Genomic DNA, 45,979 nt, shown 5'->3' with positions numbered 1-45,979 from the left:
GGCTCGCGGCGAGCGAGCCGGGCCAGCACGCGTGCCACCAGCGTTTCCAGGTCGGTGCGTGTGGCCAGCGGCGGCAGCGTCACGGCGAGCCCGTTGATCCGGTAGAACAGATCCTCGCGGAACGTGCCGTCTGCGACCATCGCGCGCAGATCACGGTGTGTTGCGCAAACGATGCGCAAGTCGACCGGCAGTGCCCGCGTGCCGCCCAGCGGAACCACAGCGCGCTCCTGCAGCACGCGCACGAGCCGCACCTGCTGCGCGAGCGGCATGTCGCCGATCTCGTCGAGAAACAGCGTGCCGCCGTCGGCCTGCGCGATCTTGCCGGTGCTGCCGCGCTTGCGCGCGCCGGTGAAAGCGCCGTCCTCGTAACCGAACAGCTCCGCCTCGATCAACGTGTCGGGCAGCGCCGCGCAGTTGACGGCGACGAACGGCCCGTCGCTGCGCGGCGACGCATGGTGCAGTGCACGCGCGAGCCATTCCTTGCCGGTGCCTGTCTCGCCGAGCACGAGCACCGGCAGGTCGCGGCCGCGCACCTTGCTGATGCGCTGCAGCACGGCGGCCACTTGCGGGTCGCCGGTGTCGAGCGTCGCCAGCGTGATCGTGTCGGAATCGGCATCGGCGGCGCCAGGTGGCAGCGTGGCGGTGGCCGGCACGGTCACGGCCGTGCGCCGCGCTTGCGCGAACTCACAGCGCGCGTGCACGCGCACGCCGCTTGCGAGCGTCAGCGTGACGCATGTGAGCGGCTCGCGCGCATGTTGCACGAGCGTCGCGAACGCCGCGCCGAACAACGCTTCGCAATTGCGTTGCTGCAGCGTGGGAAGACTCGCGCCAAGCTGGAATTGCGCACTGCGGTTTGCCGCGATCAGCGCACCGCTGGGATCGATCGCGACGAGGCCCGCGAACAGCGAATCGACGAACTCGCCGTGCGCATGAAACCGCACGCGCAACACGTCGGCGCATTGGTTCGCGAACAACTGGTTTTCGATCAACTGCGCGGACATCTTCACGAGTGCGAGCGTATGCGGACTGAAGCCGCGGGGATCGCCGCTGACGTCGAGCGCGCCGAGAATATGGCCGAACGGATCGACGATCGGCGCGCACGAGCAGGTGAGTACGTGATTGGCTTGCAGAAAATGCTCGTTGCCGTGGACCGCGAGCGCCTGCCCGGCGGCAAGCGCGGTGCCGATCGCGTTGGTGCCTCGCTCGCCTTCGGCCCACGAAACGCCGGGGCATAACGCCACGCGCTTGGCCTTCGCGACGAAATCGGCGTCGCCGACGCTGTGAAGGATCACGCCGTCGCAATCGGTCAGCAGCACGAGGCTTTGCGTATCGGCGATCTGCGCGTGCAGCGCATCCATCGCGGGGCGTGCATGCGTGTACAGCGACTGACTGGCGTCGATCCGCCCGCGTAGCGCGACGCGAGACAACGGCGAAAAATCCGGCAGATCGGACGCGCGCAGGCCAGTCGACATCGAGCGCGCGTGCGCTTGCGCGAGAAGATCGACGCGGCTTGCCACGGCGGGCAGCACGGAAGATTGACGCATGGCTTGCCTCCATGAAGCCCGCGGGCGGGGTTGGCTTTCCCCGCTCGGCCGCGCTGCTGCGGTGAACGTTGCGGTACGGGCACGCGTCATCATACAAGCGTGGCGCGCGATACGCGACCATCTGACCATTTGCTGCGGCGCGGGATGCAATCGAACGGATATTTCTTGCTTTTGCCTACTGGCCTGCAATGATGAAAGCAGGGCGCGCACGCGTCGCGCCCTGCCCGGATCGGCCTGCTGCCCGGCATCTGAAGGCCAGCGAGCGCGCCCGATCCCGCCATCCCGCATGTGCCGCGACATGCATCCGTTCGGGGAGGCATCATGGTTCGGACGGAACTCAGAGTGGTGCTGGCGGCAATCGCGACGTTCGTCGCATTGGCCGGCATCGCCGTGGCGATCCACGGAATGTTGTTCAATCAGGACTCCGCATTGCACTACGGTGCGGCGGCGATCGCGCTCGGGGTAACCGCGTGCGCGGTCGCGCTGAACGTGTGGCCGAAGGACGAAAAGCAATAGGGGGCGATGCCTGGTTCGCATGACGAAGCGTTTCGGCCGCCAGGCGGTGCGTCCGCACGCGGGTTCGGTTTCAAGTCAAGCCGACAGCTGTTCAATCCGCCGACGAATGAGCCGTCGTTTGCGGGGGCGCAGCGTTTTTTTGACGAAATTTTGTGTCGCGCCGGAAAGCGTCTAAAGTGGATTCAACCGAAGCCGCTTGGCGTGCGCGGCTTGCCGCGCACCGTATGCTTCGGTCGGCCCGCATGCAGTTCGAGCAGGTTCGACGGCAAGCGGACGTTGGCTCTTCACGCTAACGCAGAGGCGGTTCCGATGCAAATCCAGTTCATGAACGATGCCCCCGAATATTCGGGACGCGAATTGACACTCGCGTTCAAGGCGATGGTCGACGGCGAGCCGATTCAATGCCACATCACTGCCGAGGCGATGGAGGATCATTTCGGCGCGGCTTCGCCGCGTTTCGAAGACATGGTCGGCGCGTTCGACGCGCACCGGCAGCGCATCGAGGCGGCGGCGCGGCGCCTGCTATCCGAGACGCGCGCGCAGTGTGTGGTGTTGAGAAGCGGGTATGTGCGGTTTTACGAGGCGAACCGGGGCTAGATCGGATTGCGCCGATGCAGGCAAGAAGCGCCGCCGCGAGCGGCGTTTTTCGTTGGTGCGGTGCGGCAGCGCGTGTTTGGAATATCGGCGTGGCGCGCGCCGGCGGTGCGCGCGGCACGCGTTGCGCGGGATCGCCACGGCGGCCGCCGTTTTTTTGCCGGGCGCCGCTTGCGGCCGGGGATGGCGCGCGACGGCGCAGAAGTACCGGCGCCGCGCCGAAGCCGGGGCTTATTCGGCCGCGAGATAGAAATAACGGAACAGAAAGACCGCGGCGATGATCCAGACGATCAGTTTCACCTGCTTGGCCTGCCCCGTCAGCAGTTTGAGGCTGGCGTAAGCAATGAAGCCGAATGCGATGCCGTTCGCGATTGAGTAAGTGAACGGCATCAGCAGCGCGGTGAGCGCGGCAGGCACCGCTTCCGTCGCATTGTCCCACGGCACGTCGACCATGTCGCGCAGCATCAGGCACGACACGTACAGCAGCGCCGGCGCCGTGGCGTAGCCGGGAACGACGCCCGCGAGCGGCGCGATGAACAGGCAGGCGATGAATAGCGCGGCAACAGTCAGCGCGGTGACGCCGGTGCGCCCGCCCGCCTGCACGCCGGAGGCGCTTTCGATGTACGCGGTCGTCGACGACGTGCCGAGCAGCGAGCCCGCGACGATCGCGGTGCTGTCGGCGAGAAGCGCCTTGTTGAGCCGGTCCATCTTGCCTTCGACGAGCAGGCCCGCGCGGTTGGCCACGCCCATGAGCGTGCCGGTTGCGTCGAACAGCTCGACCAGGAAGAACACGAGGATCACGTTGACGATGCCGGTCGACAGCGCGGCGCCGATGTCGAGCTTGAAGAGCGTCGCGTCGATCGACGGCGGCGCCGAGAAGATGCCGTGGAACTGGTTGCCGCCGAAGAAGAACGACAACACGGTCACACTGATGATGCCGATCAGGATGGCGCCGCGCACGCGCAGGTAGTCGAGCGTGACGATGACGAAAAAGCCGATGATCGCGAGGATCGTGGTGGGCTTGTGCAGGTCGCCGAGGGTGACGAGCGTTGCCGGGTTGCCGACGATGACCCCCGCCGTTTTCAGCGAGATGATGCCGAGGAAAAGGCCGATCCCCGCGCTGATCGAGATTCGCAGCGATGTCGGAATGCCCTTGATGATCACTTCGCGCACGCGGAACAGCGTGACGACCAGAAACAGGCAGCCTGAGACGAACACCGCGCCGAGCGCGGCTTGCCACGTGAAACCCATGCCCTTGACGACGGCGTATGCGAAATATGCATTGAGGCCCATGCCGGGCGCGCACGCGATCGGGTAGTTCGCATACAGACCCATGATCGCCGACGCGATCGCGGCGACGAGGCAGGTTGCGACGAACACGGATTCCTTCGGCATGCCTGCATCGCCGAGGATCGCCGGGTTGACGAAGATGATGTAGGCCATCGTCAGGAAGGTGGTGACGCCCGCGAGTATTTCGGTGCGTAGGTCGGTGCCGGCTTGCGCGAAGCCGAAATACCGTTTGATCGATTCCATGGAGGCGTTCTCCGGTCGTGATGTCGTGTGCTGAATGAAAGCGAGTGGTCGTTGGCCGTGCGGTGGGGCGTACTGTAACCAGCTACTATTGGCCGGCCAACGGCGGATTGTAATAGCTGAGATACGCCGGACGATATAGTGTCGGCGAGGAGGTCTGTGCGCGGCGCGTCGTCGCCGGCACGGCGTCTTGCGTGGCCCGCCGGCGCGAGCGCGGCATCGCGTGTGCGGCCGTGAATCGTCGATGCAACGGCGGCTTGTCGGATAATCGTTCATTCGTAGTGGGAGAACACTTCATGTCCGTGACTCGACAGCCGCAGCGGCAGGTGCAACCGGAGCGCATCGCGGTGCAGCGCCTGCATGACGGGCACACTGGCGCGGATCATCCCGCATGGATGCCGGTTGCGCTCGGTGAGGCGGGCGTGCGCCGTTTCGGCCGTGGCGCGTCCAACCCGCGCATCGTCGAATACAACGGTTGCACGAATCTGGCCGGCTATGACGACAAGATTTCATGGTGCTCGTCGTTCATCAACTGGTGCTTGGCGCGTGTCGGCGTGGCGGGAACCGGATCGGCGCTCGCCCGCTCGTGGCTCGTATGGGGGCAGCCGCTCGCCGAGCCGGTTTATGGCTGCATCGTCGTGCTGATGCGCGATCGTCCGACGAGCTGGAAAGGGCATGTCGGCTTTTATCTGCGGCACGACGACGGCTTTTTGTACTTGTTCGGCGGTAACCAGCGAGGTGCGGTGCGGGAGCTGGCTTATGCGCGTTCGCGTCTGCTTGCCTATCGATGGCCGGATGATCCGAGCGCCGGGCCGAGCGCCGGCTGATGATGCAGCAAGCCGCCCGCCAAGCAGGTGAAGCGGGCCGCTGAAAGGCAGGCGCGGCATCCGCGCCGAAGCAAAACCCGATGGCGCGCGGGCATTTTCAAATACTAACGGAGTGCTTATATTTTCGAGATATGAACTTCATTGACATTGGGTGAGGTATTGTCATTGAAATGAGGATTTTCTTTATTTTTCAACGTGATACGGATAGGAAAAAGTTATATAAAATAGCTTCGTTATGTAAAAAATTGCAAGGTGTCATCGCATTATCTCGATTCACTCACTAGGATAGAGAAAGTGCTCGCATCAGGGGTTTCGCCAATACGGGGTGCGATGCGAAAGCCGGTGCCTTCCATCGTCATGGCGAAGCGGAAAGCACCGCAACGGTGCGGGCAGTGCGCCTGCGCGCGAAAGCGATTTCGTTCGTCATACGGAGGCAAGCATGTTGAATTGGATAAGCCGATGGGCATTGCGTCACGCCCCCACGCCAGAGAAGACCGCCGCATCGATGCTCGTGACCGCAAGGATGGAACTGTTCGCGGCCGAACAGCGGGTTATCGATGCCAAGCTGCAAGCCGACTATTGGCGCACGCGCGTTTCGTTTCTCGAGGAAGTGCAGAAGGAAGGCATCAATCCTTGGGTAAGCACGCAGCCGCCGCAGTTGCAAAAGACCGGCGACGAACAGCCGCCGGCCGTGCGCGGTGCGGCGCCGGGCCCGCGGCTGGCGGCGAGCACGTAATGCCGTGGGCGCGATTCGCGGCGAACGGCGCGAGCCGGTTCGCCGCGCGCGCCGTTTTGACGGGCATGCCGCCGTTTCCTTTCCGTAGACTTGCTTGCCGCGCTGATGTTTTTCACGGCGCCGCGCCTGCGCGGCATCGCATCGATAGCGATCCTGACGATCGCGCGTAACGCCGCTCCATTGCCGCCCGCTACACACACGCTGCGCACTCGTGGCGGCATCTATCTGATTTCCTAACTTTTTTCCTGGCCGGGCGCGTTAGCACACGCAGGCTGTGCGACGGCGGAATGCGGCCGGGCCGCCAAGTCGTTGTCGAGCACGGGCATCAGGCGGGCGCGGTGTCGTTATCCGCGTGACGCCGCATGCCGTCACGATGCCGCCGGTTTTTGCGCACCCCAATTACCGCCGTGTGCGGCGGTCTGCGCGGCGGGAGAGCGCGCGAGATACGCGAGCGCTTCCTCGGTCGAGCCTTCGTTGTGCGGCGTGTAGCTCGGCCGGTAATAGCGCAGCGCGGCGGCGATCGTCTTCACGAACGACGGCAGATGATTGCGCCGCTTGCCGAGCCACCATGCGATTGCGAAGCCCGGGTAGAAGCCTGCCGACGGATCGCGCTTATACATGAATCGCGAACCTGTGACGATGAAGTACAGCAGTACTCCGATCACGATCGTCATGTGAATCGACCGCTCGACATAGTTGCCGCCGAGATGGCGGTAGATGTCGAATGCGACGGTCCGATGCTCGACCTCTTCCGCGCCATGCCAGCGCAGCAGATCGACGATCGCCGGATCGGCCGAGCCGTCGTCGAGCCCGCGCGCGTGCAGAATCCAGTTGCCGAGATAGCCGAAGAAGTGCTCGAGCGCCGCGATGACCGAGAGCTGCTGCCGCAGCCAGAAGCGCGTATGGCCGATCTTCAGGCCGAACGGCTCCTCGCCGAGCAGTTTCGTGAACAGCCGGTTCACGCGCTGCGTGAACGGCTGCGTATCGATGCCGTGCCGTTCGTAATAGTGCTTGAGCACGCCGTTGTGCGAGCGCGAGTGCACGGCTTCCTGACGCAGGAAACCTTCGGCGTCGGCTCGCAGCGCCGGATCGGTGATGAGCGGCAGCGCCTTGTTGTAGACGCGGCAGAACCACAGCTCGCCTTCCGGGAACAGCAGGTTCAGCGTGTTGATGATGTGCGTGCTTTCGGGATCGCCCTTGATCCATTGGATCGGCGTGTTGCTGAAGTCGAATTTGACGTGTCGTGCTTTGATCAGATAGTGGTTTTCCGGGGCATTCATCGATGTCTCCTCCGTTGATCTGGCCATTGCCGTTAATGCGATGCCATGCTCACGCGCGCGATCATCCGGCCGAGCCACGGCATGTAACGGCCGACGAAGCGCATCGCGTGCGCTTCAGCGCCGATCGCGACGACGGGCTTGTTTTGCAGCACCGCAGCGGCTATTGCCTTGGCGACGGTTTCCGGCTTCAGCCCGCGCATCTGGTACAGCTTGGTCGCGCGCTTGCGCAACTTTGCTTCGTCGGCCTCGCTCGCGCCCGCGTATTGGGTCGCGGCCATGATGCCCGTTTCGGCGAAGCCGGGGCACACGGCGCTCACGCCGATGCCGTGGTCGGCCAGCTCGGCACGCATGCATTCCGAGAGCATCAGTACGGCGGCTTTCGTCGTCGCGTAGGCGGGCAGGTCGCGCGATGGCCCGAACGCGGCGGCCGATGCGGTATTGACGATGTGCCCGCCCGCGCCGCGCGCGGCCATCTGCTTCGCGAACAGGCGCGAGCCGTGAATCACGCCCCACAGATTCACGCGCAGGATACGCTCCCAATGCGCGGCGGACGTATCGAGGATGCCGCCTGCCATGCCGATGCCCGCGTTGTTGACGACAATGTCCGCGCCGCCGAGCGTGTTTTCGACCCAGTTGGCGAGCGCTTCCATTTCGTCGGGCGAACCGACGTCGACGCGCCGAGCGTGTGCGTCGGCGCCCAGCAGTTGCACGAGATGAACGGTGCGCTCGGCCGCTTGCTCGTCGATATCGACGGCGACGATCGACGCGCCCTGTTTTGCAAATTCGACGGCCGCGCTGCGCCCGATGCCACTGCCCGCGCCCGTGATCACGACCAGCTTGCCGGAGAACGGCCCCGTGCCGTTGCGGCGGCGCGCGCGCGCGAGCGCGGGCGGCTCGGTGCCGGTCTCGACGGCTTCGATCAGATCTTGCGCGATCGTCGCGAAACGCTCGGGGTGGTCGACCGGCATCCAGTGCCGCTCGGCGACTTCGCGGCGGTAATAGTGCGGCACCCAGCGCGCGAGATCGGCGGACAGCGCCGGGCTCACGTATTTGTCGCGCAACGGCACGATCACTTGCACGGGCGCGTGCGCGTAGCGCTCGCGCGGTGCGAACAGGCGCCGGATGAAATTCGCGCGATACAGACGCACGCCGTGCGCGCCGTCGTCCGCCTGGGTGGGGCGCGGCTCGATCGTGGTGCGCTCGATTCTGCGCAGCAGCGCCGGCCATGCGCGGGCAAGCCACAGCCGCCAGCTCAGTTCGGGCAGCAACGGCAGGTGAAACAGGTAGACGTACCACGAACGCACGAGCTGATTGCCGATCCGCGCGAGCGACGCGGGCGACGGATGCGCGAGCTGATGCCGCATCCAGTAGCCGACGTGATCGAGGTTCGGCCCGGAGCACGACGTATAAGACAGGATGCGGCCGGCGAGCCGCGGCTCGGTGACGAATTCCCAGCCCTGGATCGAGCCCCAGTCGTGGCCGATCACGTGCACGGCGCGGTTCGGCGCGAGCGCGTCGATGAGCGCGGCGAAATCGTCGACGAGCTTCTCGAGCCGGTAGTCGGCCGTGCGTTGCGGCGCGCTCGACAGGCCCGCGCCGCGCACGTCATACGCGATCACGTAGTACGACTGCGCGAGGATCGACGCGACGCCGTGCCAGACGCTGCTGTTATCCGGATAGCCGTGCACCAGCACGACGGCCGGGCGCGACGCGTCGCCCCAGGTCTTGGCGGCAAGCGTGACGTCGCCGGCCGGCACGGACGTTTCGGTATGGGCCGCGTCGAACAACGCGCGCGGCGCTTCGTTGGAAAGGGGCTGCATGTTCGTGTCTGGTTCGGGTGTCGGGTCGGGCGGTAAGCGGCTTGGCACGGGGTGCGAGGCCGGGCTCGAGGCGGGCTCGGCGCGGCGGCGCCGCGCGCTTGCCGCGCCTGCGTTATGCCGCCGCGTCATGCGCGAGCGCACTGTTTGCGTGGCGCGCGTTCCAGCGGCGCACGTGCGGCAGATCGTCGTCGAGCCAGTACGCGTCGTCGCCGGTGATCACCAGCAGCTCCTCGAACTTCGCGCCGACGCCGGCAAAGCCGAGGTGCGGCTCGACGGCCCACAGGCCGGGCGTCGGCGCGTGATTGGAGCGCTCGTCGATCGACCATAGCGGCGACCAGCCTTGCGCCTTGCCTTGGCGCGTTTGCTCGAGCATCAGGTTGCGCGTCGAATTGAGGCCGAAGCGCGCGACGAAGCGCGGTTTCGACAGATGGCGCAGTTTCGCGACACGGTGCGCGAGCACCTTGAACGGATAGGCCTTGTGGCGCGGCTCGACGCCTTGCTTGCGGCACAGCGCGTCGACTTCGCGCGCGACGTCGGCCAGCGTATGGCGCTCTTTCACGAGGCGCACGATCAGTTCGCGATGCGCGATCAGATCGTCCTGCAATTGTTCGAGGATCGGGTTGTGGCCGATGCAGGTCGCGTAACCGACATCGGCGACAATGCCGTCGACCACGGGCGCGACGTCGAGAATCACCGGCATGTCGGCTTCGAGCTGGCGGTCGCTGGGAAAGAACGCGAGGTTGAAGCCGCCGAGATGCCGCACGCCGGAAAAGCCTTCAGCGAATGCGGTGCGATCGCCGAACCATGCGAACGGCTTATGCAGCCAGTCATGCACGCCATGATCGTGTGCCCATTCGATCATCAGCCGAACGGCCTCCTTCTCCGTGATGCCGGGGCGCAGCATCTCGCCCACGGTTTCGACGCAGCGATACGCCAGTTGCTGAACGGAGCGGAATTGCTCGAGTTCTTCAAGGTGCACTTCCGGCAGCGTATGCTCGGCCATGACGTCGTCTCCCATTCTTTGAGTGCCGGATGGCGATGCCGGCCGTGCGAGGTGCGGCCAGCATCGCCACCTTAAATAATGTCACATTGATCAATGTAATGATCTTATATGAACGGACGACAAACGGGAGGAGTTTCTGATGAGGACTTTTACTAATCCGGCGGCACAATCCCGCGCGTGAGTGCGGGCAAAGCGGGGTCGTATCATGCCGGCCGGGACGGCGGCAGGCTGATTGAAGCGCTGGGCCTGGCATGCGGCCAACTCGAGCAGCGGCACGCACGACCGGCGCGCATCGGCCGATCCCTTGCCGGATCGGCGGCACGGAAATACGTCGCTGCGTTCACTTCACTTCGCCGGGTTGACGGCCGCAGCGGATACGGCAGCCGTCGGGCGGGAAATAGCGGGGCTTGGCTTGCCGGTGCGCTTGTCGGGCGCGGCGGCGGCCGCGCACGCGAGTAGCAGGCCGACGAGCACGACCGCGCGGGCGATTCGTGCGGGCCGCGTGCCGGGCCGCGCCGGTGGACGCGGCAAAAAACGACGCGTGTGCATGGCAGTATCGGCGGGCGACGATGCGGCAGCACGGTGCGCCGTTGCCGCCCGCCGTCGAAAGGGCGTGCGCCCCGTGCTTAAAGAGTAGGCGTTTTCCGGCGAAAGCGGGAAACGCCGCGCGTCGCGCCGGCCTTGCCATGGGTCTTGCTGCGGTAATCGGCCGGGCTCATGCCGCACCATTTGCGAAATGCGCGATAGAACGCGCTGGGCTCGGCGAAACCCGCTGTCGCGGCGATGTCCGCAATCGTGCGGCGCGGATCGGCGAGCGCCGTATAGGCAAGCTCGCGGCGCAATGCATCCTTGATCGATTGATACGAGTGGCCTTCGTGCGCCAGTTTGCGCCGCAGCGTCGCCTCGGCGACGTTCAGCCGCGCTGCGAGCGCGCGCGCGCTCGGCCATGCCGCGGGCGGCAGCGTGCGCAGCACAGCGCGCACGCGCTCGCCGAACGCATGTGGATTGCGGTACTTGACGATGAAGCTCGCAGGCGCGTCGCGCAGGAACGGCTTGAGCGTTTTCGCGGTCTGCACGACGGGCAGCGTCGCGAAGGCGGGGTCGAAGTCGACGTATGACTCGGGCTGGCGAAAGCGCAGGTCGTCGCAGAACATCAGCCGGTATTCGTCGACCGCGAGCGGCTCGTCGCACCGGAAGCTCGCGTGCGACAGCGGGATGCGCCGTCCGACCAGCCAGCAGGTGAGGCCGTAGACGATCACGAAATAGGTCGCATAAGTGAACATCGGTGGCGGCTCGCTCGCGTGCGGCGCGGTGCGATGCACAAAACGCAGCCGCACGCGTTCGGGGGTCGCATCGATCGTCGCATGCAGATCGTCGAGCACGCAGTGCATGAAGTTGACCGCGCGCGCGAGCGCGCGCAGGCCGTTGCGCGCGCCGAGCGCGGCCTGGCTCATTGCAATGAAGCTGCCGCAGCGCATCGGGTGCGTGTCCTGGCCGAAGAATTCGTCGTCGAGCGCCTGCGCGATCGCGTTCCACAACGCGCCGTATTGCCGCGCGGACACGCGCGCGTGCGGCGACGCGAGCAGCGTGGCGGCAATGCCGGCGTGCGCGAGCAGCGGCGCATCGGCGACGCCGCGGCGCCGCGCGAGCGCCAGGCTGGTGTTGACGAGTTCGATCGAAACGGTGCCTTTCTGCGCGTGCTTCATCGGACGGGCGCGCGGGGCGCGGTATGGCAAAAACGCTCAGTGTAATTGAGCGCTGCGAGCATCGAACAGAGCCCGCGCGTTGCCTACACTTGATTCATCGATACAAAACGCATGCTGCGGGCTGCATCCGACGCGGCTCGTCAAGGAGACACACGAGCGATGGGCGATTTCTACACCGACGATCAGCGGATGATTCTCGACGCGGCGCGCGCGTTTTCGGCCGAGGTGCTCGCGCCGAACGCCGCGCAATGGGACCGCGACGGGCATCTGCCCGATGCGGTCGTCGCGCAGATGGGCGAGCTTGGCTTGCTCGGGATGATCGTGCCGTCCGACTGGGGCGGCGCGTATACCGACTATGTCGCCTATGCGCTTGCACTCGAGGAGGTGGCGGCGGGTTGCGCGTCATGCGCGACGCTGATGAGCGTGCACAACTCGGTCGGCTGCGGGCCGTTGCTCGCTTATGGCACGCCGGCGCAGCAGGAGCGCTGGCTGCGCGATCTCGCGACTGGCCGGACCATTGCCGCGTTCAGCCTTACCGAGCCGCAAGCCGGCTCCGAGGCGCACAACCTGCGCACGCGTGCGCAGTTGCGCGACGGCCAATGGGTGCTGGACGGCAGCAAGCAGTTCGTCACGAACGGCGCGCGCGCGGGTCTTGCGATCGTTTTTGCCATGACCGATCCGGAGCAGGGCAAGCGCGGGCTGTCCGCGTTTCTCGTGCCGACCGATACGCCCGGCTTCATCGTCGGCAAACCCGAGAAAAAGATGGGGATCCGCGCATCGGATACGTGCCCGATCACGCTCGAACATTGCGCGATTCCACAGGAAAATCTGCTCGGCGCGCGCGGCGAGGGGCTCAAGATCGCGCTGTCGAACCTCGAGGGCGGGCGCATCGGCATCGCCGCGCAGGCGGTCGGCATCGCGCGCGCGGCGTTCGACAAAGCGCGCCGCTACGCGCGCGAGCGCATCCAGTTCGGCAAGGCGCTCGCCGATCATCAGGCGATCGCCGAAAAGCTCGCGAACATGGCCACGCAGATCAACGCCGCACGATTGCTCACGCATCACGCCGCGCGGCTGCGAACGGCGGGCTTGCCGTGTTTGTCGGAGGCGTCGCAGGCGAAGCTGTTCGCCTCCGAGATGGCCGAGGCGGTGTGCTCGGATGCGATTCAGATTCATGGCGGATATGGGTTTCTCGTCGATTACGACGTCGAGCGGCATTATCGCGATGCACGCATCACGCAGATTTATGAAGGAACGAGCGAAGTGCAGCGGATGGTGATCGCCAGGCAGTTGTGACAAGCGTCGCGCGAACAACGACGTGATCGGTGCGTGGCGGGGCGCCGCCGCGGGCGCTGTGCGACGCCGGGCGGTGGCAGAGCGTCCCGGCGTGGCAGAAGCCCGGTCGGCCACGCGCTCGGCGGCCGATCCCGGCCGGCTGCGCACCGCACCGGAGCCAACGCTCCAGCACCAACCTTGGCCGGCGGACGCGCGCGGGCACGCACCCCGGCTAACCAATGCATGGGACGGCAGTAAGGGCGACGCACTCGCTCACGCCGACACAGGAGACACCACAATGACAGCTCAGCCGTTCGTCGAAGCGCGCGATTTCCTGCTGCGCCACCGCACCGATTACGACACCGCCTATCGCGATTTCAGATGGCCCGTGCTCGACACGTTCAATTGGGCGCTCGACTATTTCGACGTGATCGCGCGCGGCAACGACCGGCCGGCGCTGTGGATCGTCGATGCGGCAACCGGCGACGGCGTGCAGTACTCGTTCGCGCAGATGTCGGCACGCTCGGCGCGGATCGCGAATTGGCTGCGCGGCATCGGCGTCACGCGCGGCGAGCGGCTGCTGCTGATGCTGCCGAACCGCGTCGAGCTGTGGGACGTCATGCTTGCCGCGATGAAGCTGGGCGCGGTCGTGCTGCCCGCGACGACGCAATTGTCGGCCGACGATGTGCGCGATCGCGTGCAGATCGGCGTCGCGCGCTATGTAATCGTCGACGAAAACGAGGCGGCGAAATTCGAGCAGCCGGAGCTGGACGTCACGAAGATCATCGCAGGCGCGCCGCGCGACGGATGGTTGTCGCTCGCGGACGGCTACGCGGCGAGCGCCGAATTCGAGCCCGACGGCGCGACGCACGCGAACGATCCGATGCTGCTGTACTTCACGTCGGGCACGACGTCCAAGCCGAAGCTCGTCGAGCATACGCACCGCACCTATCCGGTCGGCAGTTTGTCGACGATGTACTGGGTCGGCCTGCAACCCGGCGACGTTCACTGGAACATCAGCTCGCCCGGCTGGGCGAAGCATGCGTGGAGCTGCTTCTATGCGCCGTGGAATGCGCAGGCGTGCGTGTTCGCGTTCAATTACGCCCGCTTCGAGCCGAAGGTCGTGCTCGATGCGCTCGTCCGTTACCAAGTGACGACGATGTGCGCGCCTCCCACCGTTTGGCGCATGCTGGTTCAGCAGCCGCTTGCGTCGTATCCGGTGAAGCTGCGCGAGATCGTCGGCGCGGGCGAGCCGCTCAATCCCGAGATCATCGAGCGTGTGAAGCACGCCTGGGGCGTGACGATCCGCGACGGTTACGGGCAGACCGAGACGACTTGTCTGATCGGCAATCCGCCGGGTCAGCCGGTGGTGCCGGGCTCGATGGGCCGGCCGATGCCGGGTTACGTACTCGCGCTGCTCGATGCGGACGGCGCAAGCGCGAACGAAGGCGAGATCGCGCTGCCGCTCGGGCCGGGCGCCGAGCGCCCGGTCGGCCTGATGAAGGGCTACGCGAATCATCCGGAGGCGAGCGCGCATGCGATGCGCGACGGTCATTACCGCACCTCCGATATCGCATTGCGCCGCGACGACGGCTACTACGTCTACGTCGGCCGCGCGGACGACGTATTCAAATCGTCCGATTACCGGCTGAGTCCGTTCGAACTCGAAAGCGTGCTGATCGAGCACGAGGCGATTGCCGAGGCGGCCGTCGTGCCGAGCCCGGACCCGGTGAGGCTGTCGGTGGCCAAGGCGTTCGTCGCGCTGCGCGCGGGCTACGAGCCGAGCGATGCGCTCGCGCGCGACATCTTCCGTTTTTCGCGCGAAAAGCTCGCGCCATACAAGCGGATCCGGCGGCTGGAATTCACCGAATTGCCGAAGACGATCTCCGGCAAGATCCGCCGCGTCGAGCTGCGCCGCCGCGAGCTGGAGCGCGGCGACGACGCGGCGAACCGGATCAGCGGCGAATATCGGGAAGAGGATTTCGCGGCGCACGGCCAGTGAGCGGCCGCCGCGCCGATGCATCAACCCCCCGGCCCGCGCGCCCGATGCGCGCGGCGGCCATCGTCACGATGAAAACCAGCGCATATCAGGACAGGAGAATCTCGAGATGAACGCAACCCCGTCGCCCCAAAAAGGGCACCACGTGCCGACCGTCAAGCTGCTGGTCGGCGGCGAATTCGTCGAGTCGCACGCCACCGAGTGGCGCGACGTCGTCAATCCGGCGACGCAGGCGCTGCTCGCGCGCGTGCCGTTCGCGACGCGCGCCGAGGTCGACGCGGCGATCGACGCCGCGCAGCATGCATTCGCGTCGTGGAAGAACACGCCGATTTCGGCGCGCATGCGCATCATGCTGAAATTCCAGGCGCTGGTGCGCGAGCACCTGCCGCGCATCGCGAAGACGTTGACGGCGGAGCAGGGCAAGACGCTGCCCGATGCCGAGGGCGACGTGTTTCGCGGGCTCGAAGTCGTCGAGCATGCGTGCTCGGTCGGCACGCTGCAGCTCGGCGAATTCGCGGAGAACGTCGCGGGCGGCGTCGATACCTATACGCTGCGTCAGCCGCTGGGCGTTTGCGTCGGCATCACGCCGTTCAATTTCCCGGCGATGATTCCGCTGTGGATGTTCCCGATGGCGATCGTCTGCGGCAATACGTTCGTGCTGAAGCCGTCCGAGCAGGACCCGCTGTCGACGATGCTGCTCGTCGAACTCGCGATCGAGGCCGGCGTGCCGGCGGGCGTGCTGAACGTCGTGCACGGCGGCAAGGACGTCGTCGATGCGCTGTGCACGCATCCGCTCGTGAAGGCGGTGTCGTTCGTCGGATCGACGGCCGTCGGCACGCATGTCTACCGGCTCGGCAGCGAGCACGGCAAGCGCGTGCAGGCGATGATGGGCGCGAAGAACCATGCGGTGGTGCTGCCCGATGCGAACCGCGAGCAGACCGTCAATGCGCTCGTTGGCGCGGCGTTCGGCGCGGCGGGGCAGCGCTGCATGGCGACGTCGGTGGCGGTGCTCGTCGGCAGCGCGCGCGATTGGCTGCCGGATATCGTCGCGAAAGCGAAGACGTTGAAGGTGAACGCGGGCGCCGAAGCCGGCACCGACGTCGGCCCGGTCGTGTCGCGCGCGGCGAAGGAGCGCATTCTCGGCTTCATCGACGCGGGCGTGAAAGAAGGCGCGACGCTCGCGCTCGACGGCCGCGGCGTCAGCGTGCCCGGGTATGAGCACGGCAACTTCATCGGCCCGACGGTGTTCGCGGACGTGACGCCGCAGATGTTGATCTATACGAACGAGATCTTCGGCCCGGTGTTGTGCGTGATGACGGCCGACACGCTGGATGACGCGATCGCGCTCGTCAACGCGAATCCGTTCGGCAACGGCGTGGGCCTGTTCACGCAAAGCGGCGCGGCGGCGCGCAAATTCCAGAGCGAAATCGATATCGGCCAGGTTGGCATCAACATACCGATTCCGGTGCCGGTGCCGTTTTTCAGCTTCACGGGCTCGCGCGGCTCGAAGCTCGGCGATCTCGGCCCATACGGCAAGCAGGTCGTGCAGTTCTACACGCAGACGAAAACGGTGACCGCGCGCTGGTTCGACGACGACGCGAGCGTGTCCGCGGTCAACACGACGATCCGTCTGCATTGAGCGCTTCGGGAGACGATCATGAAAATCGGCTTTATCGGCCTGGGTCACATGGGCGCGCCGATGGCGCTCAATCTGCTCAAGGCGGGCCATGACGTGCACGCTTTTGACCTGAGCGACGACGCGCTGCGGCTCGTCAAGGACGGCGGCGCGCAAGTCGCGGGCTCGCCGCGCGACGCGGCGGCGGGCGCGGCGTTCGTCGTCACGATGCTGCCGGCGGCCGCGCACGTGCGCGCCGTGCTCACGCAGCCGGACGGCGTGCTCGCGGGCCTCGGCGCGGGCGCGATGGTGATCGATTCGAGCACCATCGATCCGGCGAGCGCGCAAGCGTTCGGCACGCTCGTCCATGAGGCGGGCGGCGCGTTCGTCGACGCGCCGGTGTCGGGCGGCACGGGCGGCGCGGCGGCCGGCACGCTGACGTTCATGGTGGGCGGTGCCGCCGCCGATTACGAACGCGCGAAACCGGTGCTTGCCGCGATGGGCAAGAACATCGTCCATTGCGGCGCGGCCGGCATGGGGCAGGTCGCGAAGGTCTGCAACAACCTCGTGCTGGGAATCACGATGGCGGGCGTGTCCGAGGCGATGGCGCTCGGCGCGGCGCTCGGCATCGATCCGAAGGTGCTGGCCGGGATCATCAACACGTCGACCGGGCGCTGCTGGAGTTCGGACACGTACAACCCGTATCCGGGCGTGATCGACGCCGCGCCGTCGTCGCGCGGCTACACGGGCGGCTTCGGCACGGACCTGATGCTGAAGGATCTCAGCCTGGCCAACGACGCGGCGCGCCAAGTCAGGCAGCCTGTCTATCTGGGCGCGCTCGCGCAGCAGCTTTATCAGACGATGAGCAGCCGCGGCGACGGCAAGCTGGATTTCTCGGCGGTGATTCGCTTGTACCACCCCGCACAAAAGAAGGATGCCTGATGATCGAGCTTGATCTGGCCGACGACGGCGCGATCGCGCTCGTCACGCTCAAACGTCCGTCCGCGAACACGTTCGACGCGCACGGGCTCCTGCAACTGCAACGCACGCTCGAACGGCTGCAGGCCGATGCGCGCGTGCGCGCGCTCGTCGTGACGGGCGACGGCCCGAAGTTCTTTAGCGCGGGCGCGGATCTGAACACGTTCGCCGGCGGCGGTCACGACGCCGCGCGCACGATGGCCGCACGTTTCGGCGCGGCGTTCGAGACGCTGGCCGACGCGCGCTTCGCGACGATTGCCGCGATCAACGGTTATGCGATGGGCGGCGGCCTCGAATGCGCGCTGGCGTGCGACATGCGCATCGCCGAGCGGCATGCGCAGATGGCGCTGCCCGAGCCGTCGGTCGGCCTGACGCCGTGCGGGCTCGGCACGCAGACGCTGCCCTGGCTCGTCGGCGAAGGCTGGGCGAAACGGATGATTCTCGCGGGCGTGCGCGTCGATGCCGATACCGCGTTGCGCATCGGGCTTGTCGAGGAAGTCGTCGAGACCGGCGGCGCGCGCGACGCCGCGCTCGCGCTCGCCCGCCGCGCTGCCGCGCTCGGCCCGGCCGCAGTGGGCGCGGCGAAATCGCTGATCAGTCTTGCGCGGCAAGGCGTGCCGCGCAGTGCGGCGCTTGCGCTCGAGCGCGAGCGTTTCGTCGCATTGTTCGACGGCGACGAGCCGCGCGAAGGCGTCGCGGCGTTTCTCGGCAAACGGCCGCCGCAATGGCAGCCGCGCACGGGGGGCGAGTCGCGATGAGCACGTTGCCGACGAATCGGGAGGGCGCGCGCGCCGTGGAGGCTGGCGTCGATGCCGAGCGCGACGTGCTGATGCGCGTCGTGAACCGCGTCGCGCTGATCACGCTGAACCGGCCGGCCGCGCTCAATGCGCTGTCGCACGGGATGGTGCGCGCGCTCGCCGCGCTGATCGAGCGATGCCGCGACGATCGCGAGATCGTCGCGATCGTGCTGCGCGGTGCGGGCGATAAAGGTTTTTGCGCGGGCGGCGACGTGCGGGCGCTATATCACGCATCGGGCGCGGGCGGCCGCGATTGGCTGCCGTTTTTCGTCGACGAGTATCGGCTCGACCATGCGCTGCATACGTTCGCGAAGCCTGTCGTCGCGCTGATGGACGGCGTGACGATGGGCGGCGGCATGGGGCTCGCGCAGGGCGCCGCGCTGCGCGTGTCGACCGAGCGCAGCCGGATCGCGATGCCCGAGACGCGCATCGGCTTCGTGCCGGACGTCGGCGCGACGCATTTCCTGGCGAAGTTGCCGGTCGAGCTGGCGTTGTACATTGGGCTGACGGGCGCGGTGCTGTCCGGGGCGGACGCGTTGTCGGCGCGGCTTGCCGACCTCTGTGTGCCGTCGTCGTGGCTCGATACGTTCGAGACGCGGCTCGAACGCGCGGATTGGTCGGACGGCGTGCCGCGCGCGCTGCGGGCCGTGTTCGAGCCGCCATGCAACATTGTGCCGCACGCGGCGCTCGACAGTCAGATGCCGTGGATCGTCCGCCACTTCGACCGGCGCTCGCGCGTCGAGCGGATCGTCGCGACGCTGCGCCACGATCTCGCGCGCGATGAGTTGCCGCGTGAGCAACGCCAGTGGCTTCAGGCGACGCTCGATGCGCTCGCGTCGCATTCGCCGACGATGCTCGAAGTCACGCGCGGCGCGCTGCTGCGCGGCCGGCAGATGACGCTGGCCGAATCGTTCCGCATGGAGCTGGGGATCGTCGTGCGCGCGATCGAGGACGGCGATTTTCGCGAAGGCGTGCGTGCGCATCTCGTCGACAAGGATCGCCGGCCGCGCTGGGCGCCGATGTCGCTCGTCGAAGTGCAGGACGAGCGGGTCCGGTATTTCCTGACGTCGCCGTGGAAGTGCGACGCGCATCCGCTCGCGGATCTCGGGCGCGCGTGATCCGAAGCGGGGCGGCGGCGCGGCCGCGCGCCGCCGGCTCCGGTTCGCACGATCCGGCTTTGTCCGTGCGGGGCTGCGCCGTGCGGGTCAGCGCGCGGCGCCGCGGAGTTCGCGGCGCAGAATCTTGCCGACGTTGCTTTTGGGCAGCTCGGTGCGGAATTCGACGTATTTGGGCCGCTTGTAGCCGGTCAGGCGCTCCTTGCAGTAAGCGAGAATTTCGTTGTCCGTGAGCGCCGGGTCCTTTTTCACGACGAACAGCTTCACCGCTTCGCCCGAATGCTCGTCGGGCACACCGACGGCCGCTACTTCGAACACGCCCGGATGCGACGCGACCACATCCTCCACCTCGTTCGGATACACGTTGAAGCCCGATACGAGAATCATGTCCTTTTTCCGGTCGACGATCTTCACGTAGCCGCGCTCATTCATCACGCCGATATCGCCCGTTTTGAAAAAACCGTCCGCCGTCATGACCTTCGCGGTTTCGTCCGGCCGATTCCAGTAACCCGCCATCACCTGCGGGCCGCGAACGCAGATTTCGCCGGGCTGGCCGAGCGCGACGTCGGCGCCCGCATCGTCGCGGATCGCGATTTCGGTCGACGGCAACGGCAGGCCGACCGTGCCGCTGTATTCGGTTGCCGTGACCGGATTGCAGGTGGCGGTAGGCGACGTCTCCGACAGCCCGTAGCCCTCGATGATCGGCACGCGCGTTCTTTCCTTCCAGTGCTTCGCGACGCTTTCCTGAATGGCCATGCCGCCGCCGTTCGCGATTTGCAGTTTCGATAAATCGAGCTGACCGAAATCCGGATGATGAAGCATGGCGTTATAGAGCGTGTTGACCGCCGGAAACGCGGTGATCGGATAGCCCTTCAGTGCGCGAATCATGCCCGCGATGTCGCGCGGATTCGGAATCAGGATACCGGTGCCGCCCATGTGAATCGACAGGAAGCCGCATACGGTCAGTGCGAAGATGTGATAGAGCGGCAGCGCCACCGCGGTAATCGGCGCTTCTTCCTTCGGCCATTTCGCCGCGATCGGCTCGCGCCATGCTTCGGACTGCAATACGTTGGCGACGATGTTCCGGTGCAGCAGCGTCGCGCCTTTCGATACGCCGGTCGTGCCGCCCGTGTATTGCAGGAACGCGACGTCGTCCGGCTTCGGCTTGGCCGGCTTGAGGCTGCGTCTGGCACCTTGGGCGAGCGCCGCGTTGAAGCGCGTAAACGAGGGCAGGTGCCACGCCGGCACCATTTTCTTCATGCGACGCACCGCGTAATTGACGAGCATGCCTTTCGCGCCCAACAGATCGCCCATCGCCGCGACGACGACGTGCGTGACCGATGTTCTGGCGATCACCGCTTGCAGTGTGGCCGCGAAGTTCTCGAGAATCACGATCGCTTGCGCACCGCTGTCCTTGAGCTGGTGTTCCAGTTCGCGCGGCGTATAGAGCGGATTGACGTTGACGACTATATAACCGGCGCGCAACGCGGCCGCGATCGTCACCGGGTATTGCAGCACGTTCGGCATCATGATTGCCACCCGAGCGCCCGGCGCGAGTCCGCACGATTGAAACCAAGCGCCGAGCTTGCGCGACAGCGCGTCCAGCTCGCCATAGGTGATCGCCTTACCCATGCAGATGAATGCGTTGCGTTCGCGATAGTCGCGAAAGCTCGTCTCGAGCAGCTCGACGAGCGATGCATAGCGGGAAAGATCCACGTCGGCCGGTACGCCGGGCGGATACGATTTCAGCCAGACTCTCTCCATGCAGGTATGTCTCCTTGGTTTTCGTCAGGAGCGGAATCTTATTTAACCCAATCTAACCTTTCGCCGCGTTTTGTCTGTACGGTGTACTACCTGGGCGCCGGCGCCGCATGGTTCCCGGGGCTATCGTTCATCTGGCGCTTCAGAATTTGCCGATACATTTGCGTCGGGCTGATCCGGCCATCCCGGGCGCGTGCCTGTGCCGGCGTCAATGTTTCAGCGCGTACAGGCGGGATGCCGCGTAACACCGGCTCGATGACTGGGTGGGTGGATGGCGTGATCGCGTCGACGAGCGCGAGCGCCGCACGCCGCAACGACAGCAGCTTCATCGCAAGCCGCACGGCCGGCGTGATGACGGGGCCGACCCAGCGAGGCTGGCGAATGCCTGCAAGCTCGCGCATGTAGGCGGGCATCGTCGATAGCGTTGCGGCACGCATGCCCCAGGCGGCGAGTTTGAGCAGCGGGCGCGCGATGCGCGGCGTATCGGCGTTGATCGTGATGCGGCTGCCGTCGAGCAGATACCGCATCGTCGATTGCGTGCGTTCGGAGGCGGCGAGCCGCGGGCGCATCGCAGCAAAGTAGTGGCGAATGCCTTCACGCGTGCGCGGCACCGCACAAGGCGAACACGTCTGCAATTCGGCCGCGATCGCGCATTCCTCCCAATAGCGCGCTTCGTCGGCCGCGGACAACTTGCCGGGACCGAAACGCTCATAGGCGATCAATACGGAATGCCAACCGGTGAGCAGTATCCAGAGTTGCGAATCCGGGTCGTTTGCATCGAACCGCTTGCCGCTGACGGGCTCGATGCCGACGGCTTTCGCATGCACCTTGACCAGCATTTCCGATGCGTCGAGTGCGCTGCGGGTGTCGCCGAGCGCGACCGTCGCAAAATACCGGATGGTCCGATCGTAGCGTAGTTTGGGGTTCGTATAGATGCCGCGTCGCGAATTGACCGCCGCCAGCAGAAACGGATCGAGTTCCTCGACCACGACGGAGCGCTGAAAGCCGATGGTTAGCGCGGTGGGGTAGGCCCAAACGCGCCAAGTCGGAGAATCCGGGCCGAAGAATCCGTAGTCTTCGTGCCGAAGTTCGCCATTATGATTAGTATTCTTAAATAATTTCATCGAATGCTCCCATCGATCTCGAAATCGACATCCAAAGCGGATATCAAGCTTTCATGAATCCGCCCAGGACGACCCGGCCCACATATTCGCCGAGCGCCTCGGCCGTCCATTGCTGTTCGTTCTGGAGCATCGCGCGCACAGCGCCGTCTCCGAGCGACATGAACAGCTCCACCAAAACCGGTAGTTTCTTATCAACCTGTTTGACGCCGGCCTGCTTCAGCATTGGGCCCATCAACGCGCCCACGTGCTGCGCGACGCGTTGGCGTGCCTGGCCGTAGCGGGCAATGGCGTCACAGTCGCTATCCGCGGCGAGCACGAGCCGCCATGAATCGCCGTGCTCGGCCACGACTTTCAGCAGCGCCTGGAATCCGGCCGTCATCCATTGCTTTGGTTCGCCGAATTGCGGCTCACGCGGCAACGCCGACAGCACGCCGTCGAACAGACGCTTTTCTTCGCGCTCGAGCAACGCGCGGATTAAGTCTTCCCGCGACGGGTAGCACGCATAAACCACCGGGCGGGTGACGCCGAGTGCCTGCGCGACTGCTTCCATCGACACGTTCGCCAGCCCCCGGCTGAGCGCGATGCGCAATGCGGCGTCCAATACTTGCGGACGCCTACGATGTGGCCCCAAATGGGCGGCTCGGGTTCGTTCCAGCATGATATTCCTTCAAGGGCGTAGGAAAATATATTCGAGGGTGTAGGATCTTGCCAAGCGAATTCTTCGACGACTCCCTCGACTGCCGGATCGCCGCTGCGGCAACAGCGCCGCTCGGGACGACGGGCGGCGGAATCGGCCGCGATCCGCGGCTGGCGAGCGGCGGCGCGTCCGGTGGCCACACGGCGCTTGCCCGCCCGCCGGCCTTCCGCGCGGCATTCACGCATCATTCGCCGAGCATCGGCGGAATCGCGGTGGCGAGTGCGTCGATCGCGCAGCGCATCTTGAGCGGCAGGTAACGCGTTTGTTGCCAGATCACATGAATTTCCTGCTCGGGCACGAAGCAACGGTCCATGAGCGCGATCAGCTCGCCACGCTTGACGTAATCCGCGAGCAACCAGCTCGGCAGCCACGCAATCCCGAAACCGGCGACGGCGGCCGCCGCGATCGCCGGCACGTCGTCGAAACTCAATTGATGCCGGGTCTCGACTCGCACCACGCTGCCGTTCACGTCGCGCAGATCCCACGGCATCGGCACGCCGCCGCGCGAATAGGCGATCGTCTGATGCCCGGACAGCGCGTCGATACTCTCGGGCCGTCCGTAGCGCGCGACATATGACGGCGCGGCGCCGAGGCTGCCGTATTGGGTGCCGAGGCGTCGCGCGACGAGGCTTGTGCTGTCGCGCAGCCGGCCGATCCGGACCGCGAGGTCGAAGCCCTCTTCGACCAGATCGACAGCGCGGTCCGAGATCGACAGATCGATTTCCAACTGCGCATGCGCGCGCGCCAGCTCCAGCAGCACGGGCGCGACGCAGTGATGGCCGAACGCGAGCGGCGCGCTCACGCGCAGGCGTCCGCGCGGCTCACGCCGGCCGCTGTCGAGGTCGTTCTGCGCCGCTTCGAGTTCGGCGAGCGCGCGCACGCAGCGGTCGTAATACGCGTGGCCGTCGTCGGTCAGGCTTTGGCTGCGCGTCGTGCGGTGCAGCAGTCTGACGCCGAGCCGCTTTTCGAGGCGGGCGATCGTCTTGCCGACCGCCGAGCGCGTGATGTGCAACCGCTCGGCCGCCAGCGCGAAGCTGCCGGATTCGACGACTTGCACGAAGGTTGCGATGCCGTCGAGCTTGTCCGTGATCATGGTGTCGGCCGTCCTTTATTAGTTCCTGTAAGGCCCCATTAAGGCGAATAAAACGAATCAATGGCGATAAATATTCCTCTTATATTACTGACTTCTGGTGCCCGCCTGCGGTATCGCGCGCGGCGCATTTTTCCGATCCCGAATCTGGAGGTTCGACGGCGTTCGCGTGCCGGGCGCCGTCGCGATATCGATGCCCCTGTCCCATTCGTCCCGAAACGCGGTCGCATTGGCGGCCGTTTGCCTGACATCGTTGATGTTCGGCCTAGAGATTTCGAGCGTGCCGGTGATTCTGCCGGTGCTCGAGCGTGTGCTGCATGGCGATTTCAACGGCATGCAGTGGATCATGAACGCGTACACGATCGCCTGCACGACCGTATTGATGGCAACCGGCACGCTCGCCGACCGGTTCGGCCGCAAGCGGGTCTACGTCATCGGCACGGTGCTGTTCGGCGCGACGTCGCTCGTTTGCGGTCTGGCGCAAAGCGTGCCGGTGCTGATTGCCGGCCGCTTGCTGCAAGGCGCGAGCGGCGGCGCGATGCTGATCTGCCAGATCGCGGTGTTGTCGCATCAATTTCAGGACGGGCGCGAGCGCAGCCGCGCGTTCGGTATCTGGGGGTGCGTGTTCGGTATCGGGCTGGGCTTCGGGCCGATCATCGGCGGGGCGATCGTCGCGCTGTCGAGTTGGCAGTGGGTGTTTCTCGTTCACGCGCCGCTTGCGATCGTCGCGCTCGTGCTGATTTTCGGTGCGGTGCGGGAGTCGCGCGATCCGCATGCCGGCCGGCTCGACGTCGCGGGCATCGTCACATTGTCGCTCGCGGTGTTCGGCCTGGCCTACTACATCACGCAAAGCGGCGAGCTTGGCGCGACGAGCCCGGCCGGGCTCGGCGTGCTCGCCGCGACGATGGCTGCGCTCGCGGCGTTCGTCGTCGCCGAGCGCGTGAGCGAGCGGCCGATGTTCGATTTCTCGGTGTTCCGCAACCGCACGTTCTCGGGTGCGCTGTTCGGATCGATGGGAATGAACTTCAGCTTCTGGCCTTTCATGATTTATCTGCCGATCTATTTCCAGATCGGGCTCGGCTACGGCAGCGTGACGGCCGGTTGCGCGTTGCTCGCCTATACGCTGCCCACGCTCGTCGTGCCGCCGCTCGGCGAGCGGCTGGCGTTGCGCTACGGGCCGGGCGTCGCGATTCCGGGCGGCTTGCTGACGATTGCCGCCGGTTTCGCGTTGATGCGCTTGGGCAGCGCGGCGGCGCATCCGGACTGGCTGACGATGCTGCCTGGCTGCATGATCGCGGGCATCGGGCTGGGCATGACCAATACGCCGGTCACGAATACAGCGACGGGAGCGGTATCGAACGAGCGCGCCGGCATGGCCTCGGCGATCGATATGAGCGCGCGGATGATCTCGCTCGCGCTGAACATCGCGATCATGGGGTTCGTGCTTGTCGCGGGCATCGTGTCGGGCTTGTCGGCGCGTCTGCCGGCCGAACTCGACGTGGCGGCGTTGCGGCGCGTCGCGCAGCAGATTGCGTCGGGCCACGGTGGCTCGGCGGGCGACGTCGTGCCGGCGCTCGCCGCGGCCGATCCGTCGGGCCTCGCGTTGCATGCGGCGCTGGTGCATGGGTTCGGCTGGGTGATGATGTACGGCGCGGTGTGTGCCGTGCTACTCGCGGTGGCGAGCCTGGCGGTGTTCGCGCCGGCGCGGTGGCGGGCGGTGGGCGGCGGCGTGCCGGGCGGCCAACGCGCGTGCGGCGGAGATTGACGCGCTCACGGCCGGTGGCTGGCGCCGGCGGGCGTGTGGCGCGGCGCCGGCGAGTGTGCCGCGGACGGCGGCGATCGGGCATCGGACGCCGGCGGCCCGCGCCTTTGCGAGCCGGCCCACATCGCTCGCCTCAACCTGCTGCGCCGCCGAGCGCCTTGTACAAGTTCATCTGATTGTTGAGCCGGTCCAGCCGATTCAGCGCGGCCGCGCTCTGCGCGTCGCGCAGCCGCTGCTGTTGGTCGAGCCACGGCTGCACGCCCGTCGCGCCTGCCTCGAAGCGTATGCGGGCGAGCGTTTCCGCCCGTTGCGCCTGCGCGAGCGACAGCGTGCGCTGCTGCGCTTGCCGATCGAGCTGCACGCGCGCGGACAGCGCGTTCTCGACCTCGCTCAACGCGGTGTACAACTTCTGACGGAAATTGACGACGGCTTCCTCGTATTGCGTCTGCGACACCTTGATCTGCAACTGCATGGTGTTCCACTGGATGAACGGCAGCGCGAGTCCGAGCCCGAGCGTCGCGATCGGGTTCGCGAGCACCCGTTCGAGGCTTGTGCTCGACGTGCCGACGTTGCCTGTCAGCGTAAACGTTGGATAGAAGCTCGTGCGCGTGGCGTCGACGTTCGCGAGCGATTCGCGCAGACGCAGTTCGGCGGCGCGCAGATCGGGGCGACGGCCGAGCAGCTCGGCCGGCAGGCCGGCCGGGACCGTGGGCAGGGGAGCGTCGGGCAGGGCGGCGAGTTCGGCCGCCGGTGCTTGCGGCGGGCGGTCGAACAGGATCGCAAGCGCGTGGCGATTTTCGGTGCGCTGCTGGACGAGCTGTGTTTGCGCGGCCCGTTGCGCGGACAAACTCTGTTCCGCCTGCGCGACGTCGAGTCCCGAAACCGCGCCGGCAGCGTGACGCGAGCGCACGAGCGCGAGCGTGCGCTCGGCATAGGCGATGTTCGCGTCAGCCAACGCGATTTGCTGGTTCAGATAGCCGATCTGCCAATACAGCGCGGCCGTCGTGCCGATCAGGGACAGCCTCGCCGCATCGCGATCGGCTGCTGTCGCATCGGCCTCCCAGCGCGCGGCATCGCGCAGCGCGGCGAGCCTGCCCCACAAGTCGAGTTCGTAGTTCAGCGTGCCGGCGAGGCCGCTCGAGCGGCCCATCTGATGCGTGTCGAGCGTGCGCGACACGCCGCCCGTTGCGCCGAGCGTCACGTTCGGCGTCAGGTTCGTGTCGGCAAGCCCGGCTTGCAGGCGCGCGCGATAGACGCGGATCGCAGCGGCGGCGAGATCGTTGTTGGTGCGCAGTGCGTCGTCGATTAGTTGCTCGAGCACCGGATCGCCGAAGCTGCGCCACCAGTTCGCCGCTGTAGCGGCGGTTGATGCGGCGGAAACGGGCGGCGGCGCTGCCGAAGTCGTTTGCGGGGCGTCCGAAGGCGAGGTGGCGGGCTTCGTCGCGGGGGCATTCGAAACGATCGCGGCCGAAGCGGCCGAAGCGGCTGGTGCGCCAGGCGCGCCGGCTGCCCCGGTTGCGGCAAGGGATTGGGAGGCGCCCCAGGGCGAGGCCGGCTGCACGGCGGGCGGAATAGAAGCCGCGGGTGCGGCCGCGGCCGCGGAGCGAGCTGGAATAGGTGGCGTGAGCGGGGCTTCGGTGCCGGAAGCGCCGGGCGCGCCGGAAGCATCCGGTGAAGCCCAATGCGCGGGCACCGCAACGGCCGGCAACGGCCCATGGCGCGTCGCGGCGCAGCCGGCCGACAGCGCGGCGGCGCAGGCGAGCGTGCAGAGTCGGGAGGTGGGGAATCGGATCATCGTGTCGTGACCTCGTCTGTCAGTCGCGCGCGAGCGCATCGATTGGATTCAGCCGCGACGCGTTGCGCGCGGGCATGAAGCCGAACACGACGCCGATCAGCGTCGAGCAGACGAATGCCGACACGATCGAGCCGGCCGAGAACACCATCTTCCATTGATCGACGAACAGCGAGAACACGAAGCTCATCCCGAACGACAGCACGATCCCGATCACGCCGCCCATCAGGCAGACGGTCACGGCCTCGACGAGAAACTGCTGCATGATATCGGTCTGCCGCGCGCCCACTGCCATCCGGATGCCGATTTCGCGCGTGCGCTCGGTCACCGACACCAGCATGATGTTCATCACGCCGATGCCGCCGACGACGAGCGAGATTACCGCGATCAGCGACAGCAGCAGCGTCAGCGACTGCCCGGTTTTCTCGACGGTCTTGACGACGCTGTCCATGTTGTACGTGAAGAAATCCTTGCGGCCGTGCCGCTGCGTCATCAGTTTCGTCAGGCTTTTCTCGGCCGCGTCGCTCGGCTGGCCGTCGCGCACGCGCACCGTGATGGTGTCGAGATAGCGCTGGCCGAACAGGCGGCCGGCCGCGGTCGTATACGGCACCCATACGTTGAGGTTTTTCATGTCGCCGAACGCGCTCTTTTTTTCCGCGGTCACGCCGATCACGACGCACGGCAGATTGTCGATCAGAATCACTTCGCCCAGCGGGTTCGGATTCGCGCCGAACAGCTTGCGTCGCGTGTTTTCGTCGATCACGACCACTTGTGCCTGGCGGCGCACTTCGTGCGGCCCGAACGCGATGCCTTGCGCCATCTTCATGCCGCGCACTTGGAAGAAACGCTCGCCGACGCCGCTCACGAGCGCGGTCGCATCGATGTTCCGGTAGCGCAGCAGCAGGTTGCGCGCTGTCTCGGGCGTCGCGCTGTCCACGTAGATCTGCTCGGCGAGCGCGGCGGCGTCGGCCGGCACGAGCGTCTGGATTGTGTCCGCGCGGCTGTCGCCCCAGTCTTTGCCCGGATAGATGTTGATCGTATTCGTGCCGATGCTGCCAATTTCGTCGAGCATGTAGCGCTTCGCGCCTTCGCCGATCGCGACGATCGACACGACCGACGTGATGCCGATGATGATCCCGAGCATCGTTAGAAGCGTGCGCAGCCGATGCGACACGAGTGCGATCCACGCCATCCGGAACGCTTCCGCGAAACGGCCGACGTTTGCCGACAGGCGGCGCGCATGCGGCAGCGCGGCGGCGCCGTTCTCGCCGCGCTCGGCATCGGCGCCGTGCGCGCACGGATTGAGCCGGTCGCCGACGATCCGGCCGTCGCTGATCTCGATGATGCGCCGCGCATGCGCGGCGACATGCTCGTCGTGCGTGACGATGATCACCGTGTGGCCGAGTGCGTTGAGTTCGAGCAGGATGCGAATGACTTCCTGCCCGCTTTTCGAATCGAGCGCGCCGGTGGGCTCGTCGGCGAGGATCACTTCGCCGCCGTTCATCAGCGCGCGCGCAATGCTCACGCGCTGCTGCTGGCCGCCCGACAACTGGCTCGGCCGATGCTCGGCGCGCTCCGACAGGCCCAGCCGCGCGAGCAGCTTCTGCGCGCGCTCGCGCCGCTCGGCATGCGTGCTGCCCGCATAGACGGCGGGCATCTCGACGTTTTCCGCTGCGCTCAGATGCGCCAGCAGATGATAGCGCTGGAAAATGAAGCCGAAGTGCTCGCGGCGCAGGCGCGCAAGCTCGTCGCTTTCGAGCTCGCGCGTCTCGTGCCCGCGCACCCGATAGCTGCCCGAGCCCGGATGATCGAGGCAGCCGAGGATGTTCATCAGCGTCGATTTGCCCGAACCCGACGCGCCGACGATCGCGACGATCTCGCCTTCATCGATCGTGAGATTGACGTCGTCGAGCACGACGACGTCCTTGTCGCCGGCGGGAAAGCTGCGCGTGACGCGCGTGAGCTGCAATAGCGGTTCGCCCATCGTCAATGCTCCGCACCCGAGGCCGCCGCGGCCGCGCCCGCCGGTTCGCTCGCGTCGCCAAGAATCACGCGCTCGCCTTCGCGCAGGCCTGCAAGCACCTCGACCTTGACGTTGTTGTTGATGCCGGCGCGGATCTTGCGCGTCGCCACCTTGTTGTCGGCGCCGAGCACGCGCACCGCGTATGTGCCGTCCTTGTCCTTCGCGCCGAGCGCCGCGACCGGGATGTAGAGCGCGTTGGACGCGGTGCCGAGCAGAATGTTGACTTGCGCGGTCATCGAGATCCGCAGCCGATGGCCGGGATTCGGCACGTCGAACAGTGCGTTGTAGAACACGGCGGTGTTCGGCTTCGACGATCCGCCGCCCATGCCGCCCGCGCCGCCTTGCATGTCGAGGAAATTCTGCGGCGCGGGCTCGATCGCGCGCAGCTTGCCGTAGTAGCGCTTGTCGGGCTCGCCGAGGATCGTGAAATAAGCGGTTTGGCCCGCATGGATGCGGATCACGTCCGCTTCCGACACCTGCGCCTTGACGGTCATCGTGTCGAGTTCGGCGAGCTTCAGAATCACCGGCGCCTGCTGCTGCGCGATCACGGTCTGGCCTTCCTGGGTGACGATCGCGACCACTTCACCGTCGATCGGCGCGACGATGCGCGTATAGCCGAGGTTCGCGCGCGCGGTCTCGATCTTGATCCGCGCCTCGCGAATCTGCGCGTCGAACGCGGCCAGGTTCGCGCGCTGCACGTTGAGCGTCGCCACCGCCGCCTCGTAATCCTGGCGTGCCGTCGCATCGTCGGACAGCATCTGCTGCTGGCGCTTGAACGCGAGTTCTGCTTGCATCAGTTGCGCGGCGGTCGAGCGTTTTTGCGCGCTCAGGTTGTCGACGTTCGCTTCGGCCTGGCGCAGTTCGTTTTGCGAAATCACCGGGTCGATCTCGGCAAGCCATTGGCCTTTCTTCACGTTGTCGCCGAGTTTGACTTTCAGCGATTTCAATTGGCCGGACACCTGCGCGCCCACGTCGACCTGCTTGGATGCCTGCAGCGTGCCGGTCGCGAGCACGGCGTTCTCGAGGTCGGCGCGGGCGACTGTCGCGGTGAGGTATTGCGGATCCCGGCTCTTGGCGAAAAAGTGCTGGTAGAGCACGGCAAGCGCGACCAGCACGATAACGCTCGTGACCGCGACGGCCCGGCGGCGTAGGAGTTTTTTCATCGGAAACTGAAAACTGGCGTGTGGCGAAGGTAGGCAGGCGATTGTAATGAAAATGCAAACCGGTCATTGGAATAGGGGAAGCGGGACGCGGTTCAATGCGGCGACAAATTTCCTCAATATTTCGACAGTTCGTTACAACGGGGCGCCGCCGCGGCTTGGGGCCGTGGGCGGGCGGCGCGGCGCGTCACGCCATCCGTTCGACGAGCGGCCGGCGCGGCCGTAGGCGCGCTCGCCGATGCGCTCACAGGCGCGCGCCGCCGCGTTGCATGAAATGCAGGATGTCGTCGAACGTGACGTAGCCGGTTTGGGCCGCGTCGATCTCGTCGAAATGATTGACGACGTAGCCCCAGCCGGCGCGGCGTGCCTGATCCCGTGTGATGCGGCCGGTCGCGTCGGTGTCGGCGTTGTCGAAACGTTGCTTGTAACGGTCGCGCAGGTGCCGTTGCAGCGCGGGCCCCGATAGCGGCGGCTGCGTCGACGGGCGGACATCCCGGGGAATGCGGATGCGCTCGGGGTTTTCGTTTGGCGGCGCGGCGCGCGGCGGATACGCCGGGCTTGCTGTCTGAGCGCAAGCCGAGGCTGCGCACAACAGGAGCGCCCACGCGTGAATCAGGCCGGCGGCGAGGCCGCGCCGGCGCATCGGCGGGCTTTCCCGGCGGACGTCGCCAAGCAGTGCGGCGCGCGGGTGTGTCGGGCGATGCGGCTTGTTCATGAGCGATCTCCGGCTTGGCGATAGAGGTCGCGCAGCGCCTGCCTCATCGGCTGGCGCGACGCTTCGGTCAAGTAGGTCATATGTCCTCCGGCGAACGTATGCGACCGGACGCGATGCGCATAGCCGACTCGCTCCAGCTCCAGCTCGGTCTGGAGAAACGGGCAATTCAGATCGTGATACCCGTTCAACGCCACGACTTGCATGCCGGGGCTCTGCGCAAGCGCCGATGCGAGATCGGGTATCGCGTCGGGCAACGGCAAACCGTCGTGTTCCCATGTCCAGGCGTCGCCCGCGCCCATCGAATAGGCCGAGCGGGCGCGATAGCCGAGAAAGTCCGGCAACAGCGCATGAATGCCGGCTTCGAGCGCATCGCGATATGGATCTTGCCAGTCGCTTCCGGCTGGCGCGCTGTTGCGTCCGTCGTTGATATCGATGACGTAACCGGGCCTGACGCGGGTGACGTAGAGGTCCGGCGTCATGTTCAGATGGCGGGCCCACTCTGCCGGCGCAATCCCGGTGTATCCCGCCAGATCGGCGAGCAACACGGCGGACGGGGCGGCGCCGCGCCGGAGGTAGTCGAGCAGCGCCGGGCGATAGATGTCGACGGCGAAGCGGCCGGCCTGCCGCGCGTAGTCGGCGGCCGGCATCGCATCGGGCTTGTTCGACACGCGATGATGCGTCGACACGGCGGCATAGCTGGGGATGAAGCCGGTGCAATCCGGCGCGCCGAGATCGCATGCGGTGTTGAAGTTGAGGATCGGCGAATTCAGCACCACGCCGCCCAGCGTCGCGCCGGACGTCGCCAGCAGATTGGCCAGCACGGCCGCGCGGATGCCGCCGTATGACTCCCCGTAGAGATAGATCGGCGATGCCTCGCGGCGATTGACCTCGATGTAGTGCAGGATGAAACCGTGAAATGCCGCCGCATCCTGGTCCACGCCCCAGAAATCGCGGTTGACGCTCGGCGCGATGGCTTGCGAGTAGCCGGTGCCGACTGCATCGACGAACACCAGGTCGCTCTGGTCGAGCAGGCTGTCGTCCGAATCGATCAACGTTGGGCGGAGCGCGTTCGTGCCGCGCGCTTCGGCGGCGATGCGCTTGGGCCCCCAACTGCCCAGATGCAGCCAGACGCTCGCGGTGACGGGGCCGCCATTGAACAGGAACGTCACGGGGCGTTTGGAGCGGGCGCGATCGTCGACTGTGTAGGCGACGTAGAACATCGACGCGCGCTTGCCGGAATCGACGGCGGCGGTCAAATGCCCCGTGGTTGCCGTATATCGAAGCGTGCGGCCGTCGAGTTCGATCTGACGATGGGTCACTGCCGCCGCTTCGGATGCGTCGGGCAGCGCTGCGTCGCCGCGATTCGAGTATTCGCGCTCATCGATGAGCGGGCGATCGGCGGCCGGTTGCGACGCCGATTGCGCAGACGCCGCCGATTGATCGGAGAATGCGCCGCGATCCTGATCGCCGCACGCATGTAGCGCCACGGTCAGGACGATGAGCCACCATCGCATGGATTTAGGGAACAAGCGCTTTTGTCTCATAGGATGACCTTGGAAAGCCAGAGGGCTACAGGCAGCGCAAGCTCGACCGGAAAGGGCGCGCCGGCTGCCGATGGGTATTGCCGATGGAGTTTGACGGTCTAATTGATATATCTCATTTTGGTTGGGAAATTATATAGTAATGTGTTTGTTAGAATGTTTACTCTATCATTACATCGAGATGAATCCTGTATATTGATCCGGCGAACTTCAATAAAGAGGTTCGTTATTCCGATTCGTCTCATATCGCGGATATTTCCGCACTAAGGAGAAATGAAATGGAACAGAAGCAAGATGTTGTTGAAGTCGTGGATTTCGAGGAAATCGAAACGGTGAATGCGACGGAAGCCACGCAGGGAGCGGCAGGTGGGTCTATCCTTGAGATCAACCGATTCGTTTATAAGCTTTAAACCGATCGTCGTTTGATTCTTTCCCGCTCCGTTATTCGGGGCGGGTAATTAATATATGAATGATAATACCCGTTTTGTCTGGTTCGAAGGTCAGCTTATCAGTCTCGATATGACGGGCGATATTTATACGGTATTTTCGGAAGCACAATCGAGAGAATTGAAAAGACGCGTCGATGCTATTTTGGCGCGTGAAAATGATCAATCCGGCGCGGCGGCGGACGACAACGTCGGATTGCCGATTCATCGGTCCGCGTTCGAAGCGATCAGCAACGGAGCCCGTCGGACGTATTCCGGCGTGTCGTTGAATTGCTGGGCGATCCTGCGGCGCGACGTCTCGTTTTCGAATGGCTTGGTCGTCGCACGCGCGCTCGCGACACTCCATGCGGTGCATCGTTGCGCGAACACCGAACGGATGATCGGGTTGACGCGCATGATTGAGCGGGCGAGGCAGGCGCGCCGCCCGCGCGCCGCGCTGCGTGTCGATGTCCCGATCCGGTCGCTCAATGCGGCCTGCATGCTGTATCCCAAAAAGACCAAGTGCCTGGAATGGGCAACGACGCTGGTTTTGCTCGGCTTCCGGTATGGCCATGATCTCCGTCTGGTCGTCGGTGTGCAGAATCACCCGTTCTATGCCCATGCATGGGCGGAGCTGGATCGTGAGGTAGTGGGAGACGAGCCCACGTTACGAGACCAGCTTGCGGTCATTCTCGAAACCGGTTGATTCGACGGCGCGCTCATCATGGCCTATGCGGTATTGCAACCCTCAATGCGGCAGGAGCCCGCGTCCCGGCTGGCGCACGAGCGCGTATGGGCGACCGAGGCCGGTTGTGTCGCCGTGTTTGCCACGACGGATTCAGCTCGCGGGCAGGCCGTGACGTTCGGGGAGGACGCGCGGGCGGCATGGGTCGCCAACGGGCGGCTGTTTGCGCACGGCGACGGCGCCCGGGCGGCCGCGGCTGACGTCGTGCGCGCGGCGCTGACCGATTACGAGGACGTGAGCCGGCGGTATTGGGGTGACTATTCGCTCATCATCTATGACAAGCGCTCGGATGATTTTCTGATCCTGATGGACCCGTGCGGTCAGTGCCCGGTTTTCTACCATCAGGCGGCCGACGGAGCGATGCACGTCGGCGATACGATCAGTGAATTGATCACGCTGGCGGGCTTGCCGCAGGAGCCGGATGCGCATTATCTCAGTCAGTACGCGGCGTATGGCTGCGGCGAGCCGACGCAAACCGGTTGGCAAGGCATTTCTCTGTTGCCGCCAGGGTTCGCGATGCGCTGGAAACGCGATCGGCCTCCCGAGCTTCGGCGAGCATGGTCGCCGTGGAACTGGCATCGGCGTCATGCCAGCCGGGATTTCATCGATGTGCTGACGATGGTGCAGCGCTCGATGCTCGATGGCGAGTCGAAGATTTTTCTCGAACTGTCGGGCGGTATCGATTCGACGTCGCTTGCGGTGGGACTGAAACGCACGGAATTACATCGGCGGACGGTGGCGGTCACGCATTTCGATCCTGCGCGCGCGTCGTCGAACGAAGTGTCGATTGCACGGGCCGTGGCCGAGCATTGCGGGATCGAGCACCAAACTTATCCATTGCTCGCACGCTTGCCGTTTACACCGTTCGAGCGTCCGCCAGCGGTGCCGAGGCCAGGCACCCGGCTCTGCTTCCTTGCTCACGACGCCGGTTTCGCGCAGAGCGGCCTGGCGGACGGCGGCGGGGTGATGTTGAACGGGCACGGCGGCGATTCGTTGTATCTCGCACCGCCGCCATTCAGCGCGGTCGTCGACGCCGTAACGGGCTTGCGCGCCGCGCGCGTCGCGGGCGCGTTGCGGGATCTCGCGATTCAATACCGGCTGCCGATCTGGACGGTGCTCGCGCAAGCGTGGCGGGAGACGACGAAATTCTTCGGCGAGCCGGCCGTTCAGCCGGCGATGACATCTGTCGTGCCAAGCGGCGTGAAGCCGCCGACCATCGGCCTGTACCATGACGTCCTGCGTCACGCGTCGCTCCGGTTGAAGCCGGGCAGGCGCTATCAAATTGCGATCCTGGGCGCGAGTCTCGAAGACGGGCTCGTCCACATCGGAGCGGGAAGCCGTCGCCCGGTCATGCCGTTCCTGTCGCAGCCGGTCATCGAACATGCGTTGCGCTCGCCTATCGAAGACATGTTTTCCGCGGATCACAGCCGGCTGCCCGTGCGTCGATCGGTCTTCGCCGCCTCCGGCTTGCCGAATCTCTGGCGAACCGACAAGGGCGATATCATGCACTCGGCGCTCGCGGGCATCAAAGCCTATCACGCTCATGTGCGCGAGACGTGCGCGGGCGGATGGTGCGCGGCCCGCGGGCTTGTCGACCCGGACGGCATGGCCAAGCTGATCAAGCGGGCGGCGTTGGGCTATCCGGTCGGCATGGTGGAGATCACCCGCATTTATTCGATCGAGATGTTCGTGCGCGGCCTGGCAGGCTCGGCCTGATGCGGGGCACGGCGAGCCCGCCCGTGGTTCGGAAGCGAGCGGGTCGACGCCCGCGAGCGGCGTTCGCGGTCTGACGAGGGATTCAATGCCATTCGTGCTGGAATTGTTTAACGATTACGCCACTGCCTACCGGATCACGGCGAGCCGATATCCGAGGCTCGCCGCGCATTTCGTGCTGGCGACGCTCCTGATGGCGGGCATCTCCGCGCTGTACACGCTGGTGCCGTATTTGCTGAGGCAGGCAACCAATGCGCTGTCGATTGCCGACGCGCACCGGTATCCGGCGTTGGCGGTGATTCTTGCGCTCGCGTATGGATTGACGTGGACCGCCGCGCACGCCGGCGAATGGCTGAAGAACATCTATTCCGCGGCCTTGCTCGCGCGATGCGACGCGGCATTTCAACAGGCGGTTTATGCACGGCTGATCCGGGTCGATTACGCGCGCCTGATCGAGACCGATCCTGGCGCGCTCGTGTCGGTCGTCGCGCGCGGCCGCGATGCGTTCAGCGCGATCACGTTCGCGGTGTTCTGGGTCATCGTGCCGACCGCGTTTCAGTTGCTGCTGTCCGGGGCCGTACTGTGGCGCGTGACGAGCGGTGCGTTCGCATTCGCGTTCGTCGGAGCGATGCTCGTGCTCTTTGCGGTGACCTGGGCGATTGCGAAGCAGAGCAAGCACGCGCATACGGAGATATTCAGCGCGTCCGATCTGCTGTCCAGCCATCTCGTCGAGAAACTGAATTTCATGCTCGACATCAAGCTCAATCATGCGTATGCGCGGGAAGACGCGGCGCTGCGCAACGTGCTCGATGTCTACGTGGGCAAGGTATCCCGCGGCAATGCGCGGCTGTCCGTGCTGCTCGCCGCGCAGGCCGCGTGCACCGGGCTGCTGCTCACCGCCTTCACCGTTGCCGCGGCGATGCAGGCGGCGCGCCATGCGTTCCAGGTTGGCGATTTCGTGATGATCGTCGGCTACATCGTCGCGCTGACGTTGCCGTTCACGAGTCTCGCCGCGTCGCTCTCGGATCTGCGGCGCAACCATATCGCGTTGCGCGACGGCTTCGGCCTGCTCGAATTGCCGCTGGAGCGGGAAAGCGCAAATGCGTCGTTCGACCGGTCCGCCTCCGATGTCTACGTTCTCGAGCATGTCGACGTGACGTCCGGCGGGCGCACGATACTGCGCGACGTGAACATGAGGATCGGGCGGCAGGAACTGGTCGTTCTGATGGGGCCGTCGGGCGGCGGGAAATCCAGTCTGGCGAATCTGATGCTCGGGCTGACGCAGCCTGAACGGGGCATGGTGACGTTGTACGGCGCGAACGTGCGCGACATGGCGATTGCCGACATTTCGCGCGAAGTGGCCGTCGCGCCGCAATCCCCGCTGATCCTGACCGGAACGCTGCGGGACAATCTCGTCTACGGCTGCGACGAGCCGCCGCCGGATTCGGCGCTGCGCGAACTGGTCGATCTGCTGGAGCTGGATTCGCTTGAGCGCGGCAGCGGCGGCGATGCGCTCGATCGGCCGCTCGGGATACAGGGCAGGGCGCTGTCCGGCGGCGAGCGCCAGCGCATCGCATTGGGGCGCGCGTTGGCCCGGCGCCCGTCGGTGGTGATTTTCGACGAACCGACGTCGTCGCTCGACGCCGCGCGCGAAGCGCGGATATTCGCCCGCATTCGCGAGCGCGTGCCGACGCTCATCGTCATCACGCATCACCGTTCGATGCTGAAGATCGCGGATCGCGCGTATCGGCTGGAGAACGGCACCGTTCGCGAGTTCTCCCCGCAGCCGTAGTCTACCGGCCGATTCGGCGGGCATCGACGCAACGCCCGCCGCTCGGCGTTTCAATCGGATGCCGAAATGACGGTCGCAGCTCCCGTCGATCCACCCGCGTCCGCATGGCGGACAGCCCGCCGCGTCATTTGCTTATCAACGCGCACCGGACATCGATAGTCGAATTCATTGGTTGGCCGATCGGCGAGCGTCCCCCTACGATGCGGCGAGACAGACGCTGCGTGACGAGCAGCGCATGCGAGGGCGCCTTCCGACCGGCTGGCCAAGTGCCGCCGACATCCTGAATTTGATGATCAGATGAGAGGAACGAACCGATGAGTCGCGAGCGGGAACAACTCAAGTTCGCCTACTGGGTGCCTAACGTCAGCGGTGGTCTCGTCGTCAGCAAGATCGAGCAGCGCACGAGTTGGGATATCGATTACAACCGCCGCCTGGCGCAGCTTGCCGAGCGCAACGGCTTTGATTACGCATTGTCGCAAATCCGCTTTACCGCCGGCTACGGCGCCGAGTATCAGCATGAATCTGTCGCGTTCAGCCATGCGCTGCTCGCTGCCACCGAGCGTTTGAAAGTGATTGCCGCGATCCTGCCGGGGCCGTGGCATCCGGCAGTCGTCGCGAAGCAGCTCGCGACGATCGATCAGTTAAACCAAGGACGCGTTGCGATCAACGTCGTCAGCGGCTGGTTCAAGGGCGAATTCACCGCGCTCGGCGAGCCGTGGCTCGAGCATGACGAGCGCTATCGCCGCTCCGAGGAATTCATCCGCGCGGTCAAGGGCATATGGACGCAGGATCGCTTCACGTTCAAGGGGGATTTCTACCGCTTCAACGATTACACGCTGAAACCTAAACCGCTGCAGCAGCCGCATCCGGAAATTTTCCAGGGCGGCAATTCGGCGGCCGCGCGCCGCATGGCGGCAGCGGTGTCAGACTGGTATTTCATGAACGGCAATACGCTCGAGGGGCACCGCGAGCAGATCGAGGAAATTCGCGCGGCGGCGGCCGAGCAGGGGCGGCACGTGAAGTTCGGCGTAAATGCGTTCATCATCGCGCGCGACACCGAATTCGAGGCGCGCGAGGTGCTGGACGAGATCGTTCGTCATGCGGACGTCGATGCGGTCAATGCGTTCGGTCACGCGGTCAAGCAGGCCGGAAAGGCCGCGCCGGAAGGGCGCGGAATGTGGTCGGATTCGAAGTTCGCCGATCTCGTTCAGTACAACGACGGTTTCAAGACCAACTTGATTGGCACGCCCGAGCAAATCGCCGAACGCATCGTCGCGCTGAAGTCGATCGGCGTCGATCTCGTGCTGGGCGGGTTTCTCCACTATCTCGAAGAAGTCGAGTATTTCGGCAAGCGCGTGTTGCCGCTCGTGCGCGAGCTGGAACGGCGGCGCGAAGCCCAGCCCGCGTGAGCCGCCGCAGCGCCGTGCGCCGGTTGCGTGCGGGCGCAGCCGGCATGGCGGCGAGCCGCGATCTGCGAGCCGGCCCGCCGGACAGGCGCGCGCGGGCCGGCGGGCGTATTGTCTGAAAAAAGTCATCGTGTTGAAATATTGATATGAGCACAATAGACCCGGCAGTTGCTTACGAATATCAACGTCGCGGCGCCGGTTGTGCGGCCGTCGCGCTTATTCTCCAGAGGGTCGCCCATGTTCCGTCCATTCGCTCGCGCCGCGTGCGCGCTGGCTGTCGCATCGACTTGCACTCCCGCTCACGCGTATGACTATCTGTTGCTCGCCTCATCCTGGGAACCGGGCTTTTGCGCAACGCACAGCGCGACCGAATGCAATACGCTGTCGGGTTCATATGCGTCGACGAATCTGTCGTTGCACGGCCTTTGGCCGAACAACTACGACAGCACTAGCCAGCCGTTCTATTGCGGCGTGCCGCAGAACGAGATCGATCTCGACAATGCGCATCAATGGTGCAGCATGGACAAGTACCCGGTCAGCGCAGCGACGTTGAGCACGCTGTCGACGTACATGCCGGGTGTCGCGTCGTGCCTCGACAAGCACGAGTGGTACAAGCACGGCACTTGCGCGCAGTATTCGTCGGCCGACGCGTACTGGAACGACGCGAGCGGGATGATCAGCCGCCTCGCGACCACGTCGTTCAACACGTTCCTGCAAACGAACGCGGGCAAGAGCGTGACGCGCGAGCAACTGTTGAGCGCGTTCGATGGCGCGTTCGGCACCGGCGCGCGCGCCGCAGTGTCGCTGAAGTGCACGAAGTCCAACTACGTCAGCTATTTCACCGAGGCTTGGATTGCCGTGCGAACCAATGCGACCGCGCAGTTTCCGAGTCCGACGTCGCTCGTGACGGACGCCGGCACGCAAGGCACGTGTCCGACGACTGGCATCTATATCGCGAAATAAAACGAGCCGGGCCGCACGTTGGCTTCGTGCCGGCGCAGGCCTGCGCCGGCACGGCCCATGCCGCGTCAGAAAATCGATCGCCCCGAGTAGGTCGTCAACCATTCGAGCGCGAGCACGCCGGCAAGCGAGTTGCCGTTCGGATCGAGCCCCGGCGACCAGACGCAGGCGGCCATCTCGCCCGGCAGCACCGCGACGATTCCGCCGCCCACGCCGCTTTTCGCCGGCAGGCCGACGCGATAGACGAAGTCGCCCGCGGCGTCGTAGGTGCCGCATGTCAGCATGAGCGCCGACAAGCGTTTGGCCGAACTCGGATCGAGGATGGACTCGCCCGTCGCGGGGGCGATGCCGCCGTTCGCGAGAAAAAGCGCGGCTTGGGCGAGTTCGACGCAACTCATCGTGATCGCGCATTGACGGCAATACGCGTCGATCACGGTGTCCGGCGGCATCTGCATGTTGCCGAAGCTCGCGATGAAATGCGCCATGGCGCGGTTGCGCTCGGCGTGCTGCTGCTCGGATAGCGCGACGCGCGCGTCGTAGTCGATATCCGCGATGCCGGTCAGACGCCGGATGAACTCGACGAGCGCCGTCTCGGCGCGCACGAAGCGGCGGCACAGCACGTCGGTGACGACGAGCGCGCCCGCGTTGATGAACGGATTGCGCGGCTTGCCGCGTTCGCTTTCGAGCTGCACGAGCGAATTGAACGCGGTGCCAGACGGCTCGCGGCCGACGCGCTGCCACAGTTCGTCGCCGAGCAACTTGAACGCAAGCGTGCACGCGAAGAGCTTCGAGATGCTCTGGATCGAGAAACGCTCGTGCGCGTCGCCGATCGTGAAAATATCGCCGGCGAGCGTGACGACCGCCATCCCGAAGCGCTCGGCGGGCACCTTCGCGAGTTCGGGAATGTAGTCGGCAACCCGGCCTGTGCCAATCCAGGGCGTGAGTTCGGCGCGGATGCGTTCGAGTATCGGTTGGTAATTCAATTCGGTGTAGCGTGCTGAAAACATCGTATGTTACAGAGGCGGCGCCGCGCCGTCCCGCCATGCTCGGGGCTGGGACGGGCTACGCGTGCATACAAGGCGCAACCCCTTTCGAGAGCGTGATCGTACCTGCTTTTCAGGAGGGCGCCGATTTCTTCCGCGCGTTTAAGTGCGCGGCGGAATAAGCGCTCGGCTCGAGCGTTTGGCCGAGCGATGGTCTCATGGCGCTTGCGGTAAATACCGCGCGAATGCGGCGCGTGCGGGCCGCTCCTTCTCCGCTATGCCGGCTTGCGGCGCACGTCAGAACTCGACAGCCTGACGCAGCGTGTTCGTGCAGCGCCGTGCGTCGTCGAGAAAGCGGCCGAACGCGTCGCTGGTCAAGTCGGCATGACTGAGCCAACGAACTTTCTGGACGATCTGTTCGCGGTAGGCGATCGCGTTGTCCGATGGCTCCGGCGCGACCTCCAGGTCGTACCACGGCGAATGCACCGCGCACGCTGCAAGCGGCTGTGCCGCCTTCGCGCCGGTCAGCCGCACGTGGAGCTTGAAGGTGAACGGGTCATTCAAATACAGATCGCCCGCATCGCCCGCGTGCCGATAGTCGGCGAAGCGGTCCCATAGCCGGCGCAAGCTTTGTGCGGCATCGTATACGCGCGGACCGTTCTGACCGGACGGTGCTTCGAGCGCGCGCAGATCGATGCCTTTCATGTCGATTCGATAACGCCCGTTTCGCGCTTCGTCGCTGCGCGGCCGCACGATTTCGCACGTTCCCTTCTCCTGCTCGTTGAGCAGGCGTTTGCAGATTTGCTGGTCGCCGGCGCGCACGCCGTCGTGGCGGTCGGTGCGCATGAGATCCAGCAGCTCTCGACTGTCCAGATACGCGTGTCCCGATACAACCGCGCTGCCGTCGGGGCGCAGCTGCTGGTTCACCGTCGCGTCGACGGTGACGATCGGCGCTTCGGCCGGGATGTGTTCGCGGCGCACGTCGCCGTTTTTTTCGACGACGAGCGCCCAGCGTTCCTGTAGCTGCGCCGGCGTGCGGCCGGGCAGGGCGTTCGGCTGGGTCGGGTCGAGCCACCAGGTGCGGCCGTCGACGCTCGCGCGCACGATCGCGTGGTTCGGCGCCTGCGTGCCGGGGATCAACAGCGGCGGCGCAAACGAGCCCGCGTGAACCCACACGATTCGCGCGTCGATTCCGCTTTTGTCGAGCATCGCGGCGAGCAGAACCGCAAGATCCTTGCAATCCCCGTAGCCGTGCGCTTCGATTTGCGCCAGTTCGAATGGGATATAGCCGCGATCGCACGCGCGCCAGTCGCCGAGATAGCGGTAATGCGTGTCGATATAGTGCATCAGCGCGGCAACCCGTTGCGCCGCCGGCTCACGCCGTGCGGCGTCGACCGCGCTTGCCGCGCCGCGCGGCAGCGGTGCGGCGACGATCTCGTTGTAGCGCTTCGCATATGCGCCGAAATGCGCCTGTGCGCTCAGGCTGCTCGCCAACTCGATGCGCGGTATTTGGCGCAGCTCGCCGTACTCTTCGTTGACGATGTTCAGATATCGGGGCTGTATCTGAGTGATGACGAGCCGTTTGCTGCCGTCTGACGTCGCGATGCGAAAATCGCCGGCCGCTTCGCTGCGCCAGACGATAGGCCGATCGGCCTGGTATTCGACGCGAAAATGGTCGGTGCGCACGGGCGTTGGCGGGAACGCCAGCACCTCGTGAAATTGCTTCGCAAGCGGCAGGGCGGCGGTGTGCCGGATCGTCGTGTACGCGATTGTGCTGCCGACGCGCAAGTCGGGAAAGGCGACTGATGTTTGCTTGTCGCGCAAAAAACCCTCCGCCGGATTCGGCGCCGTGCGCGTGTCGATTTGCGACGCGGCAAGCGGCGTGCGATGCCCGTGCGGATCGATCACGGCCGCATCCTTCAGTTCGAAGCGGTCGTTTTCACGGTAGTCGAAGTCCAGCCGGGACAGCAGATCGCGGCCGACCGGCCTCAGGATCGTCAGCCGCGTGACGCAAGTGCAGTCGGTGCTCGTATCGGCGTTGATCCGGCAGGTTTCGTCGACATGCCGCGCAATCGGCGCTTCGTCGATCGGTTGCAGCGCGGCAAACGACGCGTTCGCGCACAGACAGGCAATGGCGATGGCGGTGCGCACGAGCGCCTGCCGAATGCGGGATATCGTCAATTCTGAATCTCCTGACGTTTGCGGAAAAGTTGGCGGGCGAACGTGTTTGGGCAGCGGATCGCGATCTCGATGTGATTCGCCATTCGGCGCGAGTTTTTTCTGCCCGGAATGATTCGATGGACTTGAATCGAATAAGTGAGTTCCTCGGAATCAGGGGATTAATGGCGAAAGAGATGATGCGGTTTGGTATGTTCGATGTAATATGATTTATTTTTAATTAATTAAATGTGGCGGTGAATTTGTTTAAGTGCCGGGCGTAATAAATGCCGTTTTGAACGTGCGAAAGTTCTCGGCTGGGCGGCGCCTTCACTCGTGCCCGACGGCGGTCTGGTGCGTGACGCCGCAAAGACGCTGCCGCGCCGCCGAGGCCGCCATGTATTGGCCGAATCGAAGTGCGATATCGCGGGCGAATGGGTTGGCCGTAACAGGCAGCCGCGCCGGCGGATAAGAATCGAACCGGCTATAAGGTTAATTGCCGTGGTGTTCGTTTAGTCGATTTGATGAATCGTATTGCAAAAAAATAATAATGAAATTTGGTGTGCTGCCGGCGATGATCAGGTGTTTTTCCGTATGATTTTGCTTCATTGTCAAGCTATATTCGTGAGAGACGACGGAGTATGCTTTGTTTTCGACAGCACTGATTCCCCAGCCCGTTGCAGGCAGCGTTTGGCGTAACGCCATTCAAACGGTAGCCGTGCTTTGCCGAGCAGCCGTACCGAGCCCGCGGGTGTCTTGGCAACACTTTCCGCGTTGCCCGATTGCCGCCGTTCGGCGGCCCGCGTAAGCAGTATCATTCGGATTGTTTCAGAATCTTACAAAATCTCATGCCTTTCAGGATTCTTCTCGTCGAAGACGATAACCGTCTGTCCACGCTGATCGCAGGCTACCTGCGTAAAAACGATTACGTCGTCGACACCGTGTTGAACGGCAACGATGCCGTCGATGCGATCCTGAGCACGCGCCCGGATCTCGTGATTCTCGACGTGAATCTGCCCGGCAAGGACGGTTTCGAAATCTGTCGCGAGGCGCGCGAGTTTTACAGCGGGATCATCATCATGGTGACGGCCCGCGACGAGCCGTTCGACGAATTGCTCGGCCTCGAATTCGGCGCGGACGACTATGTGCATAAGCCGGTCGAGCCGCGCATCCTGCTGGCGCGGATCAAGGCGCAACTGCGCCGCGCGCCGGCGCGGCTGCCCGAAGGCGGGGTCCAGCCGGAACGCTATGCGTTCGGCAAGTTCACCATCGACCGTGCGAGCCGCACGGCCAGCCTGCCGGACGGCACGACGCCCGATTTGACGTCGGCGGAATTCGATCTGCTGTGGGTGCTGGTCTGCCATGCGGGCGAAGTCGTGAGCCGCGACGATTTGATGCTGCAATTGCGCGGCGTCGAGTTCGACGGGCTCGACCGGACCATCGACGGCCGGATCTCGAAGCTGCGGCGCAAGCTGAACGACGACGCGGGCAATCCGCAGCGGATCAAGACGATCCGCGGCAAGGGCTATCAGTTCAGCAAGAGCGCGTGGGAGTAGCCGTGCGTCGAAATCCGACGATGAACCCGAACCACGCGGCAGCGCCGCGGCTTTCGCCGCTTCGGTATTGCAAATGGCGCTGGCTGCATTTCCGCCGCTCGTGGACGGACACGCGCGCGGACCGGATTCCGAGCTGGTCGCGCCTGTATTTGCGCACCTATTTGCATCTCGCCGGCCTCGTGCTGCTGACGGTCGGCGTGACGGTCGCCGCGCTGTGCGCGGCGCTGACGCCGCGCACGCTCTGGCACGCGTTCGATGCGCTGCCGGGCGGCGAATGGCCGGTGATCGCGGCGGTGCTGGGTCTGCCCGCGTTCGCCGCTTATCGCTGGATGCGGCCGGTGTGGTCGGATCTCGTGATGGTGCGCGAGCGCGCGATCGATTTCACGGGCGGGCGCTTCAACACGCGGGCGCGCGAATCGCGCAGCGTGATCATCGGACCGCTCGCGCGCACGCTCAACGCGCTCGCGATGCGCATGGAGCGCCTGATTGCCGCGCAGCGCGATCTGACGAACGGCATTTCGCACGAATTGCGCACGCCGCTCGCGCGCGTGCGTTTTGCGCTCGAAAGCCTGCGCGAACCGGGGTCGGCGGCTGAGTATGAGAACGCGATCGCGAGCATCGAGCAGGACGTGACCGAACTCGACGAATTGATCGACATGAGCTTGACCTACGCACGGCTCGAATACAGCTCGTTGCAGTCCAATCTCGAGCAAACCGCGCTGGGCGCATGGTTCGACAAGCAGGTCGGCGATGCCGCGCTGTTGTATCCGGACAAGGTGATCGAATCGCGCATCGAGCTGGGCAGGAATGTGCGCGTGAGGATGGATAAGCGGCTGATGTCGTATGCGGCGCGCAATCTGCTGCGTAACGCGAGCAAGTACGCGCACGCGCGCATCGTGGCCGGGCTGCGGATGCGCCACGGCAACATCGAGATCTATGTCGAGGACGACGGGCCGGGCGTGCCTGACGCGGAGCGCGAACGGATCTTCGATGCGTTCGTGCGGCTCGATCGCCATACGGCCGGCTACGGCCTTGGTCTTGCGATCACGCAGCAGGTGCTGCATGCGCACAACGGGCGTGTTGCCGTGGTCGATCCGGTCATTTTGTCCGGAGCGCGTTTCGAGATCAGCTGGCCGGTTTGAGCCGCCGTTTTTCGGGGCAAGCGCCGGGGAGCCGCCGGGCGTATCGTTTCGACGCGCACGGGCGGCCGCACGTAGTGCCGCGCGAAGCCGGGCGCCGGTCGCG

The 45,979-nt window shown here is 65.3% G+C and carries 39 protein-coding genes; 20 read left to right on the top strand and 19 right to left on the bottom strand.

Annotated elements, in window-relative coordinates; all coding sequences use genetic code 11:
- Window positions 1-1,544: sigma-54-dependent Fis family transcriptional regulator (locus BSIN_RS23050; protein WP_089342135.1), on the bottom strand; the 1,544-nt coding region annotated here is incomplete at its 3' end.
- Between the two features lie 321 nt (window positions 1,545-1,865).
- Between BSIN_RS23050 and BSIN_RS23045 the strand changes: the two genes are divergently transcribed.
- Both BSIN_RS23045 and BSIN_RS23040 read left to right on the top strand, forming a co-directional pair.
- Complete coding sequence (locus BSIN_RS23045) at window positions 1,866-2,060, top strand: DUF2964 domain-containing protein (protein WP_059514789.1); 195 nt, start codon at window positions 1,866-1,868, stop codon at window positions 2,058-2,060.
- Between the two features lie 309 nt (window positions 2,061-2,369).
- Window positions 2,370-2,657 carry a DUF1488 family protein gene (locus BSIN_RS23040; RefSeq protein ID WP_059514787.1) on the top strand — a complete coding sequence of 96 codons (288 nt, stop codon included), beginning with the start codon at window positions 2,370-2,372 and terminating at the stop codon, window positions 2,655-2,657.
- Window positions 2,658-2,885: 228 nt separating this feature from the next.
- On the opposite strand, the gene BSIN_RS23035 is transcribed toward BSIN_RS23040, so the two are convergent.
- Window positions 2,886-4,187 carry an NCS2 family permease gene (locus tag BSIN_RS23035; RefSeq protein WP_089342134.1) on the bottom strand — a complete coding sequence of 434 codons (1,302 nt, stop codon included), beginning with the start codon at window positions 4,185-4,187 and terminating at the stop codon, window positions 2,886-2,888.
- 392 nt (window positions 4,188-4,579) lie between these two features.
- On the opposite strand from BSIN_RS23035, the gene BSIN_RS23030 reads away from it, so the two are divergent.
- Both BSIN_RS23030 and BSIN_RS23025 read left to right on the top strand, forming a co-directional pair.
- Window positions 4,580-5,011 (top strand): NlpC/P60 family protein, encoded by a 432-nt coding sequence (locus BSIN_RS23030; RefSeq protein WP_256583978.1) that lies wholly within the window; start codon window positions 4,580-4,582, stop codon window positions 5,009-5,011.
- A 439-nt stretch (window positions 5,012-5,450) separates the two neighbouring features.
- A complete protein-coding gene (locus BSIN_RS23025; protein ID WP_059514782.1) occupies window positions 5,451-5,747 on the top strand; it encodes a hypothetical protein in 297 nt (98 codons plus the stop codon).
- A 368-nt stretch (window positions 5,748-6,115) separates the two neighbouring features.
- Here the strand turns inward: BSIN_RS23025 and BSIN_RS23020 are convergent, their stop codons facing one another.
- From BSIN_RS23020 to BSIN_RS23000, 5 genes are all read right to left on the bottom strand, one after another.
- Window positions 6,116-7,027, bottom strand: a complete 912-nt coding sequence (locus tag BSIN_RS23020; protein ID WP_089342132.1) for a metal-dependent hydrolase — start codon at window positions 7,025-7,027, stop codon at window positions 6,116-6,118.
- Between the two features lie 32 nt (window positions 7,028-7,059).
- Window positions 7,060-8,847, bottom strand: coding sequence for an SDR family oxidoreductase (locus BSIN_RS23015; RefSeq protein WP_089342131.1), 1,788 nt, complete (start codon window positions 8,845-8,847; stop codon window positions 7,060-7,062).
- Window positions 8,848-8,959: 112 nt separating this feature from the next.
- A complete protein-coding gene (locus tag BSIN_RS23010) occupies window positions 8,960-9,850 on the bottom strand; it encodes a M24 family metallopeptidase (protein WP_069235644.1) in 891 nt (296 codons plus the stop codon).
- A 345-nt stretch (window positions 9,851-10,195) separates the two neighbouring features.
- A complete protein-coding gene (locus BSIN_RS23005) occupies window positions 10,196-10,399 on the bottom strand; it encodes a hypothetical protein (RefSeq protein WP_089342130.1) in 204 nt (67 codons plus the stop codon).
- Window positions 10,400-10,476: 77 nt separating this feature from the next.
- Window positions 10,477-11,556, bottom strand: a complete 1,080-nt coding sequence (locus BSIN_RS23000; RefSeq protein ID WP_059514769.1) for an AraC family transcriptional regulator — start codon at window positions 11,554-11,556, stop codon at window positions 10,477-10,479.
- A 159-nt stretch (window positions 11,557-11,715) separates the two neighbouring features.
- Here BSIN_RS23000 and BSIN_RS22995 point away from each other — a divergent pair, with 159 nt between their 5' ends.
- From BSIN_RS22995 to BSIN_RS22970, 6 genes are all read left to right on the top strand, one after another.
- Window positions 11,716-12,849, top strand: coding sequence for an acyl-CoA dehydrogenase family protein (locus BSIN_RS22995; RefSeq protein ID WP_059514767.1), 1,134 nt, complete (start codon window positions 11,716-11,718; stop codon window positions 12,847-12,849).
- 277 nt (window positions 12,850-13,126) lie between these two features.
- The gene (locus BSIN_RS22990) at window positions 13,127-14,830 is read left to right on the top strand and encodes an AMP-binding protein (protein WP_089342129.1); all 1,704 of its coding nucleotides are present in this window, start codon (window positions 13,127-13,129) and stop codon (window positions 14,828-14,830) included.
- A 106-nt stretch (window positions 14,831-14,936) separates the two neighbouring features.
- Window positions 14,937-16,466 carry a CoA-acylating methylmalonate-semialdehyde dehydrogenase gene (locus BSIN_RS22985; RefSeq protein WP_089342128.1) on the top strand — a complete coding sequence of 510 codons (1,530 nt, stop codon included), beginning with the start codon at window positions 14,937-14,939 and terminating at the stop codon, window positions 16,464-16,466.
- Window positions 16,467-16,484: 18 nt separating this feature from the next.
- Window positions 16,485-17,384 (top strand): 3-hydroxyisobutyrate dehydrogenase, encoded by a 900-nt coding sequence (gene mmsB, locus BSIN_RS22980; RefSeq protein ID WP_089342127.1) that lies wholly within the window; start codon window positions 16,485-16,487, stop codon window positions 17,382-17,384.
- A complete protein-coding gene (locus BSIN_RS22975; RefSeq protein WP_089342126.1) occupies window positions 17,384-18,178 on the top strand; it encodes an enoyl-CoA hydratase in 795 nt (264 codons plus the stop codon). The genes mmsB and BSIN_RS22975 overlap by 1 nt, the downstream gene beginning before the upstream one ends.
- Window positions 18,175-19,335: an enoyl-CoA hydratase/isomerase family protein gene (locus BSIN_RS22970; protein WP_089342140.1), complete on the top strand. Its 1,161-nt coding sequence runs from the start codon at window positions 18,175-18,177 to the stop codon at window positions 19,333-19,335. The genes BSIN_RS22975 and BSIN_RS22970 overlap by 4 nt, the downstream gene beginning before the upstream one ends.
- Before the next feature lie 87 nt (window positions 19,336-19,422).
- Here BSIN_RS22970 and BSIN_RS22965 read toward each other — a convergent pair whose 3' ends face one another.
- The 4 genes from BSIN_RS22965 to BSIN_RS22945 all read right to left on the bottom strand — a co-directional run bounded on the left by BSIN_RS22965 (window position 19,423) and on the right by BSIN_RS22945 (window position 24,004).
- Window positions 19,423-21,096: a long-chain fatty acid--CoA ligase gene (locus BSIN_RS22965; protein ID WP_089342125.1), complete on the bottom strand. Its 1,674-nt coding sequence runs from the start codon at window positions 21,094-21,096 to the stop codon at window positions 19,423-19,425.
- Between the two features lie 86 nt (window positions 21,097-21,182).
- Complete coding sequence (locus BSIN_RS22960; protein WP_089342124.1) at window positions 21,183-22,217, bottom strand: oxygenase MpaB family protein; 1,035 nt, start codon at window positions 22,215-22,217, stop codon at window positions 21,183-21,185.
- Window positions 22,218-22,260: 43 nt separating this feature from the next.
- Entirely contained in the window at window positions 22,261-22,818 is a 558-nt protein-coding gene (locus BSIN_RS22955) for a TetR/AcrR family transcriptional regulator (RefSeq protein WP_218192444.1), read from the bottom strand.
- A gap of 280 nt (window positions 22,819-23,098) precedes the next feature.
- Window positions 23,099-24,004, bottom strand: a complete 906-nt coding sequence (locus tag BSIN_RS22945; RefSeq protein ID WP_089342139.1) for a LysR family transcriptional regulator — start codon at window positions 24,002-24,004, stop codon at window positions 23,099-23,101.
- Between the two features lie 193 nt (window positions 24,005-24,197).
- Here BSIN_RS22945 and BSIN_RS22940 point away from each other — a divergent pair, with 193 nt between their 5' ends.
- Complete coding sequence (locus tag BSIN_RS22940; protein WP_089342138.1) at window positions 24,198-25,769, top strand: MFS transporter; 1,572 nt, start codon at window positions 24,198-24,200, stop codon at window positions 25,767-25,769.
- Window positions 25,770-25,899: 130 nt separating this feature from the next.
- On the opposite strand, the gene BSIN_RS22935 is transcribed toward BSIN_RS22940, so the two are convergent.
- Window positions 25,900-27,228, bottom strand: a complete 1,329-nt coding sequence (locus BSIN_RS22935) for an efflux transporter outer membrane subunit (RefSeq protein WP_089342137.1) — start codon at window positions 27,226-27,228, stop codon at window positions 25,900-25,902.
- Between the two features lie 160 nt (window positions 27,229-27,388).
- Here BSIN_RS22935 and BSIN_RS25650 point away from each other — a divergent pair, with 160 nt between their 5' ends.
- Window positions 27,389-27,571, top strand: a complete 183-nt coding sequence (locus BSIN_RS25650) for a hypothetical protein (RefSeq protein ID WP_143757527.1) — start codon at window positions 27,389-27,391, stop codon at window positions 27,569-27,571.
- Window positions 27,572-27,580: 9 nt separating this feature from the next.
- Here the strand turns inward: BSIN_RS25650 and macB are convergent, their stop codons facing one another.
- The 4 genes from macB to BSIN_RS22915 all read right to left on the bottom strand — a co-directional run bounded on the left by macB (window position 27,581) and on the right by BSIN_RS22915 (window position 32,985).
- The gene (gene macB, locus BSIN_RS22930; protein WP_089342121.1) at window positions 27,581-29,542 is read right to left on the bottom strand and encodes a macrolide ABC transporter ATP-binding protein/permease MacB; all 1,962 of its coding nucleotides are present in this window, start codon (window positions 29,540-29,542) and stop codon (window positions 27,581-27,583) included.
- A 2-nt stretch (window positions 29,543-29,544) separates the two neighbouring features.
- The gene (macA, locus tag BSIN_RS22925; RefSeq protein WP_089342120.1) at window positions 29,545-30,744 is read right to left on the bottom strand and encodes a macrolide transporter subunit MacA; all 1,200 of its coding nucleotides are present in this window, start codon (window positions 30,742-30,744) and stop codon (window positions 29,545-29,547) included.
- Between the two features lie 241 nt (window positions 30,745-30,985).
- On the bottom strand, window positions 30,986-31,456 hold the full coding sequence (locus BSIN_RS22920) for an EF-hand domain-containing protein (protein WP_089342119.1): 471 nt from the start codon (window positions 31,454-31,456) through the stop codon (window positions 30,986-30,988).
- Entirely contained in the window at window positions 31,453-32,985 is a 1,533-nt protein-coding gene (locus tag BSIN_RS22915; protein ID WP_159936047.1) for a S10 family serine carboxypeptidase-like protein, read from the bottom strand. Before BSIN_RS22915 ends, BSIN_RS22920 begins: the two co-directional genes overlap by 4 nt.
- Window positions 32,986-33,275: 290 nt before the next feature.
- Between BSIN_RS22915 and BSIN_RS26640 the strand changes: the two genes are divergently transcribed.
- From BSIN_RS26640 to BSIN_RS22890, 6 genes are all read left to right on the top strand, one after another.
- Complete coding sequence (locus BSIN_RS26640; RefSeq protein ID WP_256583975.1) at window positions 33,276-33,407, top strand: hypothetical protein; 132 nt, start codon at window positions 33,276-33,278, stop codon at window positions 33,405-33,407.
- Between the two features lie 55 nt (window positions 33,408-33,462).
- Window positions 33,463-34,128 carry a lasso peptide biosynthesis B2 protein gene (locus BSIN_RS22910; protein ID WP_089342117.1) on the top strand — a complete coding sequence of 222 codons (666 nt, stop codon included), beginning with the start codon at window positions 33,463-33,465 and terminating at the stop codon, window positions 34,126-34,128.
- Between the two features lie 18 nt (window positions 34,129-34,146).
- On the top strand, window positions 34,147-35,883 hold the full coding sequence (locus tag BSIN_RS22905) for an asparagine synthase-related protein (RefSeq protein WP_089342116.1): 1,737 nt from the start codon (window positions 34,147-34,149) through the stop codon (window positions 35,881-35,883).
- A gap of 85 nt (window positions 35,884-35,968) precedes the next feature.
- The gene (locus tag BSIN_RS22900) at window positions 35,969-37,672 is read left to right on the top strand and encodes an ATP-binding cassette domain-containing protein (protein ID WP_089342115.1); all 1,704 of its coding nucleotides are present in this window, start codon (window positions 35,969-35,971) and stop codon (window positions 37,670-37,672) included.
- Between the two features lie 314 nt (window positions 37,673-37,986).
- Complete coding sequence (gene sfnG, locus BSIN_RS22895) at window positions 37,987-39,081, top strand: dimethylsulfone monooxygenase SfnG (protein WP_089342114.1); 1,095 nt, start codon at window positions 37,987-37,989, stop codon at window positions 39,079-39,081.
- A gap of 234 nt (window positions 39,082-39,315) precedes the next feature.
- Window positions 39,316-40,041, top strand: coding sequence for a ribonuclease T2 (locus tag BSIN_RS22890; RefSeq protein ID WP_059514739.1), 726 nt, complete (start codon window positions 39,316-39,318; stop codon window positions 40,039-40,041).
- Window positions 40,042-40,106: 65 nt separating this feature from the next.
- Here the strand turns inward: BSIN_RS22890 and BSIN_RS22885 are convergent, their stop codons facing one another.
- From BSIN_RS22885 to BSIN_RS25645, 3 genes are all read right to left on the bottom strand, one after another.
- A complete protein-coding gene (locus tag BSIN_RS22885; RefSeq protein WP_089342136.1) occupies window positions 40,107-41,021 on the bottom strand; it encodes a glutaminase in 915 nt (304 codons plus the stop codon).
- 297 nt (window positions 41,022-41,318) lie between these two features.
- Window positions 41,319-43,202 carry a DUF3857 domain-containing transglutaminase family protein gene (locus tag BSIN_RS22880; protein ID WP_089342113.1) on the bottom strand — a complete coding sequence of 628 codons (1,884 nt, stop codon included), beginning with the start codon at window positions 43,200-43,202 and terminating at the stop codon, window positions 41,319-41,321.
- A 468-nt stretch (window positions 43,203-43,670) separates the two neighbouring features.
- Complete coding sequence (locus BSIN_RS25645) at window positions 43,671-43,883, bottom strand: hypothetical protein (protein ID WP_143757526.1); 213 nt, start codon at window positions 43,881-43,883, stop codon at window positions 43,671-43,673.
- A 143-nt stretch (window positions 43,884-44,026) separates the two neighbouring features.
- Between BSIN_RS25645 and BSIN_RS22875 the strand changes: the two genes are divergently transcribed.
- Both BSIN_RS22875 and BSIN_RS22870 read left to right on the top strand, forming a co-directional pair.
- Window positions 44,027-44,734 carry a response regulator gene (locus BSIN_RS22875; protein WP_059514733.1) on the top strand — a complete coding sequence of 236 codons (708 nt, stop codon included), beginning with the start codon at window positions 44,027-44,029 and terminating at the stop codon, window positions 44,732-44,734.
- Between the two features lie 20 nt (window positions 44,735-44,754).
- The gene (locus BSIN_RS22870; RefSeq protein WP_089342112.1) at window positions 44,755-45,876 is read left to right on the top strand and encodes an ATP-binding protein; all 1,122 of its coding nucleotides are present in this window, start codon (window positions 44,755-44,757) and stop codon (window positions 45,874-45,876) included.
- Window positions 45,877-45,979 lie beyond the last annotated feature (103 nt).

Origin of the sequence: Burkholderia singularis (assembly GCF_900176645.1) — a bacterium.
Classification (GTDB): domain Bacteria; phylum Pseudomonadota; class Gammaproteobacteria; order Burkholderiales; family Burkholderiaceae; genus Burkholderia; species Burkholderia singularis.
Note: the sequence above shows the minus strand (reverse complement) of the source record. Positions and strands in the feature narration are given on the sequence as shown.

What these genes read in the sequence shown, in the direction of transcription:
- BSIN_RS23045 (WP_059514789.1), top strand. Translation starts at nt 1,866, where the DNA reads ATGGTTCGGACGGAACTCAGAGTGGTGCTGGCGGCAATCGCGACGTTC.
- BSIN_RS23040 (WP_059514787.1), top strand. Translation starts at nt 2,370, where the DNA reads ATGCAAATCCAGTTCATGAACGATGCCCCCGAATATTCGGGACGCGAA.
- BSIN_RS23035 (WP_089342134.1), bottom strand. Translation starts at nt 4,187, where the DNA reads ATGGAATCGATCAAACGGTATTTCGGCTTCGCGCAAGCCGGCACCGAC.
- BSIN_RS23030 (WP_256583978.1), top strand. Translation starts at nt 4,580, where the DNA reads ATGCCGGTTGCGCTCGGTGAGGCGGGCGTGCGCCGTTTCGGCCGTGGC.
- BSIN_RS23025 (WP_059514782.1), top strand. Translation starts at nt 5,451, where the DNA reads ATGTTGAATTGGATAAGCCGATGGGCATTGCGTCACGCCCCCACGCCA.
- BSIN_RS23020 (WP_089342132.1), bottom strand. Translation starts at nt 7,027, where the DNA reads ATGAATGCCCCGGAAAACCACTATCTGATCAAAGCACGACACGTCAAA.
- BSIN_RS23015 (WP_089342131.1), bottom strand. Translation starts at nt 8,847, where the DNA reads ATGCAGCCCCTTTCCAACGAAGCGCCGCGCGCGTTGTTCGACGCGGCC.
- BSIN_RS23010 (WP_069235644.1), bottom strand. Translation starts at nt 9,850, where the DNA reads ATGGCCGAGCATACGCTGCCGGAAGTGCACCTTGAAGAACTCGAGCAA.
- BSIN_RS23005 (WP_089342130.1), bottom strand. Translation starts at nt 10,399, where the DNA reads ATGCACACGCGTCGTTTTTTGCCGCGTCCACCGGCGCGGCCCGGCACG.
- BSIN_RS23000 (WP_059514769.1), bottom strand. Translation starts at nt 11,556, where the DNA reads ATGAAGCACGCGCAGAAAGGCACCGTTTCGATCGAACTCGTCAACACC.
- BSIN_RS22995 (WP_059514767.1), top strand. Translation starts at nt 11,716, where the DNA reads ATGGGCGATTTCTACACCGACGATCAGCGGATGATTCTCGACGCGGCG.
- BSIN_RS22990 (WP_089342129.1), top strand. Translation starts at nt 13,127, where the DNA reads ATGACAGCTCAGCCGTTCGTCGAAGCGCGCGATTTCCTGCTGCGCCAC.
- BSIN_RS22985 (WP_089342128.1), top strand. Translation starts at nt 14,937, where the DNA reads ATGAACGCAACCCCGTCGCCCCAAAAAGGGCACCACGTGCCGACCGTC.
- mmsB (WP_089342127.1), top strand. Translation starts at nt 16,485, where the DNA reads ATGAAAATCGGCTTTATCGGCCTGGGTCACATGGGCGCGCCGATGGCG.
- BSIN_RS22975 (WP_089342126.1), top strand. Translation starts at nt 17,384, where the DNA reads ATGATCGAGCTTGATCTGGCCGACGACGGCGCGATCGCGCTCGTCACG.
- BSIN_RS22970 (WP_089342140.1), top strand. Translation starts at nt 18,175, where the DNA reads ATGAGCACGTTGCCGACGAATCGGGAGGGCGCGCGCGCCGTGGAGGCT.
- BSIN_RS22965 (WP_089342125.1), bottom strand. Translation starts at nt 21,096, where the DNA reads ATGGAGAGAGTCTGGCTGAAATCGTATCCGCCCGGCGTACCGGCCGAC.
- BSIN_RS22960 (WP_089342124.1), bottom strand. Translation starts at nt 22,217, where the DNA reads ATGAAATTATTTAAGAATACTAATCATAATGGCGAACTTCGGCACGAA.
- BSIN_RS22940 (WP_089342138.1), top strand. Translation starts at nt 24,198, where the DNA reads ATGCCCCTGTCCCATTCGTCCCGAAACGCGGTCGCATTGGCGGCCGTT.
- macB (WP_089342121.1), bottom strand. Translation starts at nt 29,542, where the DNA reads ATGGGCGAACCGCTATTGCAGCTCACGCGCGTCACGCGCAGCTTTCCC.
- macA (WP_089342120.1), bottom strand. Translation starts at nt 30,744, where the DNA reads ATGAAAAAACTCCTACGCCGCCGGGCCGTCGCGGTCACGAGCGTTATC.
- BSIN_RS22920 (WP_089342119.1), bottom strand. Translation starts at nt 31,456, where the DNA reads ATGAACAAGCCGCATCGCCCGACACACCCGCGCGCCGCACTGCTTGGC.
- BSIN_RS26640 (WP_256583975.1), top strand. Translation starts at nt 33,276, where the DNA reads ATGGAACAGAAGCAAGATGTTGTTGAAGTCGTGGATTTCGAGGAAATC.
- BSIN_RS22910 (WP_089342117.1), top strand. Translation starts at nt 33,463, where the DNA reads ATGAATGATAATACCCGTTTTGTCTGGTTCGAAGGTCAGCTTATCAGT.
- BSIN_RS22905 (WP_089342116.1), top strand. Translation starts at nt 34,147, where the DNA reads ATGGCCTATGCGGTATTGCAACCCTCAATGCGGCAGGAGCCCGCGTCC.
- BSIN_RS22900 (WP_089342115.1), top strand. Translation starts at nt 35,969, where the DNA reads ATGCCATTCGTGCTGGAATTGTTTAACGATTACGCCACTGCCTACCGG.
- sfnG (WP_089342114.1), top strand. Translation starts at nt 37,987, where the DNA reads ATGAGTCGCGAGCGGGAACAACTCAAGTTCGCCTACTGGGTGCCTAAC.
- BSIN_RS22890 (WP_059514739.1), top strand. Translation starts at nt 39,316, where the DNA reads ATGTTCCGTCCATTCGCTCGCGCCGCGTGCGCGCTGGCTGTCGCATCG.
- BSIN_RS25645 (WP_143757526.1), bottom strand. Translation starts at nt 43,883, where the DNA reads ATGGCGTTACGCCAAACGCTGCCTGCAACGGGCTGGGGAATCAGTGCT.
- BSIN_RS22875 (WP_059514733.1), top strand. Translation starts at nt 44,027, where the DNA reads ATGCCTTTCAGGATTCTTCTCGTCGAAGACGATAACCGTCTGTCCACG.
- BSIN_RS22870 (WP_089342112.1), top strand. Translation starts at nt 44,755, where the DNA reads ATGAACCCGAACCACGCGGCAGCGCCGCGGCTTTCGCCGCTTCGGTAT.